The organism is Zongyangia hominis (assembly GCF_014385095.1).
GTDB classification, from domain to species: domain Bacteria; phylum Bacillota; class Clostridia; order Oscillospirales; family Ruminococcaceae; genus Zongyangia; species Zongyangia hominis.
In genome coordinates this window covers 111,085-166,924 of record NZ_JACRTC010000003.1, presented here as the reverse complement: position 1 = coordinate 166,924, position 55,840 = coordinate 111,085, and the positions used below count along the sequence as shown (strand labels likewise).

Here is a 55,840-nt window from a genome sequence, read left to right as displayed (position 1 = left end):
GGGAACAAACTGGATGTTTTCCCGGATGAAAGCCATGGTCTCGTCGAAGTTGCGCACGCCCAGGGTGGCGCCAATGACCTGGCAGTTGCAGGAGCCCACGGCGTTGCCGAAGACGGCGCATTCCTGGATGTCCCAGCCTTTGACGATACCGGTCAAAAAGCCCGCGCAGAAGCTGTCGCCGCAGCCGGTGGTGTCGAGCACCGGCGCGTCTTTGAAGGTGCCGATGTATCTTCTATTGGTAAAATCGGTGACGTAGACGCCGTCGCCGCCCAATTTAATCGCCAGGACTTTGATGCCGTAGGGACGGAAGAACTCCTCGATTTCCTCACAGGTGTTCTTGCCGGTGAGCTGGGTGGTCTCGTAGAAGGAGGGCAGGAAGATGTCGGTGTAGGGCAGCGCTTCCTCGATGGCGGAGAGATAGACCAGCCCGTCCAGACCGCCGGTGACGTCCATGGAGGTTGTGAGTCCCGCTTCCTTGCACTCTTTAAACAGCCGGGCCAGACCCGGGCCGTCGAGTTTGGGGATGCCGTTGGCAGAGCCGATCTGGACGATCTTGGCCTGTTTGACATAGTCCATATCGATGTGCTCGTAGGCAAATTCATCGTTGGCGCCAATGGTAACGAGAAAGTGGCGGTCGCCGTCCTCCTCGATGCAGACAAAGGAGATGTTGGTCATGTAGTCGGGGGATTCCACCAGATGGCTGACATCCACGCCGTTTTTCACAGCGTTATCCTTGACCACGCCACCGAACATATCCTGGCCGATCATGCCGCAGATGCCCACATCCAGCCCCAGCTTGGAGCAATCGATGGCGCAGTTGAGCGCGTCGCCGCCGGAGGTGTTCTGCACACTTTTGATGCGGATGGAATCGCGCTGCATAAAATCCTTGGTCACTGGCTTGAGCGCCATGTCGCATACCGCGTTGCCTACCGTTACAATATCCATAAGTCCTTCCCTTTCTCAGTCTGACCGCAGAACACCCCGGCATAGCCAGGGTATTCTGCGGTCGGTTATGTGTTGGGTAACAGAGGACATCCAGCGCCCCCTGCGCCCTGCTTTCTACTGGAATCTGGCCCGCAGGTCCTCGGGGACATACTCGATGTTCTCTTTAATAAAGGCCATGGTGTCCTCAAAGGAACGCACGCCCAGGTTGGCGCCGATGACCTGGCAGTTGCAGGAGCCCACGGCATTGCCGTAGACCGCCGCTTCCTCAATATCCCAGCCTTTGATGATGGCGGTCAGGAAGCCCGCGCAAAAGCTGTCGCCGCAGCCGGTGGTGTCCACCACCGGGGCGTTTTCAAAGGTGCGGATGTATCTGTGTTTTTTGAAGTCGGTGACAAAGCAGCCGTCTCCGCCCAGTTTGATGGCCATCATCTTGATGCCGTAGGGGCGGAAGAACTCTTCGATCTCCTCACAGGTCTCCTTGCCGGTGAGGGCGGTGACCTCATACATACTGGGCAGATAGATGTCCAGATGGTGGAACATGCCGTCGAGCTTTTTGAGTTCCTCGTCCATATCCTCACAGCAGGACATGTCGCAGGAGGTCAGCATCCCGGCTTCCTGGCACTCGGCAAAGAGCTTGCCGATGCCCAGGTCCATATTGGGGCAGGAAACGGCGCTGCCGTACTGGATGACCTTCGCGCCGGAATTTTTGACAAAGTCCACGTCCACGTCCTCGTAGCACAGGGAGTTGTTGGCGTCCATGGTGACCGCGAAGTGGCGCTCGCCGCTGGGCTCGATGCAGACGATGGAGACGGAGGTGCGGACATTGGGGTCCACGATGACCCCTTGGGTGTCGACGCCCGCGTCCTTTAAATTATCGAGAATCGGGGACGCAAACATGTCGGTGCCCACCTTGCAGACCACGCCTGCATTGAGCCCCATTTTCTGGCAGTCGATGGCGCAGTTGACCGCGTCGCCGCCGGACTGGGACTGGATGGAATCCAAGTGGATGGCATCCCTTTCAAAAAGTTCTCTGACCATGGGTTTGAGGGCCACGTCGCTGCAGGCCAAACCAATGGTAACAATATCCAAAGCCATTCTTTCTTCCTTCTTTCCTATCGTTTTGCGGAAACTATCTGTGTGAAACACAGATTTGCATGAACAGCTTTATCATAAGATATCCGCATTTCTTTGTCAATATAGGTTCATTTCTTTTCATGTGTTCGGTAGATTTTTGTCTTTTTAGACAAACATATCCAAGCAAAATTAGAGATTTTTCCTTAATCGGTTCTTACAACTCTGAAAATTCTGAATATTTTGTGTATTTTCCCGTTCCTTTGACAGAAAAACTGGGAACTGTGTTATAATATAGGAAACATCCCGCTTCGATGTCTGCGAAAAAGGAGGTCAGATCATGGACCCCAACCAATATACCGACCTATATGAGGACGCGCCGCCCGCACAAGGCGACGCCCCCCAGCCCCCCGCCAAAAAGCCGGGGGCCAAGTCGCCCCGCAAGCCCGCCGATCGACGGCAGATGCTGACGGTGGTTGTCATCATCGCGCTGGTGGCCGTCTTTGTGGGCGTCAGCTGCCTGATTCTCTTTTTCCCGGGCCAGACCGGCGGAAGCAGCACCAAATATGAGGATGGGCTCCCCGCCGCCTACGAAAATATCTACCGCTCCGGACTTCTCAGCGCTTCCATCTGCAAAATTTACGCCCAGACCGGCGATCTGGCCGAAGAGGAAGGGCTCAACCCCGACGAGATTGTCAAAGCCCTCCAAAAGGAGGCGAAGGAACAAGGGTATCCCCAGCAGATCAAGAAATCCTTCGACGCGGCCGACACTGCCTTCTCCTCCCTGCCCAAGCCCGCCAAGGACCAGCAGGGAACCCACGACCTGCTGCGGAAGATGCACGCCCAAGCCCAAGTGCTGCAAAAGCTGGCGCTGGAGCCCGCGGACATCACGGGGGACTATGAAGCGCGGTACGAGGAGGCTTACAACATTCTCACCGACTGCGCGTCCCAGCTGCGGCAATTCTATCCCGATCTTCCCTCTTTGGACGTGCTGCAAAGCGACATCATGTTCCCCACTGCCGCCTAAACTCCCAGAAAGCCAAAGGGCCTCCGGAATTCCGGAGGCCCTTTTTTTGCTCCATGGCCCGCCCCGCTCGGGGCGGCGGGTCCTTCTCAGGGCGGTGGCCCCTGGAGTCTCCTGTGTAACAGCGGGCCTTTGAGTGAACGACGGCCCCCTGGAAGGACAACGGCCCCTTTGTAACAGTGGGCACCTTCGAGTGAACGGGCCAGCTTTTTTTGGGGCGCCTACGTCTTTCGGGGGACGCCCGGTCTCCCGGGATAATGGCAATTTTTTGCGGGAGACGGTGGGTTATACTTGGAGTTTACCGGGCGAGCTTCCACTTTTTTAGAAGTTTTCTCCCATTTTTCCTGAGATTTTTTCTTTCTATTTGTTAGAATCTCACAAGAAAATGGGCAATAAATTTCACAGTTTTCAGATTGTGGCCTTTCTCTTTTTCCATTATAATGAAGGTGATACCTGCCTGTCCGGTGTTTTTCTGACCGGACACAGGCCAAAAACCATACTGCAGTAACACAAACCGGTGCGTTTTAGAGCGCCTTAGACATCAACACACCATCTTTACACCATGGAAAGGGGATCTTCATTATGGCAAATCCGAAAATCGGCATCCGGCCCATCATCGACGGCAGACGGCTGGGCATCCGGGAATCCCTGGAAGAGAAGACAATGGCGATGGCCCAGGCGGCGGCCACCCTCATCAGCGAAAACTGCCGCTATGCCGACGGCTCCCCGGTGGAATGTATCATTGCCGACACCACCATCGGCGGCTGCAAGGAGGCCGCCCTGTGCGCGGAGAAGTTCGCGGTGAACAACGTCTGTGCCACCCTGTCCGTCACCCCTTGCTGGTGCTACGGCTCCGAAACCATGGACACCGACCCCATGACCATCAAGGCCGTCTGGGGCTTTAACGGCACCGAGCGCCCGGGCGCGGTGTATCTGGCATGCGTCATGGCCGCCCACAATCAGCGTGGCCTTCCCGCCTTCTCCATCTACGGCCACGACGTGCAGGACGTCACCGACAACACCATCCCCGAAGACGTGAAAGAAAAGATCATCCGCTTCGCCAAGGGCGCTGTGGCGGTAGGCCAGATGCGAGGCAAGTCCTACATCAATTTGGGCTCGGTCTCCATGGGCATCATGGGCGCGTTCTGCGACCCGGCCTTCTTCCAGAAGTATTTGGGCATCCGCCCCGAATGGGTGGATATGAGCGAGGTCTCTCGCCGCGTCAAATATGAGATTTACGACCACGACGAATTTGAAAAGGCTTTGGCGTGGGTCAAGGCAAACTGTAAGGAGGGCCGGGACAACAACGCCCCCGACGTCCAGCACTCCAGGGAGCAAAAGGACGCGGAGTGGGAGTTCGTCGTCAAGATGACCCTCATCTGCCGGGATATCTTCCAGGGCAACCCGAAGCTTTACGACATGGGTTGGTACGAGGAGAGCCTGGGCCGCAACGGATTGCTGGGCGGCTTCCAGGGCCAGCGGATGTGGTCCGACTGGCAGCCCAACGGCGACTTCACCGAGGCCATCCTCAACACCACCTTTGACTGGAACGGGCCAAAACAGCCCACCATCTTCGCCACCGAAAACGATACCCTCAACGCCACCTCCATGCTCTTCGGCCACCTGCTCACCGGCTGCGCCTCCATCTTCGCCGACGTGCGCACCTATTGGAGCCCCGACGCGGTGGAGCGCGTCACCGGTTGGAAGCCGGAGGGGAAAGCGGAAAACGGCTTTATCCATCTGATCAATTCCGGCGCCGCGGCCCTGGATGCCACCGGCAAGTCCAAGGACGCCGAGGGCAACGCGGTCATGAAGCCCTGGTGGGACATGACCCAAACAGATGCCGACGCCTGCATGGAAGCCACCGATTGGTGCCCGGCCAGCCTCGGCTACTTCCGCGGCGGCGGCTTCTCCTCCCACTTTAAGACGGACGCTGAAATGCCGGTGACCATGATGCGGCTCAATCTCGTGGATGGGCTGGGCCCGGTCCTGCAAATCGCCGAGGGCTATACCGTCACTTTGCCCGACGAAGTGCACCACACTCTGGATGAGCGCACCGATCCCACCTGGCCCACCACCTGGTTTGCCCCCCGCATCACCTGGGAGGGCGCGTTTACCGACGTCTACTCGGTCATGGCCAACTGGGGCGCCAACCACGGCTCCCTGACCTACGGCCATGTGGGTGCGGACCTGATCACCTTAGCCTCCATGCTCCGCATCCCGGTGGCGCTGCACAACGTCCCACGGGAAAAGATCTTCCGGCCCCACGCCTGGAGCGCTTTCGGCACCAAGGACCTGGAGAGCGCCGATTACCGCGCCTGCGGCACCTACGGCCCCCTCTACAAATAAAAACATATAAACCAAAGCGGGACCCGATCACCGGGTCCCGCTTTTTTATACAAAACTGCGCCTGGAGCCATGCGTTCCAGGCGCAGTTTTAGTTATATTTCCCCACCATATGGGGAGGGATTGGGCTCTGCTCCCCCATTTGGATAGATCAGAGACTATTAAAAAACGTTTTGAGCTCCTGCCTCACGTCCTGGGGCAGTTCCTTTTTGGGGATGCCTCGCACCGCGCCCTCCAAAGCGGAAAGCATATGCAGACAGGCGGTGGGATCTTTGAGGCGGATGCGCACAAACGCCTCCCGGCTCCCCGTTTCCCGCAGGGCCTTCGGGGTGTCGATGCCCACCTCCCGCAGCTTTTCTTCCAGCACCGGGCCGATATTGGGCAATTCTTTCAGTGACGCCATTTTGTGCTCCTTTCTCCCCGACGCTTTTAATGGAGCGCCGGCACTTCCCCGACGTAGTTGGCGGCCTCCATCGCCGCCACCGCGCCGTCGGCCGCCGCCGTGACCAGCTGGCGGACCGATTTGGTGCGGGTGTCCCCCGCGGCGAAGACGCCGGGCAGGTTGGTGTGGCAATCCTCCCCCGCTTTGATGTAGCCGCCCTCGTCGGTTTCCACCACCCCGGCAAAGAGATGGTTCTTGGCCACCAATCCCACGGCGATAAACACCCCCTGGCAGGGAATCTCGGTGCGTTCTCCCGTCTTCTTGTTGGAGAGCACCACCGATTCCACCACGTCTTTTCCCTCGATCTTATCCACAACGCTGTCGTAATGAATTTCGATATTGTCCCTCGAAAGCACAGAATCCACGATGATTTTAGAGGCCCGGAAGGCGTCCCGGCGGTGGATGAGGTGGACCTTTTTACAGTTATTGGACAGATAGAGCGCGTCCTCCAAGGCGGTATTGCCGCCGCCCACAATGCACACGTCCTTGCCCTTGTAAAACGCCCCGTCGCAGGTGGCGCAGTAGGAGACGCCCCGGCCGCTCAGCCGCTCCTCCCCCTCACAGCCCAGCTTCCGGCGCTCCACGCCGTTGGCGATGATGACGCAGCGCCCCTCGTAGGTGTTCTGGTCGGTGATCACCCGCTTGATATCCCCGTTAAGCTCCACCTGGACAGGGGTCTCATAGACCACCTCAGCGCCCAGCGCCACCGCCTGGTTATAGATGTTCTGCGCGAACTCAAAGCCGGAGATGGACGCGATACCCGGATAATTTTCCACGTCGGGCGTGTTGGCGATCTGGCCGCCGTAGATCATCTGCTCGATGACCAGGACGCTCAGTCCGCTGCGGATGCCATAAATGGCGGCGGAAAGACCCGCCGTCCCCGCGCCGATAATCAAGATGTCTGTCATATAAACCACCTGCTCTCTTCCAATTTTTCTGCTTCAGAAATCGTTACTACTATTGTATACTTTTCTTCCGCAGATACTCCGTGATCAAATCACAAACCAAATCCATGTTTTTTTCTTCCAGCACCGTGTCCCGCCAGCTGTGGATGCGGCAGAGCTTGCGGCCCAGCCGGTCCCGGTGGAAAGCGGACACCATCATGCTGCGCGGAAAATTGGCGTGGTCAGACATGGCCAGCATGTTCCCAGAAAGCTGGGCCGTCACCGTCTTCCCAGTGTATTCCCTCATCGCCGAAGCCGCCAGCTCCTTGGCGTCTTCCAGCGCCTCTTTCTTGCTCACCAGCACAATTTCATCCCCCGCGCCGATGCAGTCGAGATTGACGACCAGCTTCCCCCGCATCTCTTCCCTGTATTTTTTTGCAAACCCGGCGGACCCCAAAAGCCCCCACTCCTCGTTGTCAAAGAGGACAAAGGCCACATCATTTCGCCGCTCCTTGTGGCAGCGCAACGCGCATTCCAGCACACCGGCCACTCCGGAGGAATTGTCATTGAGATTCTTGCGGTTATTAAACACAAAAAAGAACAGCGCCAGGGTAAGAAGAAAGACGGCGTACCGCGCCCAAAAGGGGACGCCCAGGAAGGCGGGCAGAACCATGATCACCACGATGAGCAGGAGAACCGCCCACACCTGGGCGAGGAGGGAAAGCCAAAAGCTATCCAGGTAGATGGCGATGGGGAAGAAAATCGTCTTGGGCGTGTCGTAGTGAGCGGTCACCACCGTCTTGGCTTGGCTCAAGTCTCCGATGACCAGATTGCGGTTGCGGACCAAGCAGGGGTCCACACTGATAGTCGTGGCAATTCCCTCTTGGGCCAGCATCTGCTGCGCCCACTTTAAAAAGGTATCCTTCTGCCGGCGGCTGTTGCGGACGCCATAGGTGCTGCCGATCGTTTTTGCCAGTCCCTCTTTCATAGTCCCTCCGTCGTTGTACGTTCCTTTGTTTTTCCACTTTCTTCCCTGATTGTAGCACGAACCCCGACATCTGTAAATTGTCGAGTTCCCATCCCGGAAAAACTCCCCTTTCTTTCGAGATCATCTACGCATAAGCCGCTCTCGCCGCTGCATATATATGTCACAAGATATCGTTTCGTAAAGGGAGGGAAATGTTTTGAAGGGATTACCTGAAGAACGGGCGGTTTCGCTTGCGGCATATATTATCGAAAACAATGCGACGGTGAGAAAAGCGGCCACTGTTTTCCATATATCGAAAAGTACCGTACATAAAGATGTGTCGGAACGTTTAAAAAAGCTCAATCCTCAGCTCTATGTCCAGGTCAAAAAGGTCCTGGACGTCAACAAGCAGGAGCGCCATATCCGGGGTGGCATGGCCACCCGCCGCAAATACCTCTTATGTAAAAATGCAGGCCGTGAGAAGACCGCCGCGAAATGATGCGACGGTATGAAGTGATGCTCTCTATAAAAAAAGCGCCCGGTTAAAGCCGGGCGCTTTTTGTTGTTTATCGATCTTTAGCTTTTAAAAAGGGATGCCGCCCAAGCGAGAGCCGCCAGCACGTCGCCGCCGGTGTTGGGGTTTTCTTTCGTGCCACTTAAGAGGCCGCTGAGAGAAGAGCCATTTCCCGTACTGCTCGAACCGCCGCCAATGCTGGGACGGTCGGGAACCACGGGAGGCTTTGGCGGAATGGGTCCGCCCAGCTTGCCGGCCGTGATGACAAAGGTGCTGTTGTGGTCGATGGTAAATTCCACATAGTTGTCCGCCGTCAAGGTCACGTTGGCCTTGACTTCCACATATTCACCGGTTTCATTGTCCAAGTAGTAGACGTACAGCTCTTTCATGCCGATATACTGGCGGAAGGCATAGTCCGCTTTTACGCGAATAAGGAAGTCACCGGGCAGCTTGCCGTTGTCGCCGAAGGTGAGAACGGCGGCGGGGTGCCCCTGCACCTGCGCATTTTGATCAATGTCCACATGCAGGTTCAGGTCCTTAATCTCGTCTATATTGTCTATATCCTTGCCGTTGACAATCCACTGGATGCCGGACTCCTCCAGGATGAGGGTCTTGTCGGTGCCCTGGATGGCCTCGATGACCTCTTTGGGCAGGGTGGTGTCACCGCCGTAGGTGATGCCCACGATGGCGTCGTTGTCCAGCGCCGCAATGTCCTCCGCCAAATTGGGGTTGGTGGTGGAGGTGTTCAGATCATAGGAGAAGCCGCTGTTGCGGATGGTGAAGGAAACGTCTTTGAATTTGGCTGGCAGCTCTTTATAGCCATGCTCTTTCCCATATTTGTCCAGCTCTTTCACATAAGTCGTTTCATTGTATGCCTTATCCAACACAATAACACTATCTAATGTATACTCCCCTGGATGTCGGAACCATTCATCTATATCTCTCGAAACTGTACCACTTTGATTTTCTCCTGCGCCCCCCTGTATATTTAGTGTGTACCCTTCATTGTTTTTGAAAACAGCTGTAATAAAATACAGCCCAGACATATCCTCGTCCGTCGTCACTGTTACTTTCACCGTTCCCGGCACCGTCACTTCCGGTGTCTCCACTGTGATGTCCACGAGCTCCGGTGCCTTCGTGTCCAAGGGCTGATCGTTTACAATGGTGAAGGAAACGTCTTTGTACTTATCAGGCAGTTCTTTGTAGCCCTGTTCTTTCCCATATTTGTCCAGCTCTTTCACATAAGTCGTTTCATTGTATGCCTTATCCAACACAATAACACTATCTAATGTATACTCCCCTGGATGTTGGAACCATTCATCTATATCTCTCGAAACTGTACCACTTTGATTTTCTCCTGCGCCCCCCTGTATATTTAGTGTGTACCCTTCATTGTTTTTGAAAACAGCTGTAATAAAATACAGCCCAGACATGTCTTTGTCCGTTTTCACCGTGACTTTCACCGTTCCGGGTATTGTCACCGTCGGCGTGTCCACTGTGATGTCCACGAGCTCCGGTGCTTTCGTGTCCACAAGGCCGCTTCCAGATGTGCCGTCGGGCAGCGGATTGGTATCGATGACCAAATCCCTCGTCTGGGGCTCTGTCTGGATGGCGGACGCCATGGGCAGCGCGCCCAGCATCATCATGACCGCCAGCAATAGGGCGATTATTTTTTTCATATATTTCCCCTCCTACGAAAGTTATTGCCTTCAATATACAACTTTCGACAAAATATTTCCATTCGCAAAATGATTAAAAAGAGGAAATAAATTTGGAAGTTACATGCAATGTCATGCCGACATTTTCCTGAATATGGCACACAAAAAGGAACAGCTGCTCACACAGCTGTTCCTTTGCTATTGCTTTGCCATCATTTTGATGTACAGTCGCATCCTCGCATTCGAGGCTCGAATCTCAAACACGGAAAATAGCCAATACTTTTGCAGTCATTTTTGTAGCAGTTGGAGGGAATAGCGATACCCTTCCCCCACGTCGTAAAAGCTGCCCAAATGCCGGACAATCACTTCCACCGCCGCTTGTTCGTCCCGGGCCGTCAGGGCGTCGACGATGTCGTTATGAAGGCTTAGATCGCACCGGTCCGCCGCCTTCTGGGAGACGATGAGCAGCCGGGTCTTGAGGTAGAGCTGCTGCTGGAACCTGAGCAAAATGGGATTTTTACCGATCTCGGACAGATAGAGATGAAACTGGGCGTCCCGTTTGGCCCGCATATACAGATCATCCAGCTCCTGATAGCGCCGGCACTCCTGTCCCAGTTGACGAAGCTTGTCAAACTCGGCGTTGCTGCCGTGATAGATGGCTAGCTGGGCGGCAAGGATGTCCTGGCTCAGGCGCACCACGCCCAGATGGCGCATATCCTCCTCCCCGAAGGAGATGACCTGGGCAAAGCGCTTGGGGTAGATTTCGATGAGCCCATCCGCCGCCAATTTTCGCAGCGCTTCCCGGATGGGGGTCCGGCTGATTCCCAGCTGTGCGGCGATGCGGTCCTCGGGAATCTTCTCCCCGCAGGCGATCTCCCCGTGGAGAATCAGTTCCAGGATGTGCTCATAGACGGTATCGCTGAGACTTTGTTTTTTGGCGTTCATATGGGGCGTTCCCTTTCTCGGATTATAGTTAGATCTCCGGGAAGTATTTGGCTCCGGGCTCGGTGGTCCATGCATATTCGGGCACCACGGTGGTGACAATGTCCTTGTCGTCCTGCAGGCGGATGACCCACAGGTAGTACTCCGCATAGCCCGGCGCCACACACTGGGAATGGGTCTTTTCATCCGGCATGCCGGTCAGATCGTTGTTTTTAATCTTGTAGGCCTCGTCTCCGAACTCGCCGAAGCCAAAGCCATTTTCGGGAAGGAATTTATAGAAGTAGATCTCCGGCTCTACATGGCTGTGGGGCGGGAAGCTGGACCACTTGCCGGGGAAGTTGACCACTTCTCCGATGAAGAAGTTGGTCTCGGGGCAGGTGGAGCGGTCAAAGAATGTGCGGACAATCCGGGTGGACGCCTCTCCCAGGGTGCCCTTGCCCCGCTCTTCCGACGGGCACAGACAGTCCGCGCTCCGGTAGAGCTTGGGCGCGAAGCGCTTCTTGTTGGTGGTGCGCTGGATGGAGAGTTCCGCCTGCTCCGAAAGGCAGGTGATTTTCACCGGGGTGTTCTCCGGCACATGGAGGAGGATGGGGTCGTTGTGGAAGCAGGACGGACGGTCCGCTTTCTCCGTTTTGCCGTCGAAGCTCAATTCCACGACGCCATAGGTCAGGGTATAGACAACCTCCTTGGGCTCGTTATAGTCCACGGTATCCCCCTGCGCCATGCACAGGACGCCGAAGTCCATCCCCATGTCCTTGTTGACTTCTTCTTTGACAATGGCGGTATAGCCCCTTTGGAAGGGCCCTTTCTGGGAAATTTTCATACTGTACGCCTCTTTCTGTACTCATCAGATGATGAGGCCTTGCGGCCTCCCTTTGTCTGAAAGCATAGCACCCGTTTGTATAATTGTCAATAAAATTGTATACAATTTTTCTATCTAGAATACATCTTTTCTTGCACGCATGAAAAAGGCGCCCGGTAAAACCGGGCGCCTCAAACGCTAAAAACATCAGTCTTGTAGCTTGTCCATGGTGACGAGGGGGTCGACCCACTGGCCGTCCAGCTTGAGACCGAAGTGGAGATGGGATTCCAGCGCCACTTCACTCAAAGGACTTGAGCCTACATAGCCCACCAACTGGCCGATTTCCACCGTCTGCCCATCTTTGAGGGAGACGTCGTCGGAAAGGCCGGAATAGCAGCTGCTATATCCTCCACTGTGGGAAATGGTCACGGTCTTGCCCCAGAGGGGATCGTCGGAAACCGTCTCCACCACGCCGTCGGCCACCGCTTTGACGGGGGTGCCGGAGGCCGCCGCCATATCGATGCCGTCGTGGGTCCGCCAGTCACCCAGGGTCTGGTTTTTGACCAGCTCCCCGGCGCTGTACTTATTAATAACGTCGCCAGAGAGAGGCAGCATAAACTGCGGTTTTTGCTGATTTTGCGATAGCACCTGTTGCTCTGAGGCTCCGGATTGCCCGGAGGACTGCTGAGACTGCGACTGCGAGGATGACGAGGTTGACTCCGGTGTGGACGGCTGTGATGATATTTCCACTCCACTCTGGCTCTCGCCCGTTTCTAAGTCTGGAAATCCCCAATCTTCATTCACCTCACTGCTACTACTCTGCGGCGCCGCGATGCTCTGCCCCTCGTTCATCCCTTTAAGGGAGGAATCGATGGCGACCCAGGACGCCGCTCCTGCTCCCACCAGACAGACGGCAAGCGCTATATAAAAGCCTTTGCCTGATAAAAACTTCTTTACCTTGGAATCTTTCCCTGAAAAACGCATTTCTGCCATTGGAAATGACACCTCCATGTTGATTGCTTTGAGTCCATTCGGTTTTGCTACAACCTTAGTATTTATTCTTTGGCGGACTTTTAAACATGGATTTTTTGAAAAGTTTATTTTTCAGTGCATTCCGCTCGCTTTCCGGCACAGAAAAAATGGCAGACGCGGGGAGCACGGCACAATTTACACACCAGCCCAAAGCGCGGTATGCTCAGCCGCAGGCGGGGCACCTGCCGGTGCGGGGTATCGCGCCTTGCCTCCGGGCAGATCTTGTGCGCGTGCGCTGCGGCACCTGCCGGTGCGGGGTATCGCGCCTTGCCTCCGGGCAAATCTAGTGCGCGTGCGCCGCGGCACCTGCCGGTGCGGGGTGTCGCACTTTGTCTCCGGGCAGACCTTGTGCGCGTGCGCCGCGGCACTTGCCGGTGCGGGGTGTCGCACTTTGTCTCCGGGCAGACCTTGTGCGCGTGCGCCGCGGCACTTGCCGGTGCGGGGTGTCGCACCTTGACGCAAGCGATAAAAAAACAGCGGAACACTCCAGTGTTCCGCTGTTATTATGGTTAATTTTTATCTTTCCAGGTTCTGCGCTCTGGCCGGACCCACGCCCACCATCTTCACGGGGCACTCGCACAGCTCTTCGAGCCGGGCGATGTAGCTCTTGCAGACCTCGGGCAGCTCGTCGAAGGACTGGCAGCCGGTGACGTCGTCGTCAAAGCCGGGCAGTTCCTCGTAGACGGGCTCGCAGTTAGCAAGCTCTTCCAGGGTGGCCGGGAAGTCCCGGATCACCGTACCGTCGGGCAGCTTGTAGGCGGTGCAGACTTTCAGGGTGCCGATGCCGGAGAGGGTGTCCAATTTATTGATGGCAAGTCCGGTCAGGCCGTTGACGCGCACCGCGTGGCGCATGATGACGCTATCAAACCAGCCGCAGCGGCGGGGCCGCCCGGTGGTGGTGCCGAATTCGTGGCCCTTGTTGCGGATGAGGTCCCCCATCTCATCAAGCAGCTCGGTGGGGAAGGGGCCTTTGCCCACCCGGGTGGTGTAGGCTTTTGCCACGCCGTAAACCTCGTCGATGACCGTCGGGCCCACGCCGGTGCCGGTGCAGACACCCGCGGACAGCGGATGGGAGGAAGTAACAAAGGGATAAGTACCAAAGTCCAAATCCAGCTGGGTGCCTTGGGCGCCTTCAAATAGGACGTTTTTGCCCGCTTTGCAGGCCTCGTAAGCCAGGACGGATACGTCGGCCAGATAGGGTCTCAGCCGTCTGCCGTATTCGATATACTCATCGATGATGGCGTTTACATCCATGGGTTCTGTCTCGTAAATTTTCGTCAGATATAAATTTTTAATTTCGCCCACCAGGGAAGCCTTCTCTTTGAGAAGCACCGGATGGACCAAATCGTAGAAACGGATACCGCTGCGCTCGGCCTTGTCCATGTAGCACGGGCCGATACCCCGGCCGGTGGTGCCGATCTCCGCCTTGCCTCTAAGCTTTTCGGACAAACTGTCCAGTTTGATGTGCCAGGGCATGATGATGTGGGCCCTGGGGTCGATCTTTAAATTATCACAGGTAATACCGCGCGTCTTGAGTCCGTCGATCTCCTCGAGCACCACCTTTGGGTCGATGACCACGCCGGCGCCGATGAGGCACTCGGTGTCGGGGTAGAGAATCCCCGAGGGAATGAGATGGAGCTTATAAACTTCGCCGTTGTTTTCCACCGTATGACCGGCATTGTTGCCGCCCTGGGAGCGCACGACAACATCGGCGCGGGAGGCCAGAATGTCAATGATTTTTCCTTTACCTTCATCGCCCCATTGGACGCCGACAACTACACTTGCTGGCAATGGTAAAACCTCATTTCATTTCATAAAAGTAGCATGTTTCGCTCTTTGCCAAACACACAAGCTATATTATAACAAATCGTTTTTCTCCCCGCAATCAAAAATCAGAAAAAAGGTGGAAAATTCACAAACTTCTTCATTCTAAAGACAAAGTGAGCGAGTTTTCTCACCATCAATTACATAATCCTCCTTCTGTGTGGGAAAATAGAGGCAGTTTGAAAAAAATTTCTCTGCATCCCCGCCCATCCGCAACAAAGGCCGGGCAGGGATGGGACCGCCGCATCTTCTTTTCTCCCACGCGGCGGGTAAAAACATGGAGGTATCAATTATGTCGCTGACACCCAACGAGTATGAACAGTTAAATAAGAAGTATTCCCCCTCCTCCAAGACCTGGAAAAACTGCGCCATGGCCTTTTTGGTGGGCGGTCTCATCTGCACCCTGGGGCAAGCCATTATGAATATCAGCAGTTCCTTGGGGCTCTCGGTGGACGAGTCGGGAGCCGCTGTTTCCATCTCCCTGATCTTCATCGCCGCCCTTCTCACCGGGCTCAATGTCTTTGACAACATTGCCAAGGTAGGCGGCGCGGGCGCGCTGGTGCCCATCACCGGATTTTCCAACTCCATTGTGGCTCCCGCTCTGGAGTTTAAAAGCGAAGGATATGTGCTGGGACTGGGCGCCAAAATGTTCGTCATCGCGGGCCCGGTGCTGGTCTACGGCATCACCGTCTCGGTGGTCTACGGCATCATCCTCTACCTGTTCCATATTGTTTAAGAAAGGAGCTGTCTCATCATGCCTACCCGCACCGGAAGATACACCCTCATTTTAAATTCCTGCCCCTCGGTGGTGGGCTTTGCCGCCGTCGCCTCCAAAAAGGAAGCGGAGGGGCCGTTAGCCCGCTGTTTTGATATTGTCAACGAGGACTGCACCTTTGGAGAAAGCACTTGGGAGAAGGCGGAAAGCCGGATGCAGCAGGTGGTGGTCGGCAAGGCCCTGGAAAAGGCCCAGCTTTCCAGCACAGACCTGGACTATGTTTTCGCCGGGGACCTGCTCAACCAGTGTACCGGTTCCGCCTATGGCCTTCGGGATTTGGGAGTCCCTTTCCTGGGCGTTTACGGGGCCTGTTCCACCATGGCCGAAAGCCTGATGTTAGCCTCCCTCTTTGTGGAAACCGGCTGCGCCTCCCGTGCGGCGGCCGTGACCTCCTCCCACTTTTGCAGCGCGGAGAAACAGTATCGCTATCCGCTGGAATACGGCGGACTGCGTCCCCCCTCCTCCCAATGGACGGTGACCGGCGCGGGCGCGGCCATTGTGGGACAATCGGATGCCGCCCCCTATATTCGGGCCGTCACCGCCGGACGCATCGAAGACCTGGGCATTAAGGACGCCAACAATATGGGCGCCGCCATGGCGCCTGCCGCCGCCAGTACCATCAAGCAGTTTTTGGAGGACACCCAGACCCAGCCCTCCGACTATGATTTGATTCTCACCGGCGACTTAGGACAGATCGGCTCCGATATCCTCTATGATCTCTTGCGCCGGGAGAACATCGAGATCGCCAAGAACCACTCCGACTGCGGGCTGCTCATCTTCGACCGGGAAAAGCAGGATGTCCACGCGGGCGGCTCCGGCTGCGGCTGTTCTGCCTCGGTGCTGTGTTCTTATATCCTCTCCCGCATCCGGGACGGTGAGCTCAAAAACGTACTGTTCATCGCCACCGGCGCGCTGCTCAGTCCCACCAGCGTCCAGCAGGGCCAATCCATTCCCGGCATCGCCCATCTGGTGCACATTTCCAATACAAAGTGAGGTAAGTGACATGGACTATATCAAAGCATTTGTCATCGGCGGGCTTTTCTGCGTCGTGGCCCAGATTCTCATCGATAAAACCAAGCTGACTCCCGCCCGGATTCTCGTTTCCTACGTGGTGGCCGGCGTTATCCTGGGCGCCATCGGCGTCTACCAGCCCCTGGTGGACTTTGCAGGCGCCGGCGCCACCGTCCCCCTTACTGGCTTCGGCAATCTGCTGGCCAAGGGCGTCCACAAGGCCGTCACCGAGCAGGGCCTTCTCGGCGCGGTCACCGGCGGCATCACCGCCGCGGCCGCCGGTATTACCGCCGCCATCTTCTTCGGCTTCCTCATCGCCCTCATCTTTAAACCCAAAGAAAAATCCTAACCGCCTGCCGGCGGGGGAAGACGCGCTCGAGGTGTTTTTTAAGCGCTAGTGCCACACCCGCGCTGCTGTGGAGCTAACCGGCCCACCTGCCGCCGTGGGATGTCGCGGTCCCTGCCGGGACGGGAAGGCGCGCACAAAGTGCTTCCAAAGTCCCAGCACATCCCCCGCGCTATGGGAGCAAACCCGCCGCCCGGCAGGTCCGGTTCGGGGAAATAGGGCAGCAAAAAAGGACGGCCACAGCCGTCCTTTCCTTACCCTATTTAAATGCCGCAGTCGTTATAATCTCTCCACTTTTCGCGGTAGGCCCGCTCGTTGGCCAGCCGGTAGGCGATATAAGCCACCGAACCCACCAGGGAGAAAATGCTCAGAACCACCGTCAAAAATTTCAGCTTTTCTCTGGGAACCATCGATACAACCTCCGTTCAAAAGACGCAAAAGAGTCTGATAGATGTTATTTTGCTCTGTAAGTTCTATGATAAACAAAGCATGACCCGCTGTCAACCGAAATTTCTGACAGGGCTGCGAACTTTTTGAGAACAAAAATTCCCTTCCCCGGAATAGGCGCCGGGAAAAGGGAAAAAAGCAGGTTGTATGCCGTCCTGGACAGAATACACCTGCTTTTCAAAGTGACAATATACGGGAAAGGCTTATTTTGCCATCGCAGCATTCATCTTGCAGACAAGATGAGATTTCTTTCTGGATGCACAATTTTTATGCATAAGACCTTTCGCGCAAGCCTGGTCGATTTTTTTCACCGCCAGCTTCACGCTGTCCTGCATGTCGGCCGCGCCGTTAGCTGTGGCAGCCTCCGCCTTTTTGATCACAGTTCTGAGGTTGCTTTTCATCGCTTTGTTCTGCATGGTCTTGACAGAGTTCACTTTTACTCTTTTCTTAGCAGATTTAATGTTGGGCATCATTCCACCTCCTTTTTATCCCGAAGACAGTACAAATTATATTAGCATTATTTTCTCAAAAAATCAACTGGTTACACTGATAAAATTGCGGTTTTTCCGCAAAAAAATCAAATTTTTTGCCTGGGAAACCCTCCCAGCGCCAAACGATTCTCAGGAGGGCAAATTATGAACAAACGCACCGACCTCGCCGTAGAGGCCAGAGAGTTTATTACCGACCACATTTCCGGCATCACATCCGAGGACACCCAGGTAGGCAGCGTCAAGGTGAGCACCATCACCGTCTCCGGTCAAGAGGCCGCCAAACGCCTGCAAAAGCCGGTGGGGGAATACATCACCATCACCGTGGACAACTTCGCCGCCTGTGTCACCGCGGCCGACGACGCGGTGGAGGCCGTTTGCGCGGCCCTCAAAAAGCTCATCAAGCGCAAAGGCCTGACCCTGGTGGTGGGCCTTGGCAACCACAACATCACCCCCGACGCCTTGGGGCCCCAGGTCATTGAGGGGATTCTGGCCACCCGCCACATCCAGGGCGCGGCAGCGGCCGCCGCGGGGCTCGACACCCTGGCCCCCGTCGCCGCCATCTCCCCGGGCGTCCTGGGCCAGACCGGCATGGAGACCTCCGAAATCATCCGGGCCTTGGTGGACAGCGTCCATCCCGCCCAGGTCATCGTCATCGACGCCCTGGCGGCTCAGAGCCCTCAGCGCCTGGGCCGCACCGTCCAGATTTCCAACACCGGCATCTCCCCGGGCTCCGGCGTCCTCAACCGCCGCAAGGAGCTCAGCGAAGCCACTTTAGGCGCGCCCGTCATCTCCATGGGCGTTCCCACCGTGGTCGACTCCTCCACCCTCGCTTACAGCGTCCTGGAGCAGGCGGGCTCCAAGCCCCAGTTGGACGAAGCCTTCCAAAACCCCATGATGGTCACCCCTCGGGACATCGACACCCTCATCTCCCGCTCGGCCAAGGTCATCGCCCTGGCCATCAATAGCGCCCTCCAGCCCGAAATCAGCCGTGAGGACCTCATCTACCTGACCGTCTAGGTCCCTGCCGGGACGGGATATCGCGCTTTGGGCCCGATTTGCACCGTAGTGACACGCCCGCGGAAGGGGCTCTGTCAAGGATAGTTCCAGTCCCTGCCGGGACAGGATGCCGCGCTTTGGGCCTGATCTGGACCGTTGTGCCACGCCCGCGAAAGGGGTTCTCTCAAGGATAGTCCCAGACCCTGCCGGGACAGGATGCCGCGCTTTGGGCCTGATCTGGACCTTAGTGCCACGCCCGCGAAAAGGCCGCTATAAAGAAAGCTCTCCCGCGTTAGCGAGTGCCGGCATTTTCCATGCATCGTGAGGGCATACCCCCCGCTCCCCGCGCATAGGAATGATAATGGCGTTAGCTGCGTTTTTCCTGCGCTGTGGGAGGAGGTCATGCACTTCATGCGAAAGAGAAGGAATCGCCGTCTGGGCCAGACGGGCAAAAGAGCGGTATCCCTGTGTGTATTGACGGCCGTTTTGGCTGTTTGTATTAAGGTGGCGGCCGTCTCCGCCCCCTATATCGAAGCGTTCACCCAAAAGGCCGCCGTGCTTTCGGCGGTACTCGGCATGCCCGACGGCGGGCTCTCCCTCATCCGCCAGCGGTTCGACGACGAGATCGACACCGGCGAGGAGGAAAGCGACCCTTATGTGGCGCCGCCGGTGACCACCGCACCGCCGTCCCAGAGCGAGCCCTCTTCCGAGAGCGAGAGCCAATCTGAGTCCGCCCCCATCGAGGTGGAGGAGGTCCCCGAGGAGCACCGGGGCCCCATCGTGGAGCGGACCTACACCGCCCAGGCGGGCGGGCTCTATATCCCGCTTCAGAGCGGCTTTGTCAAAAACTCCACCAAGCTTTCCAACGCCGACGTACAGGCACAGCTCAAAAAGGCCTGGGACTTGGACCTCTCCACCCCCAAGGAACCGACGGTCCTCATCTATCACACCCACGCCACCGAGGCCTACGAACCCATCACCCGGGGATACTACGACGACAGGTATAATTCCCGCTCCACCGAGCAGGATAAAAACATGATCCGGGTGGGCGACGAGATCGTCAAACAACTGGAAGCCGCCGGGATCGGCGTCCTCCACGACACCACCATGCACGACTACCCCTCCTATAACGGCGCCTATGACCGCAGCGCCGAAACCATCCAGAGCTATCTGGACAAATATCCCTCCATCCGCATCACCATCGACGTCCACCGGGACGCCATCGAGCAAAGCGACGGCACCCGCATCGCGCCGGTGGCGGAGATTGACGGCAAAAAAGCCGCCCAGATTATGATTATCTCGGGCTGTGACGACGGCACCATGGATATGCCAAACTGGTCCGACAACCTGCGCTTTGCCGCGGCCTTTCAAAGCGAGATGGAAGGAAGCTATCCGGGGCTGACCCGCCCCATCTTCTTTTGCTACCGGCGCTATAACATGCATATGACCCCCGGCAGCCTGCTGCTCGAGTTCGGCGCCCACGGCAACTCCCTGGAGGAAGCCGTTTATTCGGGGGAGCTGTGCGGCAAGGCGCTGGCCCAGCTCATCCTGGAGCAGTCTTCTTAATTTTAACCAGCAATCCCAGGGCGCTGCAAGCCCTGGAAAGGAAGTGCAAGCCCATGGACAAACAACAGCTTCGGTATTTTTTTGCCGCTTTTTCTCTTTCTTTTGTCTTTTACATCGGTGTCTTGGGCATTTTCTTCGCCGACGTTCACTCCCGCTCCCGGGGGTTCGGCGATGAAAATGCCCTTCTTCTCGTGGAAAACGTCTCCGAGGACCAGGCCGACGTGGTCTGGATGGGCCGGGAGTACACGGTGGACACCTCCCTTCTCTCCGACATCGGGGAGCGGGCCGCCCCTTTGCGCACCCTTATCCCCATCCGCTACCGCATCCTCCCCGAGCTCTACGCCTTTGCCGAGCAGGAGGGCTGGACCTCCTTTCTCCCCTTTTCCTGAGGGTCTTTCGTCCCCCGCAGACAAAGAATGTCCCTATTTTTATGGAAGCGCCCGCATCTTTATTGCGAAAGGCGCTTTTCTTGTGCTATAATGAGCTATAATTTTGGTGGGACATCCCCGCTGTCCGACGGGGAAGCCCAGACATCCACGAAGAGGTGAGGAAGCATGCAGTACGACCGCGATCACATTCGCAACTTCTGCATCATTGCACATATAGACCACGGCAAGTCCACCCTGGCCGACCGGATGCTGGAAAAGACCAGCACAGTGGCCGAGCGGGACATGGAGGAACAAATTCTCGACAACATGGACATTGAGCGGGAACGGGGCATCACCATCAAGGCCCGGGCCGTCCGGCTCGATTACCTGGCCAAAAATGGGGAGCACTACTGCTTTAACCTGATCGACACCCCGGGACATGTGGACTTTAACTACGAGGTCTCCCGGTCCCTGGCCGCCTGCGAAGGGGCGCTTTTGGTGGTGGACGCCTCCCAGGGCATCGAGGCCCAGACCCTGGCCAACACCTATCTTGCCATCGAGCACGACCTGGAAGTGGTCCCCGTCATCAACAAGATCGACCTACCCGCCGCCGACCCCGAGCGGGTCTGCCACGAGATCGAGGACATCATCGGCATCCCGGCCATGGACGCGCCCCGCATTTCCGCCAAGTCCGGGGTCAACATCGAGGAGGTCCTTGAGCGGGTGGTCACCGACATCCCCGCCCCCGGTGGTGACGACGGCAAGCCCCTCAAGGCGCTCATCTTCGATTCCTACTACGACAGCTACAAGGGCGTCATCGTCTATGTCCGGGTGATGGAGGGCGTCGTCCGTCCCGGCATGACCATCCGAATGATGGCCTCCGGCGCGGAATTTACGGTGGTGGAGACCGGCGCCATGGGCGCCACCGAGCTCATCCCCATGGCGGAACTCTCCTCCGGGCAGGTGGGCTTCATCACCGCCAGCATCAAGACGGTGCAGGACACCACCGTGGGCGACACCGTCACCGACGCCGAAAATCCGGCGGAAGAGCCCCTGCCCGGCTACCGCAAGGTAAACCCCATGGTCTTCTGCGGCATCTATCCCGCCGACGGGGCCAAATATCCCGACCTCAGAGAGGCGCTGGAAAAGCTCCAGCTCAACGACGCCGCCCTCTCCTTTGAGCCGGAGACCTCCGTCGCCTTGGGCTTCGGCTTCCGCTGCGGCTTTCTGGGACTACTCCACATGGAGATCATCCAGGAGCGCATCGAGCGGGAATTTAATCTGGACATCATCACCACCGCCCCCAGCGTCATCTACAAGGTGACTCTCACTTCGGGCGAGACCCTCTCCATTGATAACCCCACCAACTTCCCCGACCCCGCCACCATCCTGGAGGCTGAGGAACCCATGGTGGCCGCCAATATCCTGACGCCCACCGCCTACATCGGCAACATCATGGAGCTGTGCCAGCAGCGCCGGGGCATCTATAAGGACACCAAGTATCTGGACACCGACCGGGTGGAGCTCCACTACGACCTTCCCCTGGCCGAAATCGTCTACGATTTCTTCGACGCACTCAAATCCCGCACCAAGGGCTACGCCTCCTTTGACTATGAGCTTAAAAACTACGTCTCCTCCAAGCTGGTCAAGCTGGACATCCTGTTAAACGGCGAGATCGTGGACGCCCTTTCCTTCATCGTCTTCGCCGACAACGCCTATCCCCGGGCCCGCCGCATCTGCGAGCGGCTCAAGGACAATATCCCCCGCCAGCTCTTCGAGGTGCCCATCCAGGCGGCCATCGGCGGCAAGATCATCGCCCGGGAGACGGTCAAGGCCATGCGCAAGGACGTGCTGGCCAAGTGCTACGGCGGCGACATCACCCGGAAAAAGAAGCTGTTGGAAAAACAGAAAGAGGGCAAAAAGCGGATGCGCCAGCTGGGCACCGTGGAGGTCCCCCAGGAGGCCTTTATGGCCGTCCTCAAGCTGGACGACTAAGGACAAAAGCCCCGGCGGGAACCGTCGAGGGTTCAAATACGATTGCTGCCCCGCCTGCGCATTGGCCCCGCCGCTCCCGCGTGGCGGTTTGGCTGAAGCGCCGGATTTTCCGCTTTGTATGTGACCCGTGCGGCCCATGATTTCCTGTCCGTCTGCCGGTCCGTCGCTCCCCCCGGTTCCCGTGACGGGCCGTTTTTCGTCCCAGATAAATCCCACGGCACCACTATGCCGGCCGCCGCGTTATAAGCGGCGGCCTTTGTTTTAGAAAGAAGGTTTTCTCCATGAGCGAGCCCATCGGCCTCTATCTCCACGTGCCTTTCTGCCGGAGTAAGTGCCCCTACTGCGACTTTTATTCGGTGCGGGGGGACGGCGCGCTCATGGACGCCTACACCGACGCCCTCCTGCGCCAAATTTCCACCGCGCCGCCCGAGGCCGCCGATTCGGTCTATTTCGGCGGCGGCACCCCGACGCTGTTGGGAAAAGAGCGGCTCGGGAAGATTCTCGCCGCCCTCTCCGCCCGCTTTTCCCTGACCCATGACTGCGAGATCACCACCGAGGCCAATCCCCGGGCCGCCGAAGGGGAGGTGATCGCCGCCCTGGGAAGCCTCGGCTTTACACGGGCCAGCTTCGGGATGCAGTCGGCCGACGAGCGGGAACTCTCCCTCTTGGGCCGGCGGCACTCCCGGGACGAGGTGGCCCGGTCGGTGGAAGGGTGCCGTGCGGGCGGGGTGGACAACATCTCCCTGGACGTGATGCTGGGTGTCATCGGTCAGACTTCCGCCTCTTTGCGGGATACGCTGGACTTCGCCCTCTCCCTCTCCCCCGCCCACCTTTCCGCCTACATCTTAAAGGTGGAGGCGGGCACCCCCTACGACGCCCCCCGCTTTCGGGACAAGGTGCCCGATGAGGACGCCCAGGCCGACCTCTATCTGGAGACGGTCCGATACCTCTCCCAACACGGCCTTTGCCAGTACGAAATCTCCAATTTTGCCCGCCCTGGGATGGAAAGCCGCCACAACCTCAAATACTGGCGCTGCCGTCCCTACCTGGGCTTTGGCCCCGCCGCCCACTCCTACTACGGCGGGATGCGCTTCGCCGTCCTCCGGGACCTGCGTGCCTTTTGCCGGACGGACGACTTCTCCCGGCTCCCCTTTACGGAGGTGTGCGAGGGGGGCGGCTTCTTCGAGGAGCTGATGCTGGGGCTGCGGCTGAATGAAGGGGTGGATTTGGACGCCCTTTCTGGGCGCTATGCGCTGGATTTGTCTCCGCTTAAAGCAGCCGCCCGGCCTTTATGCGCGCGGGGACTGGCGGTGCTGGAAGACGGGCGGCTTTCCCTGACGCCGGAGGGCTTTCTCGTCTCCAACGCCGTCATCGCCGCCCTGCTGGACGCCGCTTCAGAAAGATAGACGCAGCGCAGGGGCGGCGATTCATTCAGGGTGGCGTGCCAGTCAAAACGCCGCCGTTTTTCTCGCAACAGGGCGGAGCGCAACGGGGCGGAGCGCACGGCGCGGATGCCCTGCGCATTGGTTTTTTATAGTGCAGCTATCAGAAAGCAGCCACGGAAAGTGGCTGCTTTTTTTGCGGCTCCCGCGCCGCGTCTGCATGGCGGGCCTTTGCCGCTCCCCGGGGCTCCCGCTTGACGCCCCCTTGCCTCGCAGCCGGCGGCTCACTCGAGCCCCTCCTTTTTCCCGCTTTGATGAGGTAAAAGAAGGGGCTTTTCTTTTTTTAGCAGTCCCTGTGTCCGTTTGCCAATATTTTTGTAAATAAACTATGAAGTGCCTTGACATACTAAAAAAGAAGTGATACATTGTTAACTGTAAGGTTTAGCACTCCGTATTAATGAGTGCTAAATCAAGAGAACAAGAGAGGTGATACGCTGTGGAACTGGACCAAAGGAAGATGAATATACTCGCAGCGATCATCGAGGTCTACACCAAAACCGGAGAGCCGGTGGGCTCCAAGCTGCTGGCCTCTGTTCTGGATTACGCCATTTCCCCCGCCACCATCCGCAACGAGATGGCGGCGCTCTTTGAGATGGGGTATCTCGAACAGCCCCACACTTCCGCGGGCCGGGTGCCCTCTCACAAGGGGTACCGGCTCTACATCAACAGCCTCATGCAGACCCAGCCGCTGACCGCCGCCGAAAAGGCGGAGATCGACGCGCTGTTCAATATCCAGCACCCCGACCCCGACAGGCTCGTCGAGGACGCGGCCACGGCCCTGGCGAATCTGACCGGCTGTGTCACCGTCTCCTCCACCCTGACCCCCGAGGACGTGTGCATCCGGCGCATCGACATCATTCCCTCCGGCCCCCGCACCCTGGTGGTGCTGGTCATCGCCACCAACGGCGTTGTCAAAAGCAAGGTCTGCCGGGTGGATTTCGCCGTGACTCCCCAGGTGCTGGAGTTCTTCCGGAAATTCGTCAACTCCCGCTTTCACGGCAAGAGCTTAGAGGAAATTTCCAAGCTCTATCTCCAATCGGTGGCCGTGGCGCTGGGCGAATATTCCCGTATCTTTACTCCCCTGCTCGTCTGCATCTTCGATCTGTGCCGCCAGATCTATTCCGGGCGGTACTACGTGGAGGGGGAAACCAATCTGCTCACCTACCGGGAATTTATGCCGGTGGCCCACGAAATTCTCACCTTTGTCAACAAACGGGACGAAATGCTCCGCCTCATCAACGAGGAAATGCGGGACAAAAACGTCTCTATCGGCCGGGAGGCCGGTAAAACCGCCCTGGCCGATTCCAGCGTCGTCATTGCCCGGTACAATGTGGGGCATGCAAAGTCCGGCGTCATCGGCATCATCGGCCCGGTGCGGATGGACTACCCCAAGCTCATCCCCCACATCCAGTATTTCGCGGATACCCTAGGGCGCATCCTCACCGAGATTTCGCAGGAGGACGATTCGGAGCAGTCAGTAGCCCCGGACGGCAGCGCGCAGGAATCAGAGACAACTTAAGGTTCCCCCAGCATCACGAAAGGAGACATTGACGTGTCCGAAAAGAAAAAACAGAACCAGAAAAGCCCAGAAAACGAGGCGGAGCAAACTGAAGAGGTGACCACGCCCGAGACGCCGGAAACCGAGGCGCCGGGGGCGGAAGACGAAACCCAGGCGCTCCAGGCGCAGATCGACGATTTAAACGACAAGCTGCTGCGGACCATGGCGGAGTTTGACAACTTCCGCAAGCGCTCCCAGCGGGAAAAGGACCAGATTTATACCGACGCCAAGGCGGACACCGCCTCCCAGTTTTTGGGGGTGCTGGATAACTTCGAGCGGGCCCTGGCCACCGAATGTGCCGACGAGACCTTCCACAAGGGCGTGCAGATGATCTACGACGGGCTTTGCGAGACCATCAAAAAGCTGGGCATCGAGGAGATCGACCCCAAGGACCAGGAATTTGACCCGGCGCTTCACCACGCGGTCATGCATGTGGACGACGAAGCCGTGGGCGCTTCCGTGGTGGTGGAGGTCTTCCAGAAGGGCTACCGGATGGGCGACAAGGTCCTCCGTTACGCCATGGTCAAGGTCGCCAACTAGGCAGTGAGGGCGCTTTTCCAGCGCCTTTGACATAAACGCAGAAAATCCGAACCAAAAGTTCAGTGAATAAGTTGTTATTCGAGGAGGAAAATCATTATGGGAAAAATTATCGGCATTGACTTAGGTACCACTAACTCCTGTGTATCTGTTATGGAGGGCGGCGAGGCCGTCGTCATACCCAACGCGGAAGGCGAAAGAACCACCCCTTCCGTTGTTTCCTTTAAAAATGGGGAGCGTCTGGTGGGCCAGGTTGCCAAGCGCCAGGCCATCGCCAACCCCGATCACACCGTCAGCTCCATCAAGCGCCACATGGGCTCCGACTATAAAGTAGGCATCGACGGCAAAAACTTCACCCCCCAAGAAATTTCGGCCATGATTCTGCAAAAGCTCAAAACCGACGCGGAATCCTACCTGGGCGAAAAGGTCTATGACGCGGTCATCACCGTGCCGGCCTACTTCACCGACGCACAGCGCCAGGCCACCAAGGACGCCGGACGCATCGCGGGGCTGGAAGTCAAGAGAATCATCAACGAGCCCACCGCCGCGGCCCTGGCTTACGGCGTGGACAAGGAGACCGACCAGAAGGTCATGGTCTACGACCTGGGCGGCGGCACCTTTGACGTCTCCATCATCGAGATGGGCGACGGCGTACAGGAAGTGCTGGCCACCGCGGGCAACAACCGCTTGGGTGGCGACGACTTCGACAACCGGGTGGTCGATTATCTGGCCGACCAGTTTAAGAAAGAAAATGGCATCGATTTAAGAGCCGACAAAATGGCCATGCAGCGCCTGAAAGAAGCCGCCGAGAAAGCGAAGATCGAGCTTTCCAGCGTGACCCAGGCGAACATCAACCTGCCCTTCATCACCGCCGACGCCACCGGCCCGAAGCATCTGGACATGAACCTGACCCGGGCTAAATTCAACGAACTGACCGCCGACCTGGTGGAAGCCACCATGGGTCCGGTCCGTCAGGCCCTCTCCGACTCGGGGCTCTCCGCCTCCGAGCTCGACAAAATCCTGCTGGTGGGCGGCTCCTCCCGTATCCCGGCCGTCCAGGAAGCGGTGCAGAAGATCACCGGCAAAGAGCCGTTTAAGGGCATCAACCCCGACGAGTGCGTCGCCATCGGCGCGGCCATCCAGGGCGGCGTCCTGGGCGGCGAGGTCAAGGGCCTGCTGCTCTTGGACGTCACCCCCCTGTCCCTGGGCCTTGAAACTTTAGGCGGCGTCTTCACCAAGATCATCGACCGCAACACCACCATTCCCACCAAGAAATCCCAGATCTTCTCCACCGCCGCCGACGGCCAGACTTCTGTGGAAGTCCATGTCCTCCAGGGCGAGCGCGAGATGGCCAAAGACAATAAATCCTTAGGTATGTTCCGCCTCGACGGCATCCCTGCGGCGCCCCGCGGCGTGCCCCAGATCGAAGTGACCTTCGACATCGACGCCAACGGCATCGTTCACGTCACCGCCAAGGACCTGGGCACCGGCAAGGAACAGAACATTACCATCACTTCCTCCACCAACATGTCCAAAGAGGACATCGAAAAGGCGGTCAAGGACGCCGAGCAGTTCGCGGCCGAGGACAAAAAGCGCCGTGAGGAGATCGACGTCAGAAACGCGGCCGACCAGATGGTCTACCAGTGCGAGAAAACCCTGACCGACCTGGGCGACAAGATCGACGCGGGTGAAAAGTCCGACGTCCAGTCCAAGATCGACGCGCTCAAAGAGGCCCTCAAGGGCACCGATGTGGAGGCCATCAAGTCGAAGCAGGAGGAGCTGCAGAAGAAGTTCTACGAAATCTCCTCCAAGGTCTACGAGCAGGCGCAGGCGGCAGGCCAGGCTCCTGGCGGCGCGGCCCCTGGCGCGGAGGCTCCCCACGACGACAATGTGGTGGACGCCGATTACAAAGAGGTTGACGAGGACCAGAACAAGTAATATACTAAATAAGCTATACCGAAAGATGAGACTGGGCCCTATCACCCGGTCTTATCTTGTGCAGGGCCGCTTCCCCGGCTCCCCCGGCTGCCAAGCAGCGCGGGCGGACGGTAGGGGCCGCTCCCTGGTTGGGGCGGGCGGCATGACAGTGTGATAATAGAAACGTAAGGGTGATCAATTTGCCAGAAAAGAGAGATTATTACGAAGTCCTGGGCGTCGAAAAGGGCGCTTCCGAGGACGAAATCAAAAAAGCATATCGTAAGGTCGCAAAAAAGTATCACCCGGACTTAAATCCAGGAGATAAGGAAGCGGAAGCCAAGTTCAAAGAGGTGGGAGAGGCCTACGAGGTTCTCTCCGACCCGGGCAAGCGTGCCCGCTACGACCAATTTGGCCACGCCGGCGTGGACCCGTCCTATGGCGGCGGTGCCGGCGGCGCCGGCGCCTATGGGGCCGGTGGTTTTGGATTTGACGATCTGGGCGATATCTTCGACAGTTTCTTCGGCGGCGGTTTCGGAGGCTTCGGCGGAGGGGGCGGCGGTTCCCGCAACCCCAACGGGCCGGTGCGCGGGGGCGACCTGCGCTCCTCCATTGTGCTCAGCTTCTTAGAGGCTGCCAAGGGCTGCGTCAAACAGCTGAAAATATCCAGGCTCGAAACCTGTAAAACTTGCAGCGGCTCCGGCGCCAAAAATCCCGACGCCATCCAGACCTGTCCGGACTGTCACGGCTCGGGCCAGGTGCGGGTGACCCAGCGCACTCCCTTTGGCGTCATCAACTCCACCCGGACCTGCTCCAAATGCTCCGGAAAAGGAAAGATTATCTCCGATCCCTGCCAGGCCTGTAACGGACTGGGACGGGTGCGGGTCAATAAGACCATCGAGGTCAACATCCCCGCGGGCATCGACGACGGCCAGACCTTCGCCGTGTCCGGCCAGGGCGACATGGGTGTCAACGGCGGCCCGGCGGGCAACTTAAACGTCACCGTCAGCGTCCGGCCCGACCCCATCTTCGACCGGGACGGCTTCGACGTCTGGTGCGAAATCCCCGTCACCTTCACCCAGGCGGTGTTCGGCGACGAGGTGGTGGTCCCCACCATCGACGGCAAGGTCAAATACAACATCCACGAGGGCACCCAGCCCGGCACCACCTTCCGGCTCAAAAATAAGGGCATCCCCCTCTTGGGCGGCCGGGGCCGGGGCGACCAATACGTCAAGGTGACCATCGAGGTGCCCAAAAACCTGAGCGCCAAGCAAAAGGAGCTGCTCAAGGAGTTTGAGGGCGCTTCCTCGGACAAAAACTACGAGAAGCGCAAGGGCTTCTTCGATAAGCTCAAGGACGCCTGGGAAGGCAAAAGCTAATAAAAAACAGCCGCCAATTGGCGGCTGTTTTTCCTGCCCGCGGCGGCGGGACCGGGGTTTAGGAGCAAAGCCAGCAAAGTCGCTCCCTTCCGGCCCGCCCCACAGCTTGGTCCGGGCCACAGCGCGGTCTGACCCATCGGACAGACGCTTATCCGGGCTCGTTGTCGGGCGGCTCGTAGAGATCGGCATAGGTCCAGGTGAGTCCCATGTCCTCCGAGACATATTTGGCCATCACCCGGCCGCCTTCAAAGTCGCCGCTGTCCCCCTGTCCCACCAGCATGACGAGCTTCCCGTCCTCCATAAAAGGCGCGGTGGGGGCGACAAAGACCTCTTTCCACTCGTCCTTGACCGGGAACTGGATGGGAGAGAAGGTCTGCCCGGCGTCCTCGGTGCGGTAGAGGTTCGCTTCAGCCCCCTCGATGGGGGGATAGGACAAAAATCCCACCGTCTCGCTGACAAATCCCGCCGATTGCAGCAGGCTGGTCCGAGGGCCCTCCCCCACCCGCTGCCAGGAGGCTCCGCCGTCCTGGGTGCGGTAGATCACCTGTCCCTCTTGGGACATGGTCCGGCCGCCGGTGGCCACCAGAAAGCCGGTCTGGGGCGTGGGAAAACTGAGAAACTTGACCCGCACGCTGTCCATTTTCTCGTCCACGAGGGCCGTTTTCCAACTCTTCCCCTGGTCCTCGCTATAGATGACGGAGAGCCCCGTATCCACCGTCCCGCCGTAGGCAAAGGCGGTCTTTTCCGGGGTGATGAGGAAGCTGCCCTCCTGGAGCCGGTTATAGTAGGCGTTACCGTCCCCCACCTCGCACAGGGTTTCCAGTGAGAGGGGAATCTTTTGCCAGCCGTTCCCGCCGTCCAAGCTCACCGAACAGGCCCCGTCCTGGATTTTGTAGGTGTACTGGTTCCTTTCGTAGGGCAGCTCCTGTTTATATTCGTGGTCGTATTCGTCCTTTTCCTGCTGACTGCCCCCCTGGTACTGTTCCAGATCATAGGACGCCGGTGTACCCTGGCGGCGCACCCCATAGAGGTAGCCGCCGTCGGGGAGGGCCTTGCGCTCCATCCACAGCACCCACTGGCAGGAAACATGATCCTCCTCGGCGATACCCCAGGAGGAGAAGTCCCCCAAGTCCTTGGCCGCCGGCTGTATGGTAAATTCGCAGAGGACCACCGGATACGAACCGGTTTCCTTTTCCTCGATGTCACGAAATGCGAAGTCCATGAGCCGCTCTTTCCGGGGCAGATAGGCGACCTGGTACTGTTCGAGATAGCCGCTCAGCCACTGGACGGCCGCCAGAGTCAGATTTTCGGATTCACTGTGCACCGTGAACTCCTCGGCGTCCAAGATGACCACCTGGTCCTGCTGATTTTTCCGGTAGAAGCCGAAGATGCCAAGGCCGATGAGGATGAGGGCCAACAGGAGCCCCACAACGGTAAACACCCGGCGGCGGGTGGAAGACTGTTGCTCGTTTTCCATGGATTTCTCCTTTCCCATAGGTTTTTCTTCTCTTTTTTGCTATTATAGCACAGCCGTCAACGGGTGAAATGTAAACTTTCTGTCTCCCGCTCCGTTTCCAGGCATCTCCAACCCTGCCGCCTTTACGCGGGCGGGAAAATTCGCTATAATAGGGGATACTGACAAAAGGCTGGAGACGGTGCAGAAAAGCGCCGCCCGGCAGGCACCTTTTAAAGGAGGAGCATCATGAACTGGATAGAGGCGGACATTTTTACCACCACAGCAGGAATCGACCCGGTCAGCGATCAGCTGGTCGCTCTGGGCGTCACCGGCTTTGCCATACAGGACGCCCAGGACTTTCGGGATTTTTTAGAGGACACCACCATCTATTGGGACTATGTGGACGAGGAGCTGATGAAGCTCACCGAATGTGAGACCAAGATCACCGTCTATCTTCCCGACAACCCCCAGGGCGCGGAGAATCTGGCGGCCATCCGCTCCATGCTGGGCGTGCTCAAGGACAGGGACACCGACGGTGCCTGGGGCCGGCTGGAGCTTTCCCTCACAGACGTGCGGGAAGAGGACTGGGCCACCGCCTGGAAAAAATATTACCATCCGGTGCAGGTGTCCGAGCGGCTGCTCATCTGCCCCTCTTGGGAGGAGGCGGACTTACAGCCTGGCCAGGTGATGCTCCGTCTCGACCCCGGCATGGCCTTCGGCACCGGCACCCACGACACCACCCGGCTTTGCATGCAGCTCATTGAAAAGCACATGGTCCCCGGCTGTCATGTCCTGGACGTGGGCTGCGGCAGCGGTATCCTCTCCATCGCCGCCCTGCTCTTAGGCGCAAAGGACGCCCTGGGCGTTGACATCGACCAGAATGCCGTCAAGGTGGCCGGGGAGAACGCCGCACTCAACGGGGTGGAAGACCGTCTCACCGTCCTGTGCGGCGATTTGACCGCCCGGGTCCAGGGCCAATATGAACTGATCTGCGCCAACATCGTGGCCGACGTCATCATCCGCCTGTGCCCCGACATCCCCCGGTTTTTAAAGAAAGACGGCGTCTTCATCGCATCGGGCATCATCGACGAGCGGCTCGAGGACGTGAGGGAAGCCCTGAGCGAAACGGGCTTCGTGGTGGACGAGCTGCGCGAAAGCGGCGGCTGGTGCGCGCTTGCCTGCCATTATGAGCGAAAGGACGGGTAAACAGATGCCCCGCTTTTTTACCGATCAAATAAACGATGAATTCGCCCTCATCACAGGGGAGGACGCCCGCCACATCGGGCGTTCCCTGCGGATGGCCGTGGGGGAGGAGCTCATCCTCTGCGACGGGGCGGGCAGCGACTACCGCTGCCGGATTGCTTCCATCGACCGGGAGAGCGTCCGGTGCGACGTCCTCTCCCGCGCCCCCAGCGCCGGGGAACCGGCATGCTTTGTCACCCTCTACCAGGCGCTGCCCAAGTCCGACAAGCTGGACCTCATCGTCCAAAAGGCGGTGGAGCTGGGAGTGGGACGCATCGTCCCCATTCTGACCCGGCGCTGTGTCTCCCGGCCCGACGAAAAGGGGATGCGCGCCAAGCAGGCCCGCGCCCAGCGCATCGCTTTGGAGGCCGCCAAGCAGTCGGGCCGGGGCCGCGTCCCCGAAGTCGCCCCGCTCCTTTCCTTTCCCGACGCGGTGCAGGAGGCTTCTCTGGACCCCCTCGCCCTCTTTTTCTACGAGGGCGGCGGGACGCCCCTTCGCGAGCTTCTTTTCCCCGGCGCGGGGCGCGTCTCCCTCTTTGTGGGGAGCGAGGGGGGCTTTGACCCGGAGGAGGTCCGTCTCGCCGAAGAAATGGGCCTTCGCACCGCCACCCTGGGCCCCCGGATTCTCCGGTGTGAGACGGCGCCGCTGTGCGCCCTGTCCGTCATCATGTACGCCACCGGCAATCTGTAAGCGCCCGCTGGGATAGTACAGGCCGGTTTTTGCATAAGATACCAGTACCCGTCAAAAAATAAACACAGGACCCGTCAAAAGGCAGGAGGTAGAACATGCCGCAGCAGCAACCCGTGCGCAGAACACCCAACCGCAGAAGACAGAGACGAAATAACCGCAAAACCCTGCTTTTCGTCATCATCTTATTTCTCCTCATCCTTCTTTGCATCTTTATCTTCGCCAAACTGGGGGGCAAAGACGGCCCCAGCAGCAGTTCGCAAGGAGGCTCTATGAGTTCCAGCAGCACTTCCGCGTCGGGCAGCAGTTCCGCCCCGATGAGCACCCCCGGCAGCTCTTCCCCCGCGTCGAATCCCAGTGAGGAGCCCGGCTCCTCCGCGTCCGTCCCCGCGAGCGCCGGGGTGAATTCCTCCGACTGGCGCTTGGTCATGGCGTCGGCGGCCCATCCGCTGGGCAAAGATTACAGCGTGGACTTAGAGGTTGCCACCGGCAATTACAAGGTAGACGCCCGCATCCGGGAGCCGCTGATGGAGATGATCGCCGCGGCCAAAGCAGACGGGGTGAGCCTGGCCATCACCTCCGCCCACCGCACCGTACAGCGGCAGACCGAGCTCTATGACGCCAAGGTAAACGAATACATCGGCTACGGCTACAGCCAGTCCGAGGCCGAGGCCGAAGCCGCTAAATGGGTGGCCCCTCCGGGCACCAGCGAGCACAACACGGGGCTGGCGCTGGACATTATCTATCCCGGCTACTACGAGGAGTACGGGGACCTCAACGAAAACTTCGAGAAGTCCGACGCCTTCGCGTGGCTGAGCGAGCACGCCGAGGAATACGGCTTTGTCCTGCGCTACCCCAAGGATAAGCAGGACATCACCGGCATCACCTATGAGCCGTGGCACTACCGCTACGTGGGCGTGGAAAACGCCAAAGCCATGAACGCGGCCCACCAGTGCTTGGAAGAATATCTGGGGCTGGCATAAAGCCGGAACCCCCATCAGAAAGGAGGAAGCCGATGGCAGGGGTTTGGAGCAAAATCAAAATATCCCTCACCGGACGCAGGCGGGGCGTGGGACAGCGTCTCTTTTCCCTGCTGCTGGTCGCCGTGTGCCTGGGCGGCATCGTCTTCCTCTCCACCATCTCCGCCCAGGCGGTGCGGGAGCTCGGCCTCAACCGGGCCAACACCGTGGCGGCCAGTATCCAGAAAAACGTCTCCCTCTCCGATGTGGAGAAAGTCCTGGGCAAAAAGAACACCATCCGCCTGATGAAATCCTACGCCCAGGCCCTGGCCGGCGCCACCATCGAGTTTGAAGAGCTGCCCGATTACGACACCACCATCTTTTTCACCATCGCCCGCGCCATTCCGTCCGATGTGGAAGTGAGCTCCTTCCATATCGCGGGCAGCGACATCGTCATGGACTGCCTTTCCCCCAACGGGGAGTCGGCCGACGCCCTTTTCGTTGCCTTGCAGGAAAGCGGATACTTTTCCAGCGTCTATTACTCCTCCCCCACCAAAGAGGAGGACCTCTACTTCTTTGAATTTCACTTGCAAGTATAAGAGAGCGGTTCCAAATCCCCCGGCAGACGCCGGGGGATTTTTTTATGGCCGCTGTCCTCCCTCCGGCGGGGCAGCCGGGCTCCATGACCGAAAAAATAGCCATCGCGCGAGGCCCACGCAGCGCTTCTCCCACCACGCGGGAGACTGGCCGTTTCTATCGATATTGCCGCCGGATTTTGTGAAAAAAATCTCACAAACCTCTTGACAGCCATGTGCCTACGTGTTATTATCTGTGCATAGACAGTATATACAGTCAATCACACAAGGAGGTGAGCCATTGGACCTCATTGTCACCAGCGCATCCGCGACCCCGCTATATGAACAAATTGAGCAACAGATCAAGAACATGATTTTAAACGGGGAACTCAGTCAAGGGGCGCCGCTGCCCTCCATCCGGATGCTGGCCAAAGAACTCCGGGTGAGTATCATCACCGTCAAGCGGGCCTACGACGACCTGGAGGCCGAAGGCTTTCTGGAAACAGCCCCCTCCAAGGGTACCTTTGTGGCGATACAGAACATGGAGCTCATCCGCAACATCGCGGTGGCCCAGATTGAGGAAAAGATCGCCGAAGCGGTAGCCTCCTCCCGCGCTATTAAAATGTCATTAGACGAGCTATTGGAAATTGTATCCCTGCTCTACCGGGACATGGAGGAGGAAGCGCAAAGCCCCTCCCCCTCGAAAGCGCCCTGATGATTTTTGTATTGATCGGGGATATCCCCACCCATTGCTATCAAATAAAAGGAGCGTGCTATTGCCATGCCGAACAGTATTGAGATTACCGATCTCCAAAAACGCCTGGGTCATTTTGTCCTCTCCATTGATCATTTACAGGTTCCCACCGGCTTTATCACCGGCTTTATCGGTGAAAACGGCGCGGGAAAGACCACCACCATCAAGCTGATTCTCGACATGCTCCGTCCGAACCGCGGTCAGATACAGGTGCTGGGCCGGGACGCGCAGAAGGACGGGAGCCTCGCCAAGGCGGATATCGGCTATGTGGGCGACGATGCGGGCTACTGGGCCAGTATGCGCCTGCGCACCATCGCGAACATCACCGCTCCCTTCTTCCCCCGCTGGGACTGGGCCCTCTTCGATAAGCTCTTAAGCCGCTTCCGCCTGGACCCCAAGGCCAAATACATCTCCCTCTCCAAGGGCATGAAAAAGCAGTTTGAACTGGTCATCGCCCTGTGCCATCACCCCAAGCTCGTCATCCTCGACGAGCCCACCGCCAACCTGGACCCCTTAGTGCGGCGGGACATCCTGGACCTGCTTTTGGAAATGATGGAAAAGGAGGAGGTCACCGTCTTTTTCTCCACCCACATCACCTCCGACCTGGACCACGCCGCCGATTACATCGTCTTCCTCCACCAGGGAAAGATGCTCCTCTTCGGCGACAAGGACACCATCATCGAGGGCCATCGGGTGGTCAAAGGCCCCGCCTCCCTGCTCTCCCCCGGCAGCGAGGACAAATTCATCAGCATCCAGAAAAACAGCTTCGGCTTTGAGGCGCTCACCGACGACCCCCAATGGGCCTTGGACACCTTCGGCAAGGAAGCTATCTACGAGCGCCCGGACATCGAACAAATCTTTATCGGCTACACGCGGAAGGAGGACCGGTAACCATGCAAAATATCATCCGACTCATCAAAGCGGACGCCACAAAAATTATGAGCGTCTCCATCATCTATCAGCTCTTCCCCATCGTCGCCGTGATCGTCGCCTTCTTTGCCCCCCAGGCCATGCCGCTCGTCCTGGTGCTCATGGTCTACCTGCTGGGGTATGGGCTTCTCTCCTACGATGAAAACTACCACACCCAGAACTACTACGCCTTTCTCCCCATCCGGCGCAGCGAGTATGTCATCGGCAAATACGCCTTCTCCCTGGTCCTGCTGGTGGGTTCCATCGTCGTCTGCTTTGCGCTGTCCTTCCTGGGCGGCATGATGATGGACGCCGACCGGATTTCCAATCAGCAGCTGCCCTCCCTCTATGCGCTCAGCTTCATCCTCACCGCCCTCTATCTGGCGATTCAGTATCCCTTCACCATGTTTTTGGGCGGCGTCAAGGGGCGGATTGTGGCCTTGGTCTTTTATATGGCCGTCTTCTCCTTCGCCTTTAGCGGCGACATTCTCTTCATCGTCCTCGGCTGGCTGCAAAATTCCTCCCTCTTCCTGCTCCTGGTCGCCGCGCTGGCGCTGTACTTTATCTCCTGCATCGTGGCGCTCAACATCTATGAAAAGCGGGACATCGCGTAATCTCCACCTTTCTCCCGCCATCACCCCCGGCTCTTCAGACGGAGAGCCGGGGGTTTTTCGTGCCGCTTTTGCCCCGGCCTCTTCCCCGCCCGGACATCTTTCCGGTAATTGTCATGTTGATCGTACAAGTTAGGCCAAAAAACTTGTGAAAACTGCTTTTTTATCGACATCTTCTATCTCTATTTTATAAAATTTTTGAGAAAATGAGGATTTTCTTCTCATTTTCATGGATTTTTTCTGGGTGATGGTGTAAGATAGGGTTGTCACCCAGTACGGGAAAAAGTGTTCTTTATTTTTGATCCGACAGGAGGAATTCACATGAAAAATATTCCGCAAGTCAACCTTGGCATCGTAGCGGTCAGCCGCGACTGCTTCCCCATGGAGCTCTCCACCAACCGCAGAAAAGCGGTGGTCAAAGCCTTTACCGAAAAGGGCGGCAGCATCTATGAGTGCCCCACCACCGTGGAGAACGAGCTGCATATGAGAAAAGCCCTCGGCGAAGTCAAAGAGGCCGGCTGCAACGCGCTGGTCGTCTTTTTGGGCAACTTCGGCCCTGAGACCGAGGAGACCCTCTTGGCCAAAGAGTTCGGCGGACCGGTCATGTTCGTAGCAGCCGCTGAGGAAGCCGGCGACAAGCTCATCAACGGCCGCGGCGACGCTTACTGCGGCATGCTCAACGCCAGCTACAACCTGGGCCTGCGTAACGTCAAGGCCTATATCCCCGAGTACCCCGTGGGCACCGCCTGCGAAGTGGCGGACATGATCTTCGACTTTGTTCCCGTGGCCCGGGCCATCATCGGCCTGTCCAAGTTAAAAATCATCACCTTCGGTCCCCGTCCCAGAGATTTCTTGGCCTGCAACGCCCCCATCAAGCAGCTCTTTAACCTGGGCGTGGAGATTGCGGAGAACTCGGAGCTCGACCTGTTTGCCTCCTATAACGAGCACGCCGGCGATCCTCGGATTCCCGAGGTCATCGCGGACATGGAGAAGGAGCTGGGCGAGGGCAACAAGATGCCCGGCATCCTCCCAAAGCTCGCGCAGTATGAGCTGACCCTCCTCGACTGGGCCGAGGCGCAGAAAGGCTCCCGGGAGTACATCGCTTTCGCCAACAAATGCTGGCCCGCCTTCCAGACCCAGTTCGGCTTTGTCCCCTGCTATGTCAACAGCCGCCTGACCGCCCGGGGTATCCCCGTCTCCTGCGAAGTGGACATCTACGGCGCTCTCAGCGAGTTTATCGGCACTTGCGTGTCCGACGACATCGTCACCCTGCTGGACATCAACAACACCGTTCCCGCCGACATGTATGAAAGCGAGATTAAGGACAAATATAACTACACCCATAAAGACACCTTCATGGGCTTCCACTGCGGCAACACCGCCTCCGCCAAGCTCTCCTCCTGCAGCATGAAGTATCAGCTCATCATGCATCGGGGCTTGGAGCCGGACAAAGAGCCGGACATCACCCGCGGCACCCTGGAGGGCGACATCGTCCCCGGCGACATCACCTTCTTCCGTCTGCAGTCCAACGCCGACGCGGAGCTGACCGCCTATGTGGCCCAGGGCGAGGTTCTGCCCGTGGCCACCCGTTCCTTTGGCGCCATCGGCATCTTCGCCATCCCGGAGATGGGACGCTTCTTCCGCCATGTCCTGGTGGAAAAACAGTATCCCCATCACGGCGCGGTGGCCTTCGGCCACTTCGGCAAGGCGTTGTACAGCATCTTCAACATGCTGGGCGTCAAAGACATCGGCTACAACCAGCCCAAGGGCGTGCCCTATCCCACCGAGAACCCCTTTGCGTAAAAAAGTACAGCGTACATACAAAGCAGCCGCCCATTTGGGCGGCTGCTTTTTTACCCACGGCGGGCGAAGGCCGCGCCAGGGCGCTAGCAAGTTTTTCTTTTGAAAGCCCGCAATCGGCCTCAAAAATTCTTTCCCCCGATGATTGGGCCGTGCCGGACGCCGCGCCAGCCAGAAAAAAGCGGGACAGCAATGCTGTCCCGCTTTTTTATCCCTTTTACGCCTTGGCTACGTCCAAGAGGCCCCGAAGTGCGCTGAGGAAGCGCTCGTCGTCCTCTTTGGTGCGCTTGGGCGCATTTTTCATCCGTCCTCCGGCGGCCCGCACCTTCCGGGCCAGGTGGCGGCTCATGAGGAGCCCGTCGATGTTACCCGAAGTGTAGACAAGCCCATTTTGACTGAGCGCCCGACAGCCCCGGGAGAGGGCCATGGCGGCCACGCCGTAGTCCTGGGTGATGACAATGTCCCCGGGGCGGGCGTGGTTGACCAGCGCGAAGTCCACGGCATCCGCCCCCTTGGATACGGTGACCACTTCGGCCTCCACATCCCGGAACTCGTGGGCCGTGTCGCAAAAGATGATTACCGGCACGCCGTACGCCCCCGCGCACTGGAGGGTGAGACGCACCACCGGACAGCCGTCGGCGTCAATGAGAATCCGCATGAGCCTCCTCCTCTCCATTGTAATTCCGGCCGCGAAACCCGGCCCTGGTGCAGCGGCGTTTTCAAAGTCTATGGGCGCGAATCGCCTCCGGGGGCTCCCCGGCGAAACACGCCAGCCTTCCCAAAGCGACACAAACGCGGGGAAAGCGCCTCCGCATTTCAAGCGCTAGGGGCGCGTCACACCCCCGGGCGCTGCCCGGTAGAAGATGATGATGTCCTCATAGCTGCCGTCCTTGAGGTGGTAGCCGCCGGGGATGACGCCGATGCGGTCAAAGCCCAGGCGCTCATACAGGACGATGGCGGTGCGGTTCATAGCCACCACTGCGTTAAATTGAAGCCCCCGGAAGCCACAGGGCGAAAGGGAATCCAGGGAATGGCGCACCAACTGTTCGCCGATGCCCTCCCCCCGGTGGCCCCGCTTGACGCCGTAGGAGGCGTTGGCGATGTGGCCGCAGCGCCCGATGTTGTTGGGGTGCAGAATGTAGACCCCCACCACCTCCCCGTCCTGGAGTGCGACGACGGAACGGGTCTGAGAAGCAAACATCTCCCGGGCCTCGTCCAGGCTCAGCACCTTTTCGCCGGGAAAGCTCACTCCTTCCTCCACAATTTCGTTCCAGATGTCCCGCATCTCCGGCAGGTCCTGTTCTTTAAAATCTCGCAGTATCAGTTTCATGCTGTTTTTTCTGTCCCCTTTGTGATGATATATAAATTTGCATACCCCGGCAGCCCGTTGTCCCATTGGTCGAGAAACTCCGCCGTGGTCAGGATGCTGTTATAGTCCTCTCCGGTTTCCTCCCCCGATGGGTCGGCCAGGTAGATATGCTCCCCGTCATAGCCGGTGACCGGCGCGTAATGCTGCCAGGCCGCCCCCTCGCCGATGAGGACGATGACCGGCACGCCCTCAGCCACCCGGGTCTTGAGGCTTTCCAGCGTCCCCCGATAGGCGGCCGCCTTGACATCGTATTCCCCCAGCACCCGGACAAGCCGCTCCGGCATCACGCCGGTCTGGGGCGAAAGCCTCGCCAGACGCTCGTCCAGGGCTGGGCCATCCACCTCCTGGCCCAGATGGCGCAAAAGATAAGCGCCGCTGTATCCCGCGCACTGGTTCTCCCCCTGGTGGTAGATGAAGTTCTCCCCCGTTATCTGATAGGCCGGCGGATACGTCCCCGCCCGGTCTTCGGGAAACTGGGGCACTTTGATGAGCTGGGGGAAGGGCATGGGCTCCGGCTCGGGGCGCAAGAGCAGATAGGCGGCCGTTCCAATGCCCGCAAGGAGGAGCACCGACAGGACCGCGATGACAATTTTTTTCAAAAATCTCGGCTCCTTTCCAGGATATTCTGTCGAGTTTTTGTTAAATATGATGCTATTTATACAATATGTATTATTTTCTTCGCCATAAGGCCAGGATAAACGGACATTCCGGCACATTGATGAGCCGGTGCAGGAGGGCATCGTATCTCTTTTTGTCGAGCCCCGCCGCCCATTGGGTGAGGCTCTCCCCCTCTCGCTGTCCCTCCGGGTGTCCGGGATAGACGACGATGAGGAGGCACCCGCCCTTTGATAGCAGGGCCAAAGCCCGCTCCACCGCCTCCAAGGTGGTGGCAAGCTGGGTGGTCACCTTGTGGTCGCCGTAGGGCAGATAGCCCAAATTAAACATCCCCGCGTCGATCTCCCCAGGGATATACTGGTCCGCCCGGTGATGGCTGTCCAGAATGAGGTCCGCGCGGGCCGCCATCCCCTCCCGCTCTAAGAGCGCCCGGGTATTTTCCAGCGCCTGGGGCTGGATGTCAAAGGCGTAGACTTTCCCCTGGGGGACCAGCCCCGCCAAAAACAGGGTGTCGTTGCCGTTACCCATGGTAAAGTCGGCCACCGTGCTGTCCGGGCGGATGGACGGCCGAATCAAATGCTTTGCGCTTTCCAAGATGGATTCCAAGGTCTTCCCTCCTTCGACGGGGGACCGCAAATTTCCCCATTATTTGTATATTAATTCTCCATCTATACTATTTGTATTGAATGCTCCCGCTTTTATCGGCGCGTATTTGCCCTGGAAGCTGTCCCGTCGGACGAGCTCCTTGTCGATCTCGTTGAGAACCACAAGTTTCTTCCGGCTCCACAGCGGGCCGATGAGGTCGTCGGGCGCTCCGTCCCCGGTGAGCCGTCCCATGACAAAGGTAGCGGGAAAGAGCTCCAATTGGGAACAGACGATGTCCACATATTCGTCCCGCTCCAAGAGCCGGAACCCGCCGGCCTCATACTCCCGGGCCAGGGGCGTGCCCCGCAGGACGTGGAGCAGGTGGAGCTTGACCCCGTAGAGGGGAAGTTCTGCCATGGCCCGGGCGGTTTCCAGCATCCTGTCCCGGTTCTCCCCGGGCAGTCCGTCGATGAGGTGGACCACCACCGGCACCCCCCGCTCTTCCAGCAGGCGAAAGCCCTCTAAAAACTCGGCGTAGGTGTGACAGCGGTTGATGCGCCGGGCCGTGTCGTCGTGGATGGTCTGTAACCCCAGTTCCACCGTCAGATAGGTGCGGCGGCAGAGCGCTCCCAGGTAGTCGGCGATCTCCTCGTCGATGCAGTCGGGCCGGGTGGAGATGGAAAGCCCCACCGCCCCCGGCAGGGCCAGGGCCCGCTCATAGAGCTCTTGGAGGCGGGGCAGGGGCGCGTAGGTGTTGGTGTGGGCCTGAAAGTAGGGCAGGTAGGCGCAGTCGGGCCACTTTTTCGAGAGCATGCGGCGCACCTGTTCAAACTGGAGTTCCAGGGGCAGGGCGGGATCGCCGCCAAACTCCCCGCTCCCGGCGCTGGAACAGTAGGTGCATCCACCCCGGCCACGGGTCCCGTCGATGTTGGGGCAGCTGAGCCCCGCGTTGAGGGAGACCTTGCACACCTTGCGCCCGAAGCGCTGCTTGAGGGCGTAGCTAAAGGTGTGGTAACGCTTATTGTCCTGGGCATAGGGAAAAGGATTCTTTTGGGGCGTCATCAGAGCCGCTCCAAGGTTTTCAGGCACAGGTGAAAGGCGTGGGAACCGGCCAGATACCGGATATACTCCCGCTCGTCCTGATAGCCCCGGCTCAGCCGCAGCTCATAGGCCTCGCAGGAGTCTTCGGTGGCGATGCCCACATAGACAAGCCCCACCGGCTTTTCCTCGCTGCCGCCCCCCGGCCCCGCGATGCCGGTGGTGGATACGCCGATGTCCGCGCCGGAAAGCTCCCGCACCCCTCGGGCCATCTCCTTGGCCGTCTGCTCCGAGACGGCGCCGAAGTCGGCCAAAGTCTGGTGGGAGACATGGAGGATACGCTCCTTGATCTCATTGGCATAGGAGCAGACGCCGCAGTCAAAGACGCTGGAGGACCCCGGCACCTCGGTCAGCCGCTTGGCCAGATATCCACCGGTACAGCTCTCGGCAAAGGCCACCTTCTTGTTCTTAGACTGCAAGGCCTTGACGAGGGCCGTCTGTAAATCCCCCACGTCGATGCCGTAAATATATTCTCCCAGGATCTCTTTGATTTTTTCCACCGCCGGCTCCACCATGGCTTTAGCTTCCTCGCCCGACTTGGCGCTGGCGGTCACCCGCAGCCGGACCTCGCCCTCCTTGGCATAGGGGGCGATGGTGGGATTTTGAGAGGAGACCATCATCTCCTTGAGGATAGTCTCCACCTGGGATTCCCCAATGCCGAAGAGATGGACATTGGTGGAATAGAGGGTGGAGCCGGAAAACTGCTCCAGATAGGGCACCACCGCGTCCAAGAACATGGGGGTCATCTCCCGGGGCGGGCCGGGCAGAAGGATGGCGATTTTGCCGTCCTGCTCCACCGCCAGGCCCGGCGCGGTGCCGTTGTCGTTGGGGAAGACGGTGGCTCCCTCGGGCATGTAGGCCTGCTTGCGGTTATTGTCGGTCATCACGCGCCGGTAATGCTGGAAAAACCGCTCAATTCGCTCCATGGACGGCTGGTGGAGGACCATCTTCCGCCCAAAAAGCTCGGCCACCGTCTCCTTGGTCAGGTCGTCGTAGGTAGGCCCCAAACCGCCGGTCATGATGACCATGTCGTTGCGCTCAAGGGCCAGTTCCAGGCTCTCCTTGAGGCGCTGGGGGTTATCGCCCACCACCGACTGGTTGTAAACGTCGATGCCAAGGCGCGCGAGCTCCCTGGCGATAAAGGCGGCGTTGGTGTTGACAATGTCGCCTAAGAGCAGTTCCGTTCCCACGCACAAGATTTCCGCTTTCATAGCCTCTTCTCCCTTCTCCGCGGCCCCTTTTGGGCGCGCCGCGGACGCCGCTTGAGACGGGCCGTGGGCCCGTCTGCGGCTTATCTTCTATTTGCGGCCCGCCGGCGGGGATAGGCGCGCGACCCTCCATTGGGTTTGCACCTTCTCATCCGGCATCAACCGATGATGGTATAGACGAAGTTTTCCCACCGCAGACGCGTGCCCTCGTCGATCTCCATGGGCAGCAGCGCCCGGGCGACGGTGTTTTCCACCCCTTCATCGCTGAGGAGAATAGCGTAGTCGCCGTCGATGCGGCGCACCGTATAGTTGACAGGTTCCATTTCGTCCTTCCTTTCTCTATTTTGTTCCTTCCCGGCCGTCCTATTCCACAAACGGGAAAGAAATGCCGCCGCAAAAGCAGCTTTCTTTTCTCGCGATGGACCCGCGGGGTAAGATGCCCGTCCGCTTCCTTATGCGCTCCCACAGAGAGGGCGCCGTGATCCGGCCGGGCGGTTTTTGGCCCAAAAAAGGCGCGGAAACTTTTTCCGGCGCCTTTTTCTTTTCCTATGGTTCGCCGAAGGGGCGGCAGGCCCGCCGCAAAACCAGTGGGATGCCGCCGTCCTCCGTACCCCTTGGGTCAAAAACCGCCTTCGATTTTCTCCGCCAAAGTGGAGAGGCATAAGGTCCGAGAGCGACAGGGCGTCTGACCGGCGCTTATTCCCCGATGCTGGGGATGGGGACGTCCGGGTCCACGTCGGCGGCGTAGTCCACCCCCGGCAGCCGGAAGCCGAACATCTGATAAAAGTCCTCCCAATAGCCGTCGATATCGCAGAGCTCTTCCACGGTGGAGGACTCCACCTGCTCCCACTCCGCCGCCACCTGGGACTGGATCTCTTCCTTCATTTCCAAATCGTCCATGCGGATGAGGCCCCGCTCGTCGAGGACCGGGCCGCCGCCGAAGAGCTTCTCCCGGAACAGGCGCTCCATCTGCTCGATGCAGCCCTCATGGGTGCCCGCCTTTTTCATGATGCGGTAGAGCACCGTGATATACAGCGGCACAATGGGAATGGCTGCGCTCGACTGGGTCACCAGCGCCTTATTGACCGACACATAGCCCTGCACCCCGTCAAACTTTTCGGTGATGCGGCGGGCGGTCTCGTAGAGGTGCTGTTTGGCCGCGCCGATGGAGCCGTCGTAATACATCGGGTGGGTCAGCTCCGGCCCGATGTAGGAGTATGCCACCGTCACCGCTTTTTCGGCCAGGACCCCCGCGTCGTGAAGGGCGTCCATCCAGTCCATCCAGTCTTCGCCGCCCATGACCTTCACGGTGTGGGCGATCTCCTCGTCGCTGGCGGGCTCGATGGTCACTTCCTCCACCTGCCGGCTTTTGAGGTCGATGGTCTTGTTGGTATAGGGCGCTCCCGTGGTCTTGAGGACGGAGGAATAGACCGTCCCGTCAGCCATAGCCCGCCGGGGGGCGGCCAGACTATAAACCACCATGTCCACCTGGCCCAAATCCGTCTTGATGAGGCCGATGACCTCGTCCTTCACCTCCCGGGAGAAGGCGTCGCCGTTGACGGTCTTGGCGTAAATGCCCTCCTCAGCCGCGCACTTCTCAAAGGCGGCGGTATTATACCACCCCGCCGTCGCCGTGCGCTTGCCGCTGGCGGGCTTATCGAAGATGACGCCGATGGTGGCCGCGCCGCAGCCGAAGGCGGCCTCGATGCGGGAGGCAAGGCCGTAGCCCGCCGACGCGCCAATGACCAGCACCTTCTTGGGGCCCGCCACCTTGGGATGCTCTTTTACATAGCTTACCTGCCGCCTCACGTTGATTTCACAGCCCACAGGATGGGCGGTGGTGCAGATAAAGCCTCTGGTTTTCGGTTCAATCAACATAAACTTTACTCCTTGACGCGCTATGCCAGCGCTTTTTCCATGATATAGTCGTCCATATAAAAGCCCTCGCCGATGTCGGTGCAGACCTGGTCGGCCACCGCAAAGCCCACCCGCTCATAGACGGCGATGGAATGGTCGTTGTGCTTGTTGACGGTCAGATAGACCGAGCGCTTGCCCCGAGCGTTCTCCTCCACATGGTCAAAGAAGGCCTTGCCGATGCCCCGGCCCCGCAGCTCATTGCGGACATAAATTTTGGAGAGGAACATTTTTTCCTCCTCCGGCCGGTAGGCGCAGTAACCCGCCGGTTCCCCGGCCCAGTAGGCCAGCACATAGACGGTGCCCGTTTCGATCTGCGCGGCGATGGCCTCTCCACTCTGGAAATGGGAGAGCATGTAGTCCACCTGGGCCACCCCGATGAGGGCGTCGTAATGCTCATGCCAGATTTCCTTGGCCAGCCGCGCCGTCAGCGCGATTTCTTCTTCCGTTTCCACGGTCTTTAACGTGATCTGCATACATATCCTCCCCAACCGCACCCGCGCGTCTCGCGAAAGCGGCTGCCGCTGTTACTTCAGGCGGGCGGCCCGCCAATTGCTCCCCGGCAGGGGGATGCCGGGCGGAGCTTTCATCAAAGTCCAACCCATATTCTAGCACAAAATCCCCGTTTTGCACAGAAAAACGGGGATTTTTTTGCGGTTTTGACTGAAGATCTTTACTGTTGGCTGAGCCCGCCCGGCCATTGCCGCGCCGCACCCCCGGGGGACGCGGCAATACGCCACGGTATCCGCTTTTTCGCCCTGCCCGAGGTCAAAGCCACGGGCGAGGCAAAGCCTGCGGCTTCGCTTCGCATCCAAGACCAAGGGTGAATAGCTAAGCGCATCCATTTTTAGACGCGGCGATCAAAAAGCCGCAGCCCTTGGAAAGCGCCCGCGGCTTTTTGAACATCGGTTATTCCCCCCACCGGTAGGCGCGCACTTCAAACTCGATGGGGGTGGTCAGTTGGTCGAGCTGGGAAAGGCGCTCACAGCCGGCCCGGGGGGACTTCCAGTAATAGGGGGTCATGAGAAAGAGGGAGTGGATGTCCTCCCCGCTTTGGAGGGTGATCTCCCCCCGGACCTGGGTCTTTTCCAGGAGGGTGAAGCCGTCTAAGTCGTAGTTATTTTCCGCGTTTTCGTAGGGGCGCTCGTAGAGGACCTCCTTGAGCCCAAAGAGGTGGCGGGGGCCGGGACAGACGATGAGCAGGGTGCCGCCGGGGCGCAAAATCCTCCCAAACTCCCGGCCCGCCACCGGCGCGAAGACGCTGAGCACCAAATCCGCGCAGCCGTCAAAGAGGGGCAAGGAAAAGAGGCTGGCCGCCAAAAACCGGGCCGCCGGGTCCCGCTTGGCCGCGTAGCGCAGGGCGAATTTCGATAGGTCAAAGCCCAGCACATCGGCGTATTTGCCCGCGTCCTCCAGCGCCCCATGGATGCCCGCCGTGTAGTACCCCTCACCGCAGCCCGCGTCCACCAGTACCCCGCCGTCGGGGAGGAGGCGGCACACCGTCCGGGAGAGGGCGTCGAGAAGGATGCGGTAAGGGTCGCCCGCAAAAAAGAAGTGGCGGGCCCGGGCCATCTCCTGATTGTCCCCCGGCGTCTTGGCCGGGCGGCCGCCGGTCAAAAGGTTGCAGTAGCCCTGCCGGCTGATGTCAAAGGCGTGGCCCCGCCGGCAGCGGTACGCGCCCTTCCCGGCAAAGAGCTTGTCCCCGCACACGGGGCATTTGAGCTCGGTCATCTTATTCCCTCCTCAAGACAGATGGGCACCGGTTTGCCCAGGGTGATTTCTCCCGGTGTCACGGCGCAGTCGTAAGCGAGCACCCCCACCCCGGCAGCGGAGGCCTCCCGCAGCGCCGCGCCGAAGGCCGGATGGGTCCGGTCGTTGGGCGCGAAGAAGCGCACGGGGCGCATCTGCACGACAAAGACCGCATAGGCGGCGTACCCCGCTTCCCGGGCCTTGATGAGCTCCCGCAGATGCTTGACTCCCCGCTCGGTGGGGGCGTCGGGGAAGAAAGCGCCGCCGCCCTCCTCCAGCGTCACCCCTTTGACCTCCACAAAGGCCCTCTCCCTTTCCGTCTCCAGATAGAAGTCGAACCGGGAGGCGCCGAAGGTGGTCTCCGGACGCAGAAACTGCGCCCTCCCCGAAAGCCCGGGAAGGACGCCGCCCTGTGTGAGCCATTCCCCCAGCACCTTATTGGGCGCCTGGGAATCCATATTGATCAGTATCGGCCCCTTCTCCACCGCGATGAGGGAAAAGGCGGTCTTGCGCGCGGGACTCCGGCTGCGCTCTAAGTAGACCGCGGCCCCCGGCGTCAGCAGTTCCCGGCACCGGCCGGTGTTCCTCACGTGGGCGACCACTTCCTCCCCCTCCCACTCGCAGCGAGCCAGGAAGCGGTTGGGACGCTCCAGGAACCGGGCGCGGATCATCGGCCCGTATTTCATTTTTCTTCGCAGTCCATCAGGATATTGAAGACTTTTTCCACCACCGGATAGCAGCGGGTCTGATCGTTAAAATGCTGCTCTTTGAGCACACAGCACTGGTCGGAGCCCATTTCCTCCCGCACCCGCTCCACAAATCGGGAGACATGCTCGCCGATTTCCGGGCAGTCGTGGGCATAGGTCTCGATGTACTTGGCGCTGATGGCCGCCACGCCCCCGGAAACCGCGCCGCACACGCCGCCGCACTGCATGCCGCCTCCAAAGCCGCCGATGGCCCTGAAGGCCGTATCGTCCAAGCCCAAATTCATCTCATCATTGGCCGCGTGGAGCACCGATTCCGCGCAGTTGTAATCTTTGTCCATGTAGTACTTTTCTGCCGTGTCATACTGTTTCATTGCTACCCGTCCTTTCATCTTTCCCTATGGGGGCTACTCGCCTATATACGTAAAGCGGGGGAAGGTTTTCCCCTCCCGCTCCACCGTCTCTAAAAACATGGAGAGCGGCCGCACCCACAGGCCGCTGTCGTTATAGAGGGGGGCATAGACCACCATCTTTTCCATGGTCTCCGAATGGGTGGCCACCCCGATGACCCGGTATTCCCCGCCCTTGAAATGGCGGTAGCGCCCTGGTTTTAGCTCCTCCAAGAAAGTCCAGCTCCTCCCCTGCCGCCTCGCGGCGTTTTCTCTATTGTAGCACAGAAAAAGAAAAGACGTAAGCATTTGTAGGTACAAATTTTGAGAACACAAGTTGCAATCTTCTGTTCCTGCTCGTAAACCATCCTATTTATCAAAAGCGCATGTCCAAACACGCAAAAACGATCATTCGCAGGTTTGCGGATGATCGTTTTCAAGCTAAACTATTGGTTTTCGTCCTCGCTGACGATGATCTTGGCGATCTTTTGGGGAACGGTGGGCTTATCGCGGAAGTCCACGTCGATGCATGCGATTTCATCGACCACATCCATGCCCTCCACCACCTTGCCGAAGGCCGCGTATTGGCCGTCGAGATGGGGAGCGTCCTGGTGCATGATGAAGAACTGGGAGCCGGCGGAGTTGGGATCCTGCGCCCGGGCCATGGAGATGACGCCCCGGGTATGTTTGATGGGATTGTCCACACCGTTTAAGGCAAACTCACCTTTGATGTGGTAGCCGGGGCCGCCCATGCCGGTGCCCTCAGGGCAGCCGCCCTGGATCATAAAGCCCTGGATGACCCGGTGGAAAATCAGCCCGTCGTAAAAGCCCTCTTTGGCAAGCTTTACAAAGTTTTCCACGGTGATCGGCGCCTTATCAGGATAGAGTTCCAGCTTGATTTCTTTGCCGTTTTCCATCTGTATGGTGATCATTCATTTCTCTCCTTTAGTTGGTTTCACGGTATCATCCTACCGTGTTCCGCCCAAGATGTCAATACATATCTGCCAGAGCCGCCCTATTTTCCCAGGGCAGCCCGGTAGACGGCCTCCACCTTTTCCTCAGTGGGCACGCCCTCATGGACTTTCTCCTCCCCGACAAAAAAGGTGGGCACATACCAATAATGGTAGCCTTTGATCTTCTCGGGCTCTTTGGACTCCTCGATCACCTCGACGTCCACCTCCCGATATTCCTCATGTTCGGCGCACAAGCGCTCCATCATGGCAAAAGCCTGGTGGCAATAGGGACAGGAGTCCAAAATCATCATCTTCACTTTTTTCATGGATACCACTCCTTTCCCTGGAAGTATGCCCGCTCTCAACCCTTTTCACTCGGGTCCGCCCCGGTGATCTCCAGCACCTGGGGGACGTGGCCGGTGCGGGGCAGAAAAATGTCCACAAAGTCCCGGGTGGCCATGGCCACCGTCTGGGTGTTGACGCACGGGTGCACGGCGATGCGCCCGTGGCTGAGGACGTCCCGGTCGATGATCAGCTGCACCTCCCGCTCCCCGTCGTGGATGAGGCCCATGGGGCTGATGGCGCCCGGGCGCACCCCCAACAGCGCATAGAGCTTCTCTTCGCTGCCGAAGCTGAGCCTTGAACGGCCCAGCTTTTTGGAGACCTCCGCCGTCCGAAACCGCTTGTCCCCCTCTAGGAGCAGGAGGAAATACTCGGTGCCCTGTCTCGTCTGGAGGAAGAGGTTCTTGCACACCGGCGCGCCGATGCGCTCCTCGACGGCCTTGCAGTCGTCCATGGTCCGCACTTCGCTGTGCGTGAGCCTCTCGTAGGAAATGCCCCATGCATCCAAGACCCGGCAGACGCTCTCCGGGTCGCATTTTTTAAGCTCCTTCACTCCGTTTCCCTCTTTTCCGTTCTTTTGCCCCACGCTCCCGCGCCGGCTCATCCTTTTCTTTTTTACCATACCCGTCCGCTGCCTGCCTGTCAAGGGCCTTCCGATTTTTCTTCAGGCAGGCGGGGGGATGCTTCGGATTTTTGGCGTGGTGGGCCAGGCATTCCTCACATCTGCCGTGGCGGGGGCACTTGACCCGCCGGCAGCAGCATTCTTGTTTTTTCTCTTCTTTCATCTCTTCCTCCTCTTCCCTTCTTCGGCAAACCGCACCAAAACAGCCGCCTCTTGTCCTCAATTTTTCCCCGTTTTCTAAGGAATTTTTGATAAACTATCTGTTCCTTTTTGATAAACCGTGATATAATGAAGAAAAAGCGGGGGCGTTCCCTCCGAGATAAGAAAGGTGTGTGTGTTCATGCTCTATCGTGTATTTGGCGATACAATCGTCGCGCGTCTGGATAAAGGCGAAGAAGTCATTGCCGCCATCAAAGAAATCTGTGTCAAAGAAGGGGTCAAAGCCGGCTCCATTACGGGTCTTGGCGCTGTCAACCATGTGGTCATCGGCGTGTTTGACACCGAGGAGCAGAAATTCTGCCCCAATGTCCTGGACGGGGTCTATGAGATAGCCTCGGTCACCGGCAACGTGTCCGAGATGGACGGGGAAACTTACCTCCACCTCCACGCCACCTTTGGCGACCGGGAGGGCCGGGTCTTCGGCGGCCATTTGAGCGAGGCGGTCATCAGCGCCACAGGTGAAATCTATATTCACACGGTGGATGGCCACGTGGGCCGCACCTTCTCCCCCGAAATTGGCCTCAATCTCATTGATTTCTAACGGATTTCCATCGCAAAGCGCGCCGTCCGATGGGCGGCGCGCTTTTTTACTCCCTTTTTTCACCCATAATCTCCTGGAAGTGGGCCCATTGGTCCGCCATCCCCTCTTTTGAGGCTTCCCCGGCGTCGCCTGAGACACTATCTCCCGCGGCCTCGGAGGCTGCAACGACGCCCACCTTCTCCGCAGCCGGTGGGGAAGAGGGAAAAGGCGCGTCCGCCGCCTCCATGGAGACCGGCCGGGCCGGGGCGTCTTCGGCGGTCCAGACCGCCGCTTTCTCCGCCGCAGACTCTCTAACGGCTTCCTGTTCGGACTGGCCGTCCACTCCGGGAGGCAGCGCGCCCGCGCCACTGTGGGACTTCCTGCGGAGAAAATGGACCTGCTCGGTTTGCAATAGAGCCGTGATGATGGCGGTGATGGGGATGGTAAAGAGGATGCCGATACTCCCCGCCATGGCTTTGAGGATTTCCACCGCGATGAGTTCCCCGTTGAGGATGAGGGACAGGGATTTGCCAGAGGTCGTGATCAGCAGGATGGTTGTCAAAGATCCCCCCGCATAGGCGAGAATTAAGGTATTGGCCATGGTACCCATAACATCCCGTCCCACCTTCATGCCAGAGGCCACGATCTGCCGGAAGGTGAGGGTGGGCACCTTGAAGATGAGTTCTTCCAAAGCGGAGGCGATGTCCATGGCCACGTCCATCACCGCCCCCAGAGCCCCGATGATGATGCCCGCAAAGATGAGGCCCCGGAAGTCAAAGCCGCTGTTACCGGTGATGGTGGTTAAGAGCAGGCTTTTTTCCTCGATCATGCCGGTGAGCTTGAGGATATACTCCATGGAATAGGCGATGACTCCCGCCATCAGCACGCCGCCGGCGCACCCCAAGGCGCTGGCCGCCGTCTTGAAGGTGAACCCGTTGACGATGAGGAGGGTCATGACGATAATGTACACGCATACCAGCACCGCGGCGAACACCGGCGAATGGCCGCCCAGGATGGCGGGTATGAGGACCACAAAAACGGCAAGACAAGTAAATGTCAGGGAAATGATGGTGTTCACTCCCTTTTTCCTGCCAAAGAGGAGCAACAGTAGGAGGAAGGCCCCCACCAGCAGGTAAAGGGGCGTCGTGCGCACATAATCCCCCACAAAACCGGTGAGCGTATCCTCCCCGCCAAAAGCACCGTCCTCGCCTTCACTGAGCGAGACGTAGATTTCGTCCCCCACTTTGGCCGGAATGGAGGCGGGGATCATGTTTTCATCCACCGACTGGCGGACCAAGGCCGTCTCCCCTTTGTAGGGCCCCTCGGTGAGCCTGACCCGGAAATAGCAGATCCACTGGTAGACCTTTTGGCCGCCCAGGTCGGTTTCCACCAAGTCCTCCGCCACAATTTCGGTGATCTTGGAGCGGTAGAGGTCGTCGCCCTGGGGCAGGGCGTTGCTTTCCCCGTCGCCCCGGGAGGCGGCCCAATGGTAGCCCAGCAGCAAAAAGGCCGCAGAGAGTAAGATCACCAGCCAGTACAAGGCGATTCTTTTTTTGGACGTCAGTTTCAAATTCCTTCCCGCCTTTCGTTGCCGGCCTCCCGGCCAAGGTTCCGTTTCATTATAATACACTCCCTCCTTTCTTGAAAGTTTTCTTCCAGAAAGTTCACAATCATTTTGCTTTGGCCGTAAGAAGAAGTCCCGCCGCGGCATCAAGAATGGGGCCTCGGCGGGGCCGCAGCGCGGCTTGGCCCCGCCCCAGGCGGCGCAAAAAGACGGCCGTCCTTTTGGACGGCCCGCTCAGTCTCCGACGCGAGCGTGGTGCGCGGGGCCTTCCGTGCGGCAGCATCTTGGGAGCCGCACTTCGGCCCTATGCGCAAAAAGAGAGCCGCCCGTAAGGGCGGCTCTCTTTTCTCATCCTATGTAGATTAATAGTTTTTACAAAGCAGCTCAAAGTAAGCCTGGGGATGGTTGCAGACCGGGCAGACGCCGGGCGCCTTGACACCCTCGTGGATGTGGCCGCAGTTGGAACATTTCCAGTAAACTTTGCCGTCTTTTTCGAAGACCTTGCCGTCCTCAACGTTCTTGAGCAGGTCGAGGTATCTCTCCTCGTGGTGCTTTTCGATCTTGGCGACCGACTCAAACAGGAACGCGATCTTGTCAAAGCCCTCTTCCTTTGCCTCTTTGGCGAAGGTGGCATACATATCGGTCCACTCGTAGTTCTCGCCCTCTGCCGCCGCTTTCAGGTTCTCAGCGGTGGAGCCGATGCCGTCGAGGAGCTTGAACCAGATTTCCGCATGCTCTTTCTCGTTGCCCGCGGTCTCCTCAAAGAGCTTCGCGATCTGTACAAATCCATCTTTTCTCGCCTTGCTGGCAAAATAGGTGTATTTGTTTCTGGCCTGGGACTCTCCTGCGAATGCTGTCATCAAATTGGCTTCTGTTTTCGATCCTTTTAAGTTCATCATCAATACCTCTTTCTGTCAAATTTATTCCACGGTGTGTCCACCGCTACTGACATGTGCTGTTATTTTGGCGCACTCCTTGCAGGTGCCCCTAAATAGAATATTGTGAAAGTCCACCTGGCACTCGGTCTCCTTGCGCACCTGTTCGTCGATGTTTCCCAGATAGCTCAGGGGCAGGTCGAAGACACCGCCGCATCTTTTGCAGTAAAAGTGATAGTGGGGGGTAATGTTGCCGTCGAAACGGTCGGGCATCCCAGGCACATGGAGCTTGTTGATGGTGCCGATCTCACTGAGCAGATTGAGATTGCGGTACACCGTTCCCAGACTCAAGTTGGGATGCTCCTTTTTGAGCTTCTGGTAAATCATATCCGCCGTGGGATGGACGGCATCCTCCCGGACAGCATCCAAAATCAGTTCCCTCTGTCGGGAATATTTCATGATTGGCCTTCCCTTTCTAGTAATGATTCTTGTTTCTGTTATTATATTACCAGTCCTTTCCTGGGATGTCAAGGGTTTTTAAAAATTAATCTACAAAATTTGTCTCATTTTGTTTTTTTCGTTTTCCCCCCGATTTGCCGGGGCAAAATGAGGGTAATCATCCCACGAAAGGAGGGCGTCTATGCAGATTTTTCAGCCCTTTGCCTCCTTCGACGCGTGCGCGGCCTATTTGCGCCGGGATCCCAAGCGTTTGGGCAAGCAGGCGGTGGAGCTCTACCAAATCTACAACGCGGTATGGGGACTGCTGCGGGGGGAGCGTCCCGGCTACCGGAACCATCCCGTCGTCCGCCACATCTTCCATGGAGGCCACCCCTACGACCTCTTCCCCTATTTCGACGCCCTGACCGTCCAGTGGCGAAGCCTCGGCTACCGGCGCTCCCCCGAATTTCTCTGGAAGGTGGAGGCGCTCTACCACCACCTGACCCCCTATTTTACACCGGGGCCCTATCTCCCTTTCTTTTGCAGCGGGGAAGAGCGCTCCTACGAGGATGTTTTCCGAAAATACCGCGCGCTGCTGCACAATAAATGGTATAATGAAGAAAACGCGGAAGGAGGAGTGCCCCATGACCTTATCCCTCCCCTCCCCGGTGGCGGAGGCCCTGGAAACGCTCACCCGCCGGGGCTTTGAAGCCTATGCGGTGGGCGGCTGTGTCCGGGACGCCCTGCTGGGGAAGGAGCCCCACGACTGGGACATCACCACCAGCGCCCACCCAGAGCAGGTCCTCAGCTGCTTCGGCGGGGACATGGTAATTCCCACCGGGCTCAAGCACGGGACGGTGACGGTACACCGGGCGGGCGTCCCCATCGAGATCACCACCTATCGCACCGACGGCAGCTATTCGGACAACCGCCATCCCGACTATGTGGTCTTTTCCGAGCGTTTGGAGGACGACCTGGCCCGCCGGGACTTTACCGTCAACGCCATGGCCTACGCCCCCCGCCGGGGGCTCGTGGACTGCTTCGGCGGCCGGGAGGATTTGGAGGCCCGGGTCCTGCGCTGTGTGGGGGACTCCCGCCGCCGCTTTGCAGAGGACGCCCTGCGCATCCTGCGCCTGCTGCGGTTTTCCTCTGTCCTCGGCTTTTCCATCGAGGAACAAACCGGGGCGGCGGCAAGGGAGCTGGGGTTCCTTTTAAAAAATGTGGCCGCCGAGCGGGTGCGGGAGGAACTTCTCCGGCTGCTGTGCGGTGAGCACTGTCTCGGGGTGCTCCTCTCTTTCCCCGGCGTCCTGGGGGTCATCCTGCCGGAGCTTTTGCCCTGCGTGGGCTTTGACCAGCACAATCCCCACCACGACTTCGACCTCTACACCCACCTGGCCCGTGCCGTCTCCTTCATCCCGCCCCGCCCGTCTGAGCGGATGGCCATGCTTCTCCACGACATCGGCAAGCCCCGGTGCTATACCCAGTCCTCCGACGGGGTGGGCCACTGCTACGGCCACGGTGAAATCAGCGCCGGAATGGCCGGGGATATCCTGGCCCGGCTGCGGTTTTCCAATGCCCAGCGGGAGGAAATTCTCACCCTTATTTCTCACCACGACCTCTGCCTGCCCGCCCAGCCCAAGGTCATCCGCCGCTGGCTCTCCCGGCTGGGCCCGGAAACTTTCTTCCAGCTTATGGACGTCCGCCGGGCCGACCTGCACTCCCAGCGCCGGGTTCCCGACCCGCAGCGGCTGGCCATGGTGGACGAGATGGAGGCCTGCGCCCGGGCGGAGCTTCAAAGCGGCGCGTGTCTCACCCTCAAAAGTCTCGCCGTCCACGGGGCGGATTTGATCGCGCTGGGGATGACGCCCGGCCCCGGGCTGGGGGAACTCCTCCGCGCCCTGCTCGACGGGGTGCTGGACGGCCGTTGGCCCAATGAGCGCCCGGCCCTTTTGTCCGCCGCCCAGTCTCTGATGAAGGATGACCAATAGAAAGGATCTTTTTCCATGGAATTTTCTCTGCGCCCCTGGCTTCTCACCGACGTGCCCAGCGTCCTCAAATACGCCGACAACGAAAAGATTGCCGCCAACCTACGGGACGTCTTCCCCCATCCCTACACCGAGGCCGACGCGGTGGGCTATGTCTCCTCCTGTATCGGGGCCGGGGAGGAACGCCAGCTCACCCGGGCCATTGTGGTGGGCGGGGAGGCGGTGGGCAGCATCGGCATCTTTTTGCAGGAGGACGTCTACCGCAAGAGCGGGGAGCTGGGTTACTGGCTGGCCGAGCCCTTCTGGGGCAAAGGCGTCATGACCCGTGCCATCCGTCGGCTCTGCGGGGAGGCCTTTGCCCGCTACGACATCGTGCGCATCTACGCCGAGCCCTACGCCTCCAATATGGGGAGCCGCCGGG

Annotated in this window: 59 protein-coding genes (2 of these 59 running past the window's edge); 27 read left to right on the top strand and 32 right to left on the bottom strand. The window is 58.7% G+C overall.

Annotation, left to right across the window (positions count from 1 at the left end; genetic code table 11):
* A protein-coding gene (locus tag H8709_RS06140) for a carbohydrate kinase family protein (protein WP_262397496.1) crosses the window boundary here: on the bottom strand, positions 1–945 show its 5' portion. It extends 27 nt beyond the left edge of the window; the window shows 945 of its 972 coding nt (coding positions 1–945); the start codon lies at positions 943–945; its stop codon lies beyond the left edge, outside the window.
* A 114-nt stretch (positions 946–1,059) separates the two neighbouring features.
* Positions 1,060–2,040 (bottom strand): carbohydrate kinase family protein, encoded by a 981-nt coding sequence (locus H8709_RS06135; protein WP_262397495.1) that lies wholly within the window; start codon positions 2,038–2,040, stop codon positions 1,060–1,062.
* Positions 2,041–2,356: 316 nt separating this feature from the next.
* Here H8709_RS06135 and H8709_RS06130 point away from each other — a divergent pair, with 316 nt between their 5' ends.
* Both H8709_RS06130 and H8709_RS06125 read left to right on the top strand, forming a co-directional pair.
* The gene (locus tag H8709_RS06130; protein ID WP_262397494.1) at positions 2,357–3,043 is read left to right on the top strand and encodes a hypothetical protein; all 687 of its coding nucleotides are present in this window, start codon (positions 2,357–2,359) and stop codon (positions 3,041–3,043) included.
* Positions 3,044–3,622: 579 nt separating this feature from the next.
* On the top strand, positions 3,623–5,389 hold the full coding sequence (locus H8709_RS06125; RefSeq protein ID WP_262397493.1) for an L-fucose isomerase: 1,767 nt from the start codon (positions 3,623–3,625) through the stop codon (positions 5,387–5,389).
* Positions 5,390–5,537: 148 nt separating this feature from the next.
* On the opposite strand, the gene H8709_RS06120 is transcribed toward H8709_RS06125, so the two are convergent.
* From H8709_RS06120 to H8709_RS06110, 3 genes are read right to left on the bottom strand one after another with little or no spacing between them, the layout of a single operon-like run.
* On the bottom strand, positions 5,538–5,789 hold the full coding sequence (locus tag H8709_RS06120; RefSeq protein ID WP_262397492.1) for a TfoX/Sxy family protein: 252 nt from the start codon (positions 5,787–5,789) through the stop codon (positions 5,538–5,540).
* Between the two features lie 26 nt (positions 5,790–5,815).
* The gene (trxB, locus tag H8709_RS06115; protein ID WP_262397491.1) at positions 5,816–6,736 is read right to left on the bottom strand and encodes a thioredoxin-disulfide reductase; all 921 of its coding nucleotides are present in this window, start codon (positions 6,734–6,736) and stop codon (positions 5,816–5,818) included.
* A 49-nt stretch (positions 6,737–6,785) separates the two neighbouring features.
* Complete coding sequence (locus H8709_RS06110) at positions 6,786–7,700, bottom strand: M28 family metallopeptidase (RefSeq protein WP_262397490.1); 915 nt, start codon at positions 7,698–7,700, stop codon at positions 6,786–6,788.
* A gap of 196 nt (positions 7,701–7,896) precedes the next feature.
* Between H8709_RS06110 and H8709_RS06105 the strand changes: the two genes are divergently transcribed.
* Complete coding sequence (locus H8709_RS06105; RefSeq protein ID WP_262397489.1) at positions 7,897–8,178, top strand: sporulation transcriptional regulator SpoIIID; 282 nt, start codon at positions 7,897–7,899, stop codon at positions 8,176–8,178.
* Between the two features lie 77 nt (positions 8,179–8,255).
* Here H8709_RS06105 and H8709_RS06100 read toward each other — a convergent pair whose 3' ends face one another.
* The 5 genes from H8709_RS06100 to H8709_RS06080 all read right to left on the bottom strand — a co-directional run bounded on the left by H8709_RS06100 (position 8,256) and on the right by H8709_RS06080 (position 14,418).
* Positions 8,256–9,872 carry a hypothetical protein gene (locus tag H8709_RS06100; protein WP_262397488.1) on the bottom strand — a complete coding sequence of 539 codons (1,617 nt, stop codon included), beginning with the start codon at positions 9,870–9,872 and terminating at the stop codon, positions 8,256–8,258.
* A 267-nt stretch (positions 9,873–10,139) separates the two neighbouring features.
* Complete coding sequence (locus tag H8709_RS06095) at positions 10,140–10,796, bottom strand: GntR family transcriptional regulator (protein WP_262397487.1); 657 nt, start codon at positions 10,794–10,796, stop codon at positions 10,140–10,142.
* Between the two features lie 28 nt (positions 10,797–10,824).
* On the bottom strand, positions 10,825–11,616 hold the full coding sequence (locus H8709_RS06090; RefSeq protein WP_262397486.1) for a 5-deoxy-glucuronate isomerase: 792 nt from the start codon (positions 11,614–11,616) through the stop codon (positions 10,825–10,827).
* A 186-nt stretch (positions 11,617–11,802) separates the two neighbouring features.
* Positions 11,803–12,210 carry a M23 family metallopeptidase gene (locus H8709_RS06085; RefSeq protein ID WP_262397485.1) on the bottom strand — a complete coding sequence of 136 codons (408 nt, stop codon included), beginning with the start codon at positions 12,208–12,210 and terminating at the stop codon, positions 11,803–11,805.
* Between the two features lie 933 nt (positions 12,211–13,143).
* Positions 13,144–14,418: an adenylosuccinate synthase gene (locus H8709_RS06080; protein ID WP_262397484.1), complete on the bottom strand. Its 1,275-nt coding sequence runs from the start codon at positions 14,416–14,418 to the stop codon at positions 13,144–13,146.
* Positions 14,419–14,743: 325 nt separating this feature from the next.
* Between H8709_RS06080 and spoVAC the strand changes: the two genes are divergently transcribed.
* Genes spoVAC through spoVAE form a run of 3 tightly spaced genes read left to right on the top strand, consistent with a single transcriptional unit; the run spans position 14,744 to position 16,586 of the window.
* On the top strand, positions 14,744–15,187 hold the full coding sequence (gene spoVAC, locus H8709_RS06075; protein WP_262397483.1) for a stage V sporulation protein AC: 444 nt from the start codon (positions 14,744–14,746) through the stop codon (positions 15,185–15,187).
* 18 nt (positions 15,188–15,205) lie between these two features.
* The gene (gene spoVAD, locus H8709_RS06070; RefSeq protein ID WP_262397482.1) at positions 15,206–16,219 is read left to right on the top strand and encodes a stage V sporulation protein AD; all 1,014 of its coding nucleotides are present in this window, start codon (positions 15,206–15,208) and stop codon (positions 16,217–16,219) included.
* A gap of 10 nt (positions 16,220–16,229) precedes the next feature.
* Positions 16,230–16,586 carry a stage V sporulation protein AE gene (spoVAE, locus tag H8709_RS06065; protein ID WP_262397481.1) on the top strand — a complete coding sequence of 119 codons (357 nt, stop codon included), beginning with the start codon at positions 16,230–16,232 and terminating at the stop codon, positions 16,584–16,586.
* A 260-nt stretch (positions 16,587–16,846) separates the two neighbouring features.
* On the opposite strand, the gene H8709_RS06060 is transcribed toward spoVAE, so the two are convergent.
* Complete coding sequence (locus H8709_RS06060; protein ID WP_262397480.1) at positions 16,847–16,993, bottom strand: hypothetical protein; 147 nt, start codon at positions 16,991–16,993, stop codon at positions 16,847–16,849.
* 240 nt (positions 16,994–17,233) lie between these two features.
* On the bottom strand, positions 17,234–17,500 hold the full coding sequence (gene rpsT, locus H8709_RS06055; RefSeq protein WP_262397479.1) for a 30S ribosomal protein S20: 267 nt from the start codon (positions 17,498–17,500) through the stop codon (positions 17,234–17,236).
* A 165-nt stretch (positions 17,501–17,665) separates the two neighbouring features.
* On the opposite strand from rpsT, the gene gpr reads away from it, so the two are divergent.
* From gpr to dnaJ, 9 genes are all read left to right on the top strand, one after another.
* A complete protein-coding gene (gene gpr, locus H8709_RS06050; protein WP_262397478.1) occupies positions 17,666–18,538 on the top strand; it encodes a GPR endopeptidase in 873 nt (290 codons plus the stop codon).
* A gap of 390 nt (positions 18,539–18,928) precedes the next feature.
* Positions 18,929–20,083: a stage II sporulation protein P gene (spoIIP, locus tag H8709_RS06045; RefSeq protein ID WP_262397477.1), complete on the top strand. Its 1,155-nt coding sequence runs from the start codon at positions 18,929–18,931 to the stop codon at positions 20,081–20,083.
* A gap of 53 nt (positions 20,084–20,136) precedes the next feature.
* Positions 20,137–20,472 carry a hypothetical protein gene (locus H8709_RS06040; protein ID WP_262397476.1) on the top strand — a complete coding sequence of 112 codons (336 nt, stop codon included), beginning with the start codon at positions 20,137–20,139 and terminating at the stop codon, positions 20,470–20,472.
* A gap of 165 nt (positions 20,473–20,637) precedes the next feature.
* Positions 20,638–22,446 carry a translation elongation factor 4 gene (gene lepA / locus H8709_RS06035; protein WP_262397475.1) on the top strand — a complete coding sequence of 603 codons (1,809 nt, stop codon included), beginning with the start codon at positions 20,638–20,640 and terminating at the stop codon, positions 22,444–22,446.
* 281 nt (positions 22,447–22,727) lie between these two features.
* Positions 22,728–23,852 carry a radical SAM family heme chaperone HemW gene (hemW, locus tag H8709_RS06030; RefSeq protein ID WP_262397474.1) on the top strand — a complete coding sequence of 375 codons (1,125 nt, stop codon included), beginning with the start codon at positions 22,728–22,730 and terminating at the stop codon, positions 23,850–23,852.
* A 472-nt stretch (positions 23,853–24,324) separates the two neighbouring features.
* The gene (gene hrcA / locus H8709_RS06025) at positions 24,325–25,407 is read left to right on the top strand and encodes a heat-inducible transcriptional repressor HrcA (RefSeq protein ID WP_262397473.1); all 1,083 of its coding nucleotides are present in this window, start codon (positions 24,325–24,327) and stop codon (positions 25,405–25,407) included.
* 33 nt (positions 25,408–25,440) lie between these two features.
* Complete coding sequence (grpE, locus tag H8709_RS06020) at positions 25,441–25,986, top strand: nucleotide exchange factor GrpE (RefSeq protein ID WP_262397472.1); 546 nt, start codon at positions 25,441–25,443, stop codon at positions 25,984–25,986.
* 96 nt (positions 25,987–26,082) lie between these two features.
* On the top strand, positions 26,083–27,921 hold the full coding sequence (gene dnaK / locus H8709_RS06015; RefSeq protein ID WP_262397471.1) for a molecular chaperone DnaK: 1,839 nt from the start codon (positions 26,083–26,085) through the stop codon (positions 27,919–27,921).
* Positions 27,922–28,100: 179 nt separating this feature from the next.
* Complete coding sequence (gene dnaJ, locus H8709_RS06010) at positions 28,101–29,276, top strand: molecular chaperone DnaJ (protein WP_262397470.1); 1,176 nt, start codon at positions 28,101–28,103, stop codon at positions 29,274–29,276.
* A gap of 148 nt (positions 29,277–29,424) precedes the next feature.
* On the opposite strand, the gene H8709_RS06005 is transcribed toward dnaJ, so the two are convergent.
* Positions 29,425–30,771, bottom strand: coding sequence for a WD40/YVTN/BNR-like repeat-containing protein (locus tag H8709_RS06005; protein ID WP_262397469.1), 1,347 nt, complete (start codon positions 30,769–30,771; stop codon positions 29,425–29,427).
* 207 nt (positions 30,772–30,978) lie between these two features.
* On the opposite strand from H8709_RS06005, the gene prmA reads away from it, so the two are divergent.
* The 8 genes from prmA to H8709_RS05965 all read left to right on the top strand — a co-directional run bounded on the left by prmA (position 30,979) and on the right by H8709_RS05965 (position 38,273).
* Positions 30,979–31,938 carry a 50S ribosomal protein L11 methyltransferase gene (gene prmA, locus H8709_RS06000; RefSeq protein ID WP_262397468.1) on the top strand — a complete coding sequence of 320 codons (960 nt, stop codon included), beginning with the start codon at positions 30,979–30,981 and terminating at the stop codon, positions 31,936–31,938.
* The gene (locus H8709_RS05995) at positions 31,919–32,665 is read left to right on the top strand and encodes a 16S rRNA (uracil(1498)-N(3))-methyltransferase (RefSeq protein WP_262397467.1); all 747 of its coding nucleotides are present in this window, start codon (positions 31,919–31,921) and stop codon (positions 32,663–32,665) included. Before prmA ends, H8709_RS05995 begins: the two co-directional genes overlap by 20 nt.
* Before the next feature lie 95 nt (positions 32,666–32,760).
* Positions 32,761–33,645 carry a M15 family metallopeptidase gene (locus H8709_RS05990; protein ID WP_262397466.1) on the top strand — a complete coding sequence of 295 codons (885 nt, stop codon included), beginning with the start codon at positions 32,761–32,763 and terminating at the stop codon, positions 33,643–33,645.
* A 32-nt stretch (positions 33,646–33,677) separates the two neighbouring features.
* Positions 33,678–34,220 carry a hypothetical protein gene (locus H8709_RS05985; RefSeq protein WP_262397465.1) on the top strand — a complete coding sequence of 181 codons (543 nt, stop codon included), beginning with the start codon at positions 33,678–33,680 and terminating at the stop codon, positions 34,218–34,220.
* A 277-nt stretch (positions 34,221–34,497) separates the two neighbouring features.
* Positions 34,498–34,911 (top strand): GntR family transcriptional regulator, encoded by a 414-nt coding sequence (locus tag H8709_RS05980; RefSeq protein ID WP_262397464.1) that lies wholly within the window; start codon positions 34,498–34,500, stop codon positions 34,909–34,911.
* A 66-nt stretch (positions 34,912–34,977) separates the two neighbouring features.
* Positions 34,978–35,841 (top strand): ABC transporter ATP-binding protein, encoded by an 864-nt coding sequence (locus tag H8709_RS05975; RefSeq protein ID WP_262397463.1) that lies wholly within the window; start codon positions 34,978–34,980, stop codon positions 35,839–35,841.
* Between the two features lie 2 nt (positions 35,842–35,843).
* The gene (locus H8709_RS05970) at positions 35,844–36,473 is read left to right on the top strand and encodes an ABC-2 transporter permease (protein WP_262397462.1); all 630 of its coding nucleotides are present in this window, start codon (positions 35,844–35,846) and stop codon (positions 36,471–36,473) included.
* A gap of 318 nt (positions 36,474–36,791) precedes the next feature.
* The gene (locus tag H8709_RS05965; RefSeq protein ID WP_262397461.1) at positions 36,792–38,273 is read left to right on the top strand and encodes an L-fucose/L-arabinose isomerase family protein; all 1,482 of its coding nucleotides are present in this window, start codon (positions 36,792–36,794) and stop codon (positions 38,271–38,273) included.
* Between the two features lie 214 nt (positions 38,274–38,487).
* On the opposite strand, the gene H8709_RS05960 is transcribed toward H8709_RS05965, so the two are convergent.
* The 16 genes from H8709_RS05960 to H8709_RS05885 form a co-directional block, all read right to left on the bottom strand.
* Positions 38,488–38,928 (bottom strand): YaiI/YqxD family protein, encoded by a 441-nt coding sequence (locus H8709_RS05960; RefSeq protein ID WP_262397460.1) that lies wholly within the window; start codon positions 38,926–38,928, stop codon positions 38,488–38,490.
* 165 nt (positions 38,929–39,093) lie between these two features.
* The gene (locus H8709_RS05955) at positions 39,094–39,600 is read right to left on the bottom strand and encodes a GNAT family N-acetyltransferase (RefSeq protein WP_262397459.1); all 507 of its coding nucleotides are present in this window, start codon (positions 39,598–39,600) and stop codon (positions 39,094–39,096) included.
* The gene (locus H8709_RS05950; RefSeq protein WP_262397458.1) at positions 39,597–40,238 is read right to left on the bottom strand and encodes a cysteine peptidase family C39 domain-containing protein; all 642 of its coding nucleotides are present in this window, start codon (positions 40,236–40,238) and stop codon (positions 39,597–39,599) included. The genes H8709_RS05955 and H8709_RS05950 overlap by 4 nt, the downstream gene beginning before the upstream one ends.
* A 70-nt stretch (positions 40,239–40,308) precedes the next feature.
* Positions 40,309–40,860 carry a class I SAM-dependent methyltransferase gene (locus tag H8709_RS05945; RefSeq protein WP_262397457.1) on the bottom strand — a complete coding sequence of 184 codons (552 nt, stop codon included), beginning with the start codon at positions 40,858–40,860 and terminating at the stop codon, positions 40,309–40,311.
* Between the two features lie 39 nt (positions 40,861–40,899).
* Positions 40,900–41,901, bottom strand: coding sequence for a TIGR01212 family radical SAM protein (locus tag H8709_RS05940; RefSeq protein WP_262397456.1), 1,002 nt, complete (start codon positions 41,899–41,901; stop codon positions 40,900–40,902).
* Positions 41,901–43,148 (bottom strand): competence/damage-inducible protein A, encoded by a 1,248-nt coding sequence (locus H8709_RS05935; RefSeq protein ID WP_262397455.1) that lies wholly within the window; start codon positions 43,146–43,148, stop codon positions 41,901–41,903. The genes H8709_RS05940 and H8709_RS05935 overlap by 1 nt, the downstream gene beginning before the upstream one ends.
* A gap of 155 nt (positions 43,149–43,303) precedes the next feature.
* Positions 43,304–43,468: a DUF3006 domain-containing protein gene (locus tag H8709_RS05930; RefSeq protein ID WP_262397454.1), complete on the bottom strand. Its 165-nt coding sequence runs from the start codon at positions 43,466–43,468 to the stop codon at positions 43,304–43,306.
* A gap of 373 nt (positions 43,469–43,841) precedes the next feature.
* Complete coding sequence (fabV, locus tag H8709_RS05925; protein ID WP_262397453.1) at positions 43,842–45,023, bottom strand: enoyl-ACP reductase FabV; 1,182 nt, start codon at positions 45,021–45,023, stop codon at positions 43,842–43,844.
* 20 nt (positions 45,024–45,043) lie between these two features.
* Entirely contained in the window at positions 45,044–45,535 is a 492-nt protein-coding gene (locus H8709_RS05920) for a GNAT family N-acetyltransferase (RefSeq protein WP_262397452.1), read from the bottom strand.
* A 433-nt stretch (positions 45,536–45,968) separates the two neighbouring features.
* On the bottom strand, positions 45,969–46,790 hold the full coding sequence (locus tag H8709_RS05915) for a putative RNA methyltransferase (protein WP_262397451.1): 822 nt from the start codon (positions 46,788–46,790) through the stop codon (positions 45,969–45,971).
* Positions 46,787–47,494 (bottom strand): DNA/RNA nuclease SfsA, encoded by a 708-nt coding sequence (sfsA, locus tag H8709_RS05910; RefSeq protein ID WP_262397450.1) that lies wholly within the window; start codon positions 47,492–47,494, stop codon positions 46,787–46,789. Before sfsA ends, H8709_RS05915 begins: the two co-directional genes overlap by 4 nt.
* A complete protein-coding gene (locus tag H8709_RS05905; protein ID WP_262397449.1) occupies positions 47,491–47,886 on the bottom strand; it encodes a C-GCAxxG-C-C family (seleno)protein in 396 nt (131 codons plus the stop codon). The genes sfsA and H8709_RS05905 overlap by 4 nt, the downstream gene beginning before the upstream one ends.
* A 33-nt stretch (positions 47,887–47,919) precedes the next feature.
* Entirely contained in the window at positions 47,920–48,135 is a 216-nt protein-coding gene (locus H8709_RS05900; protein ID WP_262397448.1) for a DUF1653 domain-containing protein, read from the bottom strand.
* Positions 48,136–48,347: 212 nt separating this feature from the next.
* Complete coding sequence (locus H8709_RS05895) at positions 48,348–48,833, bottom strand: peptidylprolyl isomerase (protein ID WP_262397447.1); 486 nt, start codon at positions 48,831–48,833, stop codon at positions 48,348–48,350.
* Between the two features lie 83 nt (positions 48,834–48,916).
* Entirely contained in the window at positions 48,917–49,180 is a 264-nt protein-coding gene (locus tag H8709_RS05890; protein ID WP_262397446.1) for a glutaredoxin family protein, read from the bottom strand.
* Positions 49,181–49,215: 35 nt separating this feature from the next.
* On the bottom strand, positions 49,216–49,818 hold the full coding sequence (locus H8709_RS05885) for a prolyl-tRNA synthetase associated domain-containing protein (RefSeq protein WP_262397445.1): 603 nt from the start codon (positions 49,816–49,818) through the stop codon (positions 49,216–49,218).
* Positions 49,819–50,158: 340 nt separating this feature from the next.
* Here H8709_RS05885 and H8709_RS05880 point away from each other — a divergent pair, with 340 nt between their 5' ends.
* Positions 50,159–50,578 (top strand): PPC domain-containing DNA-binding protein, encoded by a 420-nt coding sequence (locus tag H8709_RS05880; protein WP_262397444.1) that lies wholly within the window; start codon positions 50,159–50,161, stop codon positions 50,576–50,578.
* Between the two features lie 46 nt (positions 50,579–50,624).
* On the opposite strand, the gene H8709_RS05875 is transcribed toward H8709_RS05880, so the two are convergent.
* The 3 genes from H8709_RS05875 to H8709_RS05865 all read right to left on the bottom strand — a co-directional run bounded on the left by H8709_RS05875 (position 50,625) and on the right by H8709_RS05865 (position 53,455).
* Complete coding sequence (locus H8709_RS05875; protein WP_262397443.1) at positions 50,625–52,127, bottom strand: YibE/F family protein; 1,503 nt, start codon at positions 52,125–52,127, stop codon at positions 50,625–50,627.
* A gap of 356 nt (positions 52,128–52,483) precedes the next feature.
* On the bottom strand, positions 52,484–53,020 hold the full coding sequence (gene rbr / locus H8709_RS05870; RefSeq protein WP_262397442.1) for a rubrerythrin: 537 nt from the start codon (positions 53,018–53,020) through the stop codon (positions 52,484–52,486).
* Positions 53,021–53,041: 21 nt separating this feature from the next.
* Positions 53,042–53,455 carry a Fur family transcriptional regulator gene (locus H8709_RS05865; protein WP_262397441.1) on the bottom strand — a complete coding sequence of 138 codons (414 nt, stop codon included), beginning with the start codon at positions 53,453–53,455 and terminating at the stop codon, positions 53,042–53,044.
* A gap of 181 nt (positions 53,456–53,636) precedes the next feature.
* Here H8709_RS05865 and H8709_RS05860 point away from each other — a divergent pair, with 181 nt between their 5' ends.
* The 3 genes in view from H8709_RS05860 to H8709_RS05850 are tightly spaced (at most 15 nt apart) and all read left to right on the top strand, a layout consistent with a single transcriptional unit that may run on beyond the window.
* A complete protein-coding gene (locus H8709_RS05860; protein WP_262397440.1) occupies positions 53,637–54,143 on the top strand; it encodes a pyrimidine dimer DNA glycosylase/endonuclease V in 507 nt (168 codons plus the stop codon).
* Positions 54,079–55,422 (top strand): CCA tRNA nucleotidyltransferase, encoded by a 1,344-nt coding sequence (locus H8709_RS05855; RefSeq protein WP_262397439.1) that lies wholly within the window; start codon positions 54,079–54,081, stop codon positions 55,420–55,422. The genes H8709_RS05860 and H8709_RS05855 overlap by 65 nt, the downstream gene beginning before the upstream one ends.
* Positions 55,423–55,437: 15 nt before the next feature.
* Positions 55,438–55,840: the 5' portion of a GNAT family N-acetyltransferase gene (locus H8709_RS05850; RefSeq protein WP_262397438.1), read on the top strand. Its footprint extends 119 nt past the window's final position; 403 of the gene's 522 nt are visible here — the first part of the coding sequence; its start codon is at positions 55,438–55,440; its stop codon lies off the right edge, out of view.

Excerpts from the sequence above, each read along its gene's own strand:
- H8709_RS06135 (WP_262397495.1), bottom strand. The coding sequence starts at position 2,040 with ATGGCTTTGGATATTGTTACCATTGGTTTGGCCTGCAGCGACGTGGCC.
- H8709_RS06130 (WP_262397494.1), top strand. The coding sequence starts at position 2,357 with ATGGACCCCAACCAATATACCGACCTATATGAGGACGCGCCGCCCGCA.
- H8709_RS06125 (WP_262397493.1), top strand. The coding sequence starts at position 3,623 with ATGGCAAATCCGAAAATCGGCATCCGGCCCATCATCGACGGCAGACGG.
- H8709_RS06120 (WP_262397492.1), bottom strand. The coding sequence starts at position 5,789 with ATGGCGTCACTGAAAGAATTGCCCAATATCGGCCCGGTGCTGGAAGAA.
- trxB (WP_262397491.1), bottom strand. The coding sequence starts at position 6,736 with ATGACAGACATCTTGATTATCGGCGCGGGGACGGCGGGTCTTTCCGCC.
- H8709_RS06110 (WP_262397490.1), bottom strand. The coding sequence starts at position 7,700 with ATGAAAGAGGGACTGGCAAAAACGATCGGCAGCACCTATGGCGTCCGC.
- H8709_RS06100 (WP_262397488.1), bottom strand. The coding sequence starts at position 9,872 with ATGAAAAAAATAATCGCCCTATTGCTGGCGGTCATGATGATGCTGGGC.
- H8709_RS06095 (WP_262397487.1), bottom strand. The coding sequence starts at position 10,796 with ATGAACGCCAAAAAACAAAGTCTCAGCGATACCGTCTATGAGCACATC.
- H8709_RS06090 (WP_262397486.1), bottom strand. The coding sequence starts at position 11,616 with ATGAAAATTTCCCAGAAAGGGCCCTTCCAAAGGGGCTATACCGCCATT.
- H8709_RS06085 (WP_262397485.1), bottom strand. The coding sequence starts at position 12,210 with ATGCTGCCTCTCTCTGGCGACGTTATTAATAAGTACAGCGCCGGGGAG.
- spoVAC (WP_262397483.1), top strand. The coding sequence starts at position 14,744 with ATGTCGCTGACACCCAACGAGTATGAACAGTTAAATAAGAAGTATTCC.
- spoVAD (WP_262397482.1), top strand. The coding sequence starts at position 15,206 with ATGCCTACCCGCACCGGAAGATACACCCTCATTTTAAATTCCTGCCCC.
- spoVAE (WP_262397481.1), top strand. The coding sequence starts at position 16,230 with ATGGACTATATCAAAGCATTTGTCATCGGCGGGCTTTTCTGCGTCGTG.
- H8709_RS06060 (WP_262397480.1), bottom strand. The coding sequence starts at position 16,993 with ATGGTTCCCAGAGAAAAGCTGAAATTTTTGACGGTGGTTCTGAGCATT.
- rpsT (WP_262397479.1), bottom strand. The coding sequence starts at position 17,500 with ATGCCCAACATTAAATCTGCTAAGAAAAGAGTAAAAGTGAACTCTGTC.
- gpr (WP_262397478.1), top strand. The coding sequence starts at position 17,666 with ATGAACAAACGCACCGACCTCGCCGTAGAGGCCAGAGAGTTTATTACC.
- spoIIP (WP_262397477.1), top strand. The coding sequence starts at position 18,929 with ATGCGAAAGAGAAGGAATCGCCGTCTGGGCCAGACGGGCAAAAGAGCG.
- H8709_RS06040 (WP_262397476.1), top strand. The coding sequence starts at position 20,137 with ATGGACAAACAACAGCTTCGGTATTTTTTTGCCGCTTTTTCTCTTTCT.
- lepA (WP_262397475.1), top strand. The coding sequence starts at position 20,638 with ATGCAGTACGACCGCGATCACATTCGCAACTTCTGCATCATTGCACAT.
- hemW (WP_262397474.1), top strand. The coding sequence starts at position 22,728 with ATGAGCGAGCCCATCGGCCTCTATCTCCACGTGCCTTTCTGCCGGAGT.
- dnaK (WP_262397471.1), top strand. The coding sequence starts at position 26,083 with ATGGGAAAAATTATCGGCATTGACTTAGGTACCACTAACTCCTGTGTA.
- H8709_RS06005 (WP_262397469.1), bottom strand. The coding sequence starts at position 30,771 with ATGGGAAAGGAGAAATCCATGGAAAACGAGCAACAGTCTTCCACCCGC.
- prmA (WP_262397468.1), top strand. The coding sequence starts at position 30,979 with ATGAACTGGATAGAGGCGGACATTTTTACCACCACAGCAGGAATCGAC.
- H8709_RS05995 (WP_262397467.1), top strand. The coding sequence starts at position 31,919 with ATGAGCGAAAGGACGGGTAAACAGATGCCCCGCTTTTTTACCGATCAA.
- H8709_RS05990 (WP_262397466.1), top strand. The coding sequence starts at position 32,761 with ATGCCGCAGCAGCAACCCGTGCGCAGAACACCCAACCGCAGAAGACAG.
- H8709_RS05985 (WP_262397465.1), top strand. The coding sequence starts at position 33,678 with ATGGCAGGGGTTTGGAGCAAAATCAAAATATCCCTCACCGGACGCAGG.
- H8709_RS05975 (WP_262397463.1), top strand. The coding sequence starts at position 34,978 with ATGCCGAACAGTATTGAGATTACCGATCTCCAAAAACGCCTGGGTCAT.
- H8709_RS05970 (WP_262397462.1), top strand. The coding sequence starts at position 35,844 with ATGCAAAATATCATCCGACTCATCAAAGCGGACGCCACAAAAATTATG.
- H8709_RS05965 (WP_262397461.1), top strand. The coding sequence starts at position 36,792 with ATGAAAAATATTCCGCAAGTCAACCTTGGCATCGTAGCGGTCAGCCGC.
- H8709_RS05960 (WP_262397460.1), bottom strand. The coding sequence starts at position 38,928 with ATGCGGATTCTCATTGACGCCGACGGCTGTCCGGTGGTGCGTCTCACC.
- H8709_RS05955 (WP_262397459.1), bottom strand. The coding sequence starts at position 39,600 with ATGAAACTGATACTGCGAGATTTTAAAGAACAGGACCTGCCGGAGATG.
- H8709_RS05940 (WP_262397456.1), bottom strand. The coding sequence starts at position 41,901 with ATGACGCCCCAAAAGAATCCTTTTCCCTATGCCCAGGACAATAAGCGT.
- H8709_RS05935 (WP_262397455.1), bottom strand. The coding sequence starts at position 43,148 with ATGAAAGCGGAAATCTTGTGCGTGGGAACGGAACTGCTCTTAGGCGAC.
- H8709_RS05930 (WP_262397454.1), bottom strand. The coding sequence starts at position 43,468 with ATGGAACCTGTCAACTATACGGTGCGCCGCATCGACGGCGACTACGCT.
- fabV (WP_262397453.1), bottom strand. The coding sequence starts at position 45,023 with ATGTTGATTGAACCGAAAACCAGAGGCTTTATCTGCACCACCGCCCAT.
- H8709_RS05920 (WP_262397452.1), bottom strand. The coding sequence starts at position 45,535 with ATGCAGATCACGTTAAAGACCGTGGAAACGGAAGAAGAAATCGCGCTG.
- H8709_RS05915 (WP_262397451.1), bottom strand. The coding sequence starts at position 46,790 with ATGACCGAGCTCAAATGCCCCGTGTGCGGGGACAAGCTCTTTGCCGGG.
- sfsA (WP_262397450.1), bottom strand. The coding sequence starts at position 47,494 with ATGAAATACGGGCCGATGATCCGCGCCCGGTTCCTGGAGCGTCCCAAC.
- H8709_RS05905 (WP_262397449.1), bottom strand. The coding sequence starts at position 47,886 with ATGAAACAGTATGACACGGCAGAAAAGTACTACATGGACAAAGATTAC.
- H8709_RS05895 (WP_262397447.1), bottom strand. The coding sequence starts at position 48,833 with ATGATCACCATACAGATGGAAAACGGCAAAGAAATCAAGCTGGAACTC.
- H8709_RS05890 (WP_262397446.1), bottom strand. The coding sequence starts at position 49,180 with ATGAAAAAAGTGAAGATGATGATTTTGGACTCCTGTCCCTATTGCCAC.
- H8709_RS05885 (WP_262397445.1), bottom strand. The coding sequence starts at position 49,818 with ATGGTAAAAAAGAAAAGGATGAGCCGGCGCGGGAGCGTGGGGCAAAAG.
- H8709_RS05880 (WP_262397444.1), top strand. The coding sequence starts at position 50,159 with ATGCTCTATCGTGTATTTGGCGATACAATCGTCGCGCGTCTGGATAAA.
- rbr (WP_262397442.1), bottom strand. The coding sequence starts at position 53,020 with ATGATGAACTTAAAAGGATCGAAAACAGAAGCCAATTTGATGACAGCA.
- H8709_RS05865 (WP_262397441.1), bottom strand. The coding sequence starts at position 53,455 with ATGAAATATTCCCGACAGAGGGAACTGATTTTGGATGCTGTCCGGGAG.
- H8709_RS05860 (WP_262397440.1), top strand. The coding sequence starts at position 53,637 with ATGCAGATTTTTCAGCCCTTTGCCTCCTTCGACGCGTGCGCGGCCTAT.
- H8709_RS05855 (WP_262397439.1), top strand. The coding sequence starts at position 54,079 with ATGACCTTATCCCTCCCCTCCCCGGTGGCGGAGGCCCTGGAAACGCTC.